The sequence below is a fragment of the Desulfosporosinus hippei DSM 8344 genome (genome assembly GCF_900100785.1).
Lineage (GTDB): Bacteria > Bacillota > Desulfitobacteriia > Desulfitobacteriales > Desulfitobacteriaceae > Desulfosporosinus > Desulfosporosinus hippei.
Genome location: NZ_FNCP01000025.1, coordinates 1 through 57,671, shown reverse-complemented (window position 1 = coordinate 57,671; position 57,671 = coordinate 1). Strand labels below are relative to the sequence as shown.

The 57,671-nt window shown below is 43.9% G+C and carries 51 protein-coding genes and 1 pseudogene (1 of these 52 running past the window's edge); 43 read left to right on the top strand and 9 right to left on the bottom strand.

What is annotated here, in order from left to right:
• The 11 genes from BLS16_RS18110 to BLS16_RS18060 form a co-directional block, all read left to right on the top strand.
• On the top strand, positions 1-1,557 hold the 3' portion of the coding sequence (locus BLS16_RS18110; RefSeq protein WP_242876356.1) for an O-antigen ligase family protein. It extends 279 nt beyond the left edge of the window; only the last 1,557 of its 1,836 coding nucleotides appear in the window; its start codon lies beyond the left edge, outside the window; its stop codon occupies positions 1,555-1,557.
• Between the two features lie 498 nt (positions 1,558-2,055).
• Positions 2,056-2,886: an SLAP domain-containing protein gene (locus BLS16_RS18105; protein ID WP_092335065.1), complete on the top strand. Its 831-nt coding sequence runs from the start codon at positions 2,056-2,058 to the stop codon at positions 2,884-2,886.
• A gap of 38 nt (positions 2,887-2,924) precedes the next feature.
• Positions 2,925-3,332 (top strand): hypothetical protein, encoded by a 408-nt coding sequence (locus BLS16_RS18100; RefSeq protein ID WP_092335064.1) that lies wholly within the window; start codon positions 2,925-2,927, stop codon positions 3,330-3,332.
• 151 nt (positions 3,333-3,483) lie between these two features.
• The gene (locus BLS16_RS18095) at positions 3,484-4,650 is read left to right on the top strand and encodes a TolC family protein (protein WP_092335063.1); all 1,167 of its coding nucleotides are present in this window, start codon (positions 3,484-3,486) and stop codon (positions 4,648-4,650) included.
• Between the two features lie 397 nt (positions 4,651-5,047).
• Positions 5,048-6,553, top strand: a complete 1,506-nt coding sequence (gene cshA, locus BLS16_RS18090) for a degradosome RNA helicase CshA (RefSeq protein ID WP_092335062.1) — start codon at positions 5,048-5,050, stop codon at positions 6,551-6,553.
• Between the two features lie 131 nt (positions 6,554-6,684).
• Positions 6,685-6,900, top strand: coding sequence for a M domain protein (locus BLS16_RS18085; RefSeq protein WP_092335061.1), 216 nt, complete (start codon positions 6,685-6,687; stop codon positions 6,898-6,900).
• Between the two features lie 185 nt (positions 6,901-7,085).
• Positions 7,086-8,771 (top strand): S41 family peptidase, encoded by a 1,686-nt coding sequence (locus tag BLS16_RS18080; protein WP_092335060.1) that lies wholly within the window; start codon positions 7,086-7,088, stop codon positions 8,769-8,771.
• A 30-nt stretch (positions 8,772-8,801) separates the two neighbouring features.
• Positions 8,802-9,152 (top strand): hypothetical protein, encoded by a 351-nt coding sequence (locus BLS16_RS18075; protein ID WP_092335059.1) that lies wholly within the window; start codon positions 8,802-8,804, stop codon positions 9,150-9,152.
• 283 nt (positions 9,153-9,435) lie between these two features.
• On the top strand, positions 9,436-10,641 hold the full coding sequence (locus BLS16_RS18070; RefSeq protein ID WP_092335058.1) for an efflux RND transporter periplasmic adaptor subunit: 1,206 nt from the start codon (positions 9,436-9,438) through the stop codon (positions 10,639-10,641).
• The gene (locus tag BLS16_RS18065) at positions 10,638-13,775 is read left to right on the top strand and encodes an efflux RND transporter permease subunit (RefSeq protein WP_092335057.1); all 3,138 of its coding nucleotides are present in this window, start codon (positions 10,638-10,640) and stop codon (positions 13,773-13,775) included. Before BLS16_RS18070 ends, BLS16_RS18065 begins: the two co-directional genes overlap by 4 nt.
• Before the next feature lie 5 nt (positions 13,776-13,780).
• A complete protein-coding gene (locus BLS16_RS18060; protein ID WP_092335056.1) occupies positions 13,781-14,365 on the top strand; it encodes a TetR/AcrR family transcriptional regulator in 585 nt (194 codons plus the stop codon).
• 108 nt (positions 14,366-14,473) lie between these two features.
• Here BLS16_RS18060 and BLS16_RS18055 read toward each other — a convergent pair whose 3' ends face one another.
• Positions 14,474-14,869, bottom strand: a complete 396-nt coding sequence (locus BLS16_RS18055; protein ID WP_092335055.1) for a hypothetical protein — start codon at positions 14,867-14,869, stop codon at positions 14,474-14,476.
• 268 nt (positions 14,870-15,137) lie between these two features.
• Here BLS16_RS18055 and BLS16_RS18050 point away from each other — a divergent pair, with 268 nt between their 5' ends.
• The gene (locus BLS16_RS18050) at positions 15,138-16,097 is read left to right on the top strand and encodes a cell wall hydrolase (protein ID WP_242876355.1); all 960 of its coding nucleotides are present in this window, start codon (positions 15,138-15,140) and stop codon (positions 16,095-16,097) included.
• Between the two features lie 94 nt (positions 16,098-16,191).
• Here the strand turns inward: BLS16_RS18050 and BLS16_RS18045 are convergent, their stop codons facing one another.
• On the bottom strand, positions 16,192-17,127 hold the full coding sequence (locus tag BLS16_RS18045; RefSeq protein WP_092335053.1) for a metallophosphoesterase: 936 nt from the start codon (positions 17,125-17,127) through the stop codon (positions 16,192-16,194).
• 84 nt (positions 17,128-17,211) lie between these two features.
• On the opposite strand from BLS16_RS18045, the gene BLS16_RS18040 reads away from it, so the two are divergent.
• On the top strand, positions 17,212-18,129 hold the full coding sequence (locus tag BLS16_RS18040; protein ID WP_092335052.1) for a hypothetical protein: 918 nt from the start codon (positions 17,212-17,214) through the stop codon (positions 18,127-18,129).
• Positions 18,130-18,631: 502 nt separating this feature from the next.
• Here the strand turns inward: BLS16_RS18040 and BLS16_RS18035 are convergent.
• From BLS16_RS18035 to BLS16_RS18025, 3 genes are all read right to left on the bottom strand, one after another.
• Complete coding sequence (locus BLS16_RS18035; RefSeq protein WP_092335051.1) at positions 18,632-18,937, bottom strand: hypothetical protein; 306 nt, start codon at positions 18,935-18,937, stop codon at positions 18,632-18,634.
• Positions 18,921-19,436: a hypothetical protein gene (locus BLS16_RS18030; RefSeq protein ID WP_345788543.1), complete on the bottom strand. Its 516-nt coding sequence runs from the start codon at positions 19,434-19,436 to the stop codon at positions 18,921-18,923. The genes BLS16_RS18035 and BLS16_RS18030 overlap by 17 nt, the downstream gene beginning before the upstream one ends.
• 291 nt (positions 19,437-19,727) lie before the next feature.
• Positions 19,728-20,204, bottom strand: coding sequence for a YlbF/YmcA family competence regulator (locus tag BLS16_RS18025; protein WP_092335049.1), 477 nt, complete (start codon positions 20,202-20,204; stop codon positions 19,728-19,730).
• 149 nt (positions 20,205-20,353) lie between these two features.
• On the opposite strand from BLS16_RS18025, the gene BLS16_RS18020 reads away from it, so the two are divergent.
• Positions 20,354-21,043 carry a GDSL-type esterase/lipase family protein gene (locus BLS16_RS18020; protein ID WP_092335048.1) on the top strand — a complete coding sequence of 230 codons (690 nt, stop codon included), beginning with the start codon at positions 20,354-20,356 and terminating at the stop codon, positions 21,041-21,043.
• A 299-nt stretch (positions 21,044-21,342) separates the two neighbouring features.
• Here BLS16_RS18020 and BLS16_RS18015 read toward each other — a convergent pair whose 3' ends face one another.
• On the bottom strand, positions 21,343-22,083 hold the full coding sequence (locus BLS16_RS18015; protein ID WP_092335047.1) for a ZIP family metal transporter: 741 nt from the start codon (positions 22,081-22,083) through the stop codon (positions 21,343-21,345).
• A gap of 177 nt (positions 22,084-22,260) precedes the next feature.
• Between BLS16_RS18015 and spoIIR the strand changes: the two genes are divergently transcribed.
• Together spoIIR and BLS16_RS18005 are read left to right on the top strand one after the other, a co-directional pair.
• Positions 22,261-22,872, top strand: a complete 612-nt coding sequence (gene spoIIR, locus BLS16_RS18010) for a stage II sporulation protein R (protein ID WP_092335046.1) — start codon at positions 22,261-22,263, stop codon at positions 22,870-22,872.
• A 143-nt stretch (positions 22,873-23,015) separates the two neighbouring features.
• Complete coding sequence (locus tag BLS16_RS18005) at positions 23,016-23,840, top strand: GerMN domain-containing protein (RefSeq protein ID WP_092335078.1); 825 nt, start codon at positions 23,016-23,018, stop codon at positions 23,838-23,840.
• A 110-nt stretch (positions 23,841-23,950) separates the two neighbouring features.
• On the opposite strand, the gene BLS16_RS18000 is transcribed toward BLS16_RS18005, so the two are convergent.
• The gene (locus BLS16_RS18000) at positions 23,951-24,181 is read right to left on the bottom strand and encodes a type II toxin-antitoxin system Phd/YefM family antitoxin (protein ID WP_092335045.1); all 231 of its coding nucleotides are present in this window, start codon (positions 24,179-24,181) and stop codon (positions 23,951-23,953) included.
• Positions 24,182-24,515: 334 nt separating this feature from the next.
• Here BLS16_RS18000 and BLS16_RS17995 point away from each other — a divergent pair, with 334 nt between their 5' ends.
• The 24 genes from BLS16_RS17995 to citG all read left to right on the top strand — a co-directional run bounded on the left by BLS16_RS17995 (position 24,516) and on the right by citG (position 52,132).
• Entirely contained in the window at positions 24,516-24,896 is a 381-nt protein-coding gene (locus tag BLS16_RS17995; protein ID WP_242876353.1) for a MarR family winged helix-turn-helix transcriptional regulator, read from the top strand.
• A gap of 406 nt (positions 24,897-25,302) precedes the next feature.
• Positions 25,303-25,989, top strand: coding sequence for a response regulator transcription factor (locus BLS16_RS17990; protein WP_092335077.1), 687 nt, complete (start codon positions 25,303-25,305; stop codon positions 25,987-25,989).
• A gap of 47 nt (positions 25,990-26,036) precedes the next feature.
• The gene (locus BLS16_RS17985) at positions 26,037-27,689 is read left to right on the top strand and encodes a sensor histidine kinase (protein ID WP_242876352.1); all 1,653 of its coding nucleotides are present in this window, start codon (positions 26,037-26,039) and stop codon (positions 27,687-27,689) included.
• 197 nt (positions 27,690-27,886) lie between these two features.
• Positions 27,887-29,374 (top strand): HlyD family secretion protein, encoded by a 1,488-nt coding sequence (locus tag BLS16_RS17980; RefSeq protein ID WP_092335042.1) that lies wholly within the window; start codon positions 27,887-27,889, stop codon positions 29,372-29,374.
• 64 nt (positions 29,375-29,438) lie between these two features.
• The gene (locus tag BLS16_RS17975; protein ID WP_092335041.1) at positions 29,439-30,164 is read left to right on the top strand and encodes an ABC transporter ATP-binding protein; all 726 of its coding nucleotides are present in this window, start codon (positions 29,439-29,441) and stop codon (positions 30,162-30,164) included.
• Positions 30,161-31,378: an ABC transporter permease gene (locus tag BLS16_RS17970; protein WP_092335040.1), complete on the top strand. Its 1,218-nt coding sequence runs from the start codon at positions 30,161-30,163 to the stop codon at positions 31,376-31,378. Before BLS16_RS17975 ends, BLS16_RS17970 begins: the two co-directional genes overlap by 4 nt.
• 80 nt (positions 31,379-31,458) lie before the next feature.
• On the top strand, positions 31,459-33,096 hold the full coding sequence (locus tag BLS16_RS17965) for a cell wall-binding repeat-containing protein (RefSeq protein ID WP_092335039.1): 1,638 nt from the start codon (positions 31,459-31,461) through the stop codon (positions 33,094-33,096).
• Between the two features lie 297 nt (positions 33,097-33,393).
• A complete protein-coding gene (locus BLS16_RS17960; protein ID WP_092335038.1) occupies positions 33,394-35,616 on the top strand; it encodes a YcdB/YcdC domain-containing protein in 2,223 nt (740 codons plus the stop codon).
• A 229-nt stretch (positions 35,617-35,845) separates the two neighbouring features.
• A complete protein-coding gene (locus BLS16_RS17955; RefSeq protein ID WP_092335037.1) occupies positions 35,846-36,799 on the top strand; it encodes a GntR family transcriptional regulator in 954 nt (317 codons plus the stop codon).
• Complete coding sequence (locus BLS16_RS17950; RefSeq protein ID WP_092335036.1) at positions 36,796-37,692, top strand: glutamate racemase; 897 nt, start codon at positions 36,796-36,798, stop codon at positions 37,690-37,692. The genes BLS16_RS17955 and BLS16_RS17950 overlap by 4 nt, the downstream gene beginning before the upstream one ends.
• 38 nt (positions 37,693-37,730) lie before the next feature.
• Positions 37,731-38,150 (top strand): methylaspartate mutase subunit S, encoded by a 420-nt coding sequence (gene glmS, locus BLS16_RS17945; protein ID WP_014904991.1) that lies wholly within the window; start codon positions 37,731-37,733, stop codon positions 38,148-38,150.
• 13 nt (positions 38,151-38,163) lie between these two features.
• Positions 38,164-39,543 (top strand): methylaspartate mutase accessory protein GlmL, encoded by a 1,380-nt coding sequence (gene glmL, locus BLS16_RS17940; protein WP_092335035.1) that lies wholly within the window; start codon positions 38,164-38,166, stop codon positions 39,541-39,543.
• Between the two features lie 12 nt (positions 39,544-39,555).
• Positions 39,556-41,010: a methylaspartate mutase subunit E gene (locus BLS16_RS17935; protein ID WP_092335034.1), complete on the top strand. Its 1,455-nt coding sequence runs from the start codon at positions 39,556-39,558 to the stop codon at positions 41,008-41,010.
• A 45-nt stretch (positions 41,011-41,055) separates the two neighbouring features.
• Positions 41,056-41,274, top strand: a complete 219-nt coding sequence (locus tag BLS16_RS24065; protein ID WP_207649773.1) for a hypothetical protein — start codon at positions 41,056-41,058, stop codon at positions 41,272-41,274.
• 710 nt (positions 41,275-41,984) lie between these two features.
• Positions 41,985-43,238: a methylaspartate ammonia-lyase gene (locus tag BLS16_RS17930; RefSeq protein ID WP_092335033.1), complete on the top strand. Its 1,254-nt coding sequence runs from the start codon at positions 41,985-41,987 to the stop codon at positions 43,236-43,238.
• Between the two features lie 101 nt (positions 43,239-43,339).
• Positions 43,340-44,353: a 2-hydroxyacyl-CoA dehydratase family protein gene (locus BLS16_RS17925; RefSeq protein WP_092335032.1), complete on the top strand. Its 1,014-nt coding sequence runs from the start codon at positions 43,340-43,342 to the stop codon at positions 44,351-44,353.
• Positions 44,354-44,383: 30 nt separating this feature from the next.
• Positions 44,384-45,172, top strand: a complete 789-nt coding sequence (locus BLS16_RS17920; RefSeq protein ID WP_092335031.1) for an acyl-CoA dehydratase activase — start codon at positions 44,384-44,386, stop codon at positions 45,170-45,172.
• A 544-nt stretch (positions 45,173-45,716) separates the two neighbouring features.
• Positions 45,717-46,346 carry a carbonic anhydrase gene (locus BLS16_RS17915; RefSeq protein WP_092335030.1) on the top strand — a complete coding sequence of 210 codons (630 nt, stop codon included), beginning with the start codon at positions 45,717-45,719 and terminating at the stop codon, positions 46,344-46,346.
• Between the two features lie 137 nt (positions 46,347-46,483).
• Positions 46,484-46,747 carry a citrate lyase acyl carrier protein gene (gene citD, locus BLS16_RS17910; RefSeq protein WP_092335029.1) on the top strand — a complete coding sequence of 88 codons (264 nt, stop codon included), beginning with the start codon at positions 46,484-46,486 and terminating at the stop codon, positions 46,745-46,747.
• 220 nt (positions 46,748-46,967) lie between these two features.
• Complete coding sequence (locus BLS16_RS17905; protein WP_092335028.1) at positions 46,968-47,861, top strand: HpcH/HpaI aldolase/citrate lyase family protein; 894 nt, start codon at positions 46,968-46,970, stop codon at positions 47,859-47,861.
• Complete coding sequence (gene citF, locus BLS16_RS17900; protein ID WP_092335027.1) at positions 47,858-49,399, top strand: citrate lyase subunit alpha; 1,542 nt, start codon at positions 47,858-47,860, stop codon at positions 49,397-49,399. The genes BLS16_RS17905 and citF overlap by 4 nt, the downstream gene beginning before the upstream one ends.
• A 52-nt stretch (positions 49,400-49,451) precedes the next feature.
• The gene (citC, locus tag BLS16_RS17895; RefSeq protein WP_092335026.1) at positions 49,452-50,528 is read left to right on the top strand and encodes a [citrate (pro-3S)-lyase] ligase; all 1,077 of its coding nucleotides are present in this window, start codon (positions 49,452-49,454) and stop codon (positions 50,526-50,528) included.
• A 3-nt stretch (positions 50,529-50,531) separates the two neighbouring features.
• Complete coding sequence (citX, locus tag BLS16_RS17890; protein WP_092335025.1) at positions 50,532-51,044, top strand: citrate lyase holo-[acyl-carrier protein] synthase; 513 nt, start codon at positions 50,532-50,534, stop codon at positions 51,042-51,044.
• Positions 51,045-51,238: 194 nt separating this feature from the next.
• Complete coding sequence (gene citG, locus BLS16_RS17885) at positions 51,239-52,132, top strand: triphosphoribosyl-dephospho-CoA synthase CitG (RefSeq protein ID WP_092335024.1); 894 nt, start codon at positions 51,239-51,241, stop codon at positions 52,130-52,132.
• Between the two features lie 75 nt (positions 52,133-52,207).
• Here citG and BLS16_RS17880 read toward each other — a convergent pair whose 3' ends face one another.
• Positions 52,208-53,395 carry a hypothetical protein gene (locus tag BLS16_RS17880; RefSeq protein ID WP_092335023.1) on the bottom strand — a complete coding sequence of 396 codons (1,188 nt, stop codon included), beginning with the start codon at positions 53,393-53,395 and terminating at the stop codon, positions 52,208-52,210.
• A gap of 178 nt (positions 53,396-53,573) precedes the next feature.
• Positions 53,574-53,729, bottom strand: coding sequence for a hypothetical protein (locus BLS16_RS23815; RefSeq protein ID WP_176786226.1), 156 nt, complete (start codon positions 53,727-53,729; stop codon positions 53,574-53,576).
• Positions 53,730-54,083: 354 nt separating this feature from the next.
• Between BLS16_RS23815 and BLS16_RS17875 the strand changes: the two genes are divergently transcribed.
• The 3 genes and pseudogenes from BLS16_RS17875 to BLS16_RS17865 form a co-directional block, all read left to right on the top strand.
• Complete coding sequence (locus BLS16_RS17875) at positions 54,084-56,840, top strand: cell wall-binding repeat-containing protein (protein ID WP_092335022.1); 2,757 nt, start codon at positions 54,084-54,086, stop codon at positions 56,838-56,840.
• A 145-nt stretch (positions 56,841-56,985) separates the two neighbouring features.
• A pseudogene (locus tag BLS16_RS17870) lies at positions 56,986-57,343 on the top strand (IS607 family transposase); the annotation flags it as partial.
• Positions 57,321-57,671, top strand: a 351-nt coding sequence (locus BLS16_RS17865; RefSeq protein ID WP_143015550.1) for a helix-turn-helix domain-containing protein, incomplete at its 3' end; no start/stop codon positions are given. The pseudogene BLS16_RS17870 and the gene BLS16_RS17865, both read left to right, overlap by 23 nt.

Sequence of the window (57,671 nt, the reverse complement as noted above, 5' to 3'; positions counted from 1 at the left end):
ATCGCAGTATATATTTTCTTTGTAATTCTTTCTACCGAGTTCTCTAAGTACATTGATATTGCGCTAACGGGTTTTCCAGATCGATATGAGGGTATGTATGTGCTTTTAGCCTATATGGTAATGCTAGTTGTTACAATGAACTTGGTTAAGAACGAACAGCATATAAAAGTTCTCATTGGCTCTTTATTTATAGGCGCATTCATCATAGGCCTAATTGGTGTGTTTCAATATATAGGTTATGATTTTTTTAAATCAAATTTTGGTAAAGCGCTTATGTTGCCATCCATTTATGAACCGCATGCGGATAATTTGCAGTTCCAATTTGATAAATATGTCATCTACTCTACTCTTTATCATCTTAACTATGTTGGTAGTTATATGGCCATGCTCTTTCCTCTGACCTTTACTTTGTTTGTTCTTACCAAAAAAGTATGGCTTAAAGTACTCTTCGCTTTACTAAGTCTTTTAATGGCTGTTAACTGGTTAGGATCTACTTCGCGTGCTGGTATGTTCGGTGGCGCTATCGCGATTATAATTTTAATGATTATGATTAACAAGGTAATAGTAAGGCACTGGAAGTATTTTTTGAGCGGTTTAATTATATTGGGACTTTTAGTATTCGGACTTAATCTCATGTCGAACGGATATCTTGCTTCAAGGATAGGTTCCTTGGTTAACAATGCAGTGGAAATGACGCAAAGTACAGGGCAAGATGATTTTAAAGCTAAAGCGGCAACAATGCCTCTGCAAGCTTTAGATATAGAAGGAAATCAGGGGACTTTAGTGACATCAACCGAGACACTTATATTTTCGATAAATGGCAGCAAGATTACTTTTATGGATAAGGATAATATTCCGATTAATATGTCATTTGATAAAAAAACGGGCAAAATTAATTTGCTGGACTTGAGGTATGTAGACTACAAACTTAATATAGGAAAATTAGATGATATGAGGGTTTTGTTATTAAGCAAGGGAACACTGAACTTTAAGTTTAAAATTGATGATAATCAAGTAGCTTTACTGAATAATAGCAATCAGGTTCTCAATCTAGACCCAGTAGAAAAATGGGGATTTGAAGGTAAAGAATTGCTAGGGTCTTCAAGGGGTTACATCTGGTCCAGATCAATTCCTTTACTTAAAAACACCATATACATGGGTTACGGACCGGATACTTTTGCTGCCTATTTTCCCCAGAATGATATATTTGGAAAGTACTATGCCTATAATGGTGACATGTGGCAAATTGTAGATAAACCTCACAATTTGTACTTACAGGTTGGACTAAACACTGGAATCATCTCTCTTTTGGCACTTTTATCATTGTTTATTGCGTATTTTGTCTCAAGCATTAAGCTTTACGTTAAAAATGAATATAGTGATTTTGTATCTCAAGCTGGAGTAGGTATATTTGTCGCAATTTGTGGTTATTTGGGAGCGGCCTTTTTTAACGATAGTGTCGTTTCAGTGGCACCGGTGTTTTGGATTCTCCTGGGGCTAGGTATTAGTGCGAATTACATGATTCGGCAGCAGAAAAATAGCTCGAGCGTTCAGTAGTCACAGAGAGTCAATGATTTTAAAATTCGCAAAAGACTGTTAGAGTGTCATAACAGAAAGCGATACTATCTAGACAATTTAAAATAATGTTGGAACGTTAAATCACCTTCACCTGGAAATAGGTGAGGGTGATATCATTATTTGGTGCTATTCTGGATGGTATCGGCTAATTAGTCTACAAGATCATCAAATATCAAACGGAGCAAGTTCGATAGTTTAACTAAAAAAGATATTGGATGCTGTCTGATTCCTGATTCCAGGCGAAAAACTAAAGAGACCTATGCTAAAATTATAAAATCCAAATTTTAGCATAGGCTGTGAGATCTGAGTTCTTTCTGTCTCAGACACATTATATGAATAAATGACATGGCATTAGCCAAATAAATTCTTATAGACTGCTCATTTGTCTTTAGTATTTAAAATTGTTTCCAGTGGCAAAATGATTAAAGATATGAGAGAATAAAAACTAGGTTCTAAAAATATTTGGAGGATTAAATTATGTTGTTAAACTTTCCAAAAACCAATAGAGGTACGGAAAAAGATTCAGAGTATTTATCGAAGGACATAGTTGAAGCAAACTTATTGAACCAGAGTTCTAAAGAACAGTTGGATGAACGGCAACTACCGCCCTTAACTGAAGGCCGAGTTGCCATCCATTTTACAAGCGCTACGCCTGATGGTGGAGCACTAATAGTAGGCTTTTATATTAGCAATGGATTTAGTAAGAAAGTAAAGTTTAAAAATATATCTTTAGTCTTACTGGATTCTAATAAGCAAGTTCTAGCTCAGCAATCTTTTAGAGGAGAGACTATTGGTGTAGTTGCTGGTCGCTCGGCAAAGGCCTGCGTTGTTCGCTTTGAACCAGATAATGTTTATGTTAAGGATGTCCCCTCAGAGTGTGAGGTGTGTTTTGATGTGCGAGATAAACGCCCTAAAAAAGTCAAAATTGGATATCAGACGCTCCCAAAGAATATATCATTAGACCAACAGCAGAAACTGGAACAAATATTAGCAAAACTTCCACCAATGAAGCATGGCGAAGTAGATTTCTCGCGACTTTGCGCGAAGGTTACAGCCCAAAATGAGCTATTAGCTACTGTAATAATTCGAAATTCTATGGATAAGCCAATAAATTTAGAAAAAATGCCATTAATTATTTTAGATGCTAATCAAAAAGAACTCGCTCGCGGGATTTTTGATGTCAAAAACATAATAATTAAACCCTATAAGGCTATATTGTGGACATTTAAATTTCAGCATATTTTCGAAGATAGTGATGTTGATTTATCTACATGGCATATTGTATTAAATAATAACAGTAGTCATTAAAAAAACACCAGGGGCTAAGAAATGGAGGAAAACAAAACATGTCTAAGCGTAAATGGTTATGGATTACTGGTGTATTAACAATGTTTCTTTTGATAACTGGATGTTCAAAATCGACTCCGGATACAAATGTGCAACAAGACCAAACGAGTCAAGGAACTGAATCAAAGGGGGATAATCCTCCAGCTACTACTAAATTAGAGAGTGATACTGATCTGACTCAGCAGTTAGAGGCAGAAAAGGGAATTGATAAAGTCATGATTCAAGTAGTAGAAGGTGAACAGCCTGCTGTGAACGTCGATATTACAATTAATAATGAGCAGGAGCTATCGGTGGATCAAGTTATAGAGAAATACAGTCAGATTATTAAAGATAAATATCCGAACCGTCCAATCGATATCATTGTTATCAAGGAAGGAAAACAGTTAAAACAAGCTACAATAAAATAGAACTCAGAGGGCAGGGTAAAACAATACCTGCCCTCTGAGTCATCATTTTATTGCTGATCTAAACATTTATATTCCCTCTAATTTCAATTTGACATCGGAAAAATTCTACAATACAATTAGTACATACGTATCATGAAAGGAAGTTTACATAATGAAGAAACTAATTGGAGTATCCATTTTATCATCCATGTTAATTTTTGGACAACCTTTTATGGCTTTAGCTGAAGACGTAGGTTCAAAAACAATAAGCTTTGAAGATATCGAAAGTATTATTACTGAACAAAATATAGCCATTCGCATTAATGAGAATGAAAGACTTAAAACTCATGCAGGCTATTCGGATCTTAAGAGAACAATTAAAGACCTTGAGGATGATCTTGAGCACCTTAATGATCAAAGGGATCAGACGGATGAAATATCTCAAATAGTAGCATTAAGTACTGAAAAACGCGCATTACTTGATGCTCTAAAGCAATTAGAGAGAAATCAAGTTGACAGACCTAACGTAGAAGCGATAGCCGATCTGCAAGCGGACATGAATGATGATGCACAGATTTTGACGGGAGAAAGTTTATTTATTGGGTATAATCAGTTGAAAGTTGCTTCATCAGTTATTTCCAAGAGCATTGATTCTTTGCAAGACCAGCTAACAGCTATGCAATTACAACAGAGTCTAGGTATGGTATCCCACAATAGTATGAATGCAATGAAAACTCAACTAGTAGACCTCCAGACCCAACTTGAAAGCACAGAATTTCAAATGGATTCTTTAGAACGTCAATTAAAAATTATGCTTAATGATCAGGAGAGTGATCTGAACATTGGAAGTATCTCTGTCAGCGAAGACTTTACTATAGAAGACGAAGAGGCTGATTTGGCGAAGGCAATAGAGAACAGCTACACGATTAGATTACAGGAAAATCAGATAGTGATTCTTCAAGCTACTCTCGACAGGGCTAAAAAGGATAATGGAATGTCATCAAATGAATACAAAGCAGCAAACTATGATTTAGAAAATGCAAACTTAAAGCTTAAACAATTAAAGGACGCCTTGAAAGCAGATTACTATAACATGATCGACAATATTGCCAAAATTCAGAGCGATCTTCGACTAGCAGAACAGACCCTTGGAGATAAAAAAATTGCACTCTCTGAAGCTCAAATGAAGATGGGTTTGGGAATGATTTCAAAATTAGAGTTAGATCAAGCAACAACGAATTATGAGGTTCAAGAAAATGCCGTTAAAACAAAGCAAATTGATTTGTTTAACGCAAAGTGCAATTACGAGTGGTTTTTAAAAGGATTACCTCAAGCTTAGTAAAAAAATACCAGATATCCACAATCTAACCCCAAATCTGAGGATTTTTCTTGACTTTAGTTATTTTTAGTGCTAATTTAATTTTGTAAGTCAGTTAGACCCATTTGAACCAAATGACTTGCGCAATTAGGATCTCCGGACGCGGAGATCCTTTATTGTGCCCGAAAATAAATGAAATTCCTTAGACTTCCTATACTCCAACATCTGTGCTATAATATATAGTTGGTGCTATAAAGCGTCTATTTCCTAGTTGGCGGAACTCACACGCTATCACGGATATTCTGTTACGGCGTAAAAGATAGATAGAGATAATTTCTTTATAGGTAGATTCGCAGTTATAGATAAGGACGCATTTGGAAAACTTAAAGATATAAAGTAATAAAGGAGAATGAAAGTATTGGCGACATTTACAGACTTAAACCTAAGTGAATTAGTATTACGATCGATTATCAACATGGGGTTTGAAGAAACGACACCCATTCAAGAACAGACTATCCCTTTAGCAATGGAAGGGAATGATCTGATCGGACAGGCTCAAACCGGTACGGGTAAAACAGCAGCCTATGGAATCCCTTTGGTGGAGAGGATTATGGGACAATCCGAGAATATTCAAGGTATTGTTCTGGCACCTACTCGTGAGTTAGCAGTTCAAGTTGCCGAGGAATTGAACAAGATTGGACAGTTTAAGCGGATTCATGCCTTGCCTATTTACGGCGGACAGGGAATCGACTGGCAAATCCGAGCTCTCAAGAAGAGACCTCATATTATCGTAGCTACCCCGGGACGTTTGATGGATCATATGAGAAGAAAGACCATTCGCCTTCATGAAATTAAGATAGTTGTCCTGGATGAAGCAGATGAGATGTTAAATATGGGCTTCTTAGAGGATATTGAAACGATTCTCAAGGAAATACCGGAAGAACGTCAAACCTTGCTTTTCTCGGCCACAATGCCGCGCCAGATTCAAAATATCGCGCAGCGCTTTATGAAGGAACCTCAGTTAATCAGCATTAAGGCCACTGGAGTTACAGTTTCAGATATCGAGCAGCATTATGTTGAAGTTACCGAACGCTTAAAGTTCGATGTTTTATCTCGTATCTTAGACATTCAATCCCCGGATTTATCCATTGTCTTCGCCAGAACCAAGCGCCGGGTTGATGAGCTTTCCGAAGCACTCAGCAAACGTGGCTATTCGGCAGAAGGAATTCACGGTGACTTGACTCAAAGTAAGCGTGACAGCGTCTTAAGACAGTTTAAAGATGGCACTATCGAAGTATTGGTGGCTACGGATGTGGCAGCCCGGGGTCTAGATATCAGCGGTGTGACTCACGTCTTCAACTTCGATATCCCTCAGGATCCGGAAAGTTATGTCCACCGAGTTGGCCGAACCGGTCGGGCGGGAAAATCGGGCTTAGCCATCACCTTAGTCACTCCCCGTGAGATAGGTATGCTGCGCTTGATAGAATCAGTGATTAAGCGGAGAATCGTCCGCAAACCTATTCCTACCATCATTGAAGCAGTACAAGGTCAACAGCGTTTAACCATGAATGAGATTTTACGAGTCATCTCTGAAGAAGATATCGAAAAATACAAATCCGTGGCTGAAGAATTGCTCGTCGAAAATGATTCCGTCACACTTTTGTCAGCAGCTCTCAAAATTATGACCAAAGAACCGGATAATGTTGAAGTAAAGCTGACTGAAGCGGCTCCTGCCCGAAGAAGAGGCATGGGAAGCGGAAGCGGCCGAAGCATGGGGAATATGGGCAATGCCAGACCACCTCAAGGGAACTACCCACGAGATAACTATGGACAAAAGGTGGATACCTGGTCGAGAAGAAAAAGTAACGATTTCCGCAGTCCTGCGGCACCTCAAAGAGGTAGAGACCCTAAAAGAAACGGATAATAATAATACGAGTTTATTAAAGGAAAAGGTTGCAAAACCTTTTCCTTTAATTTAGGGGTTTTAAAATGTAGAATGTGTCTTGATGGAAGCGGACAGGCAATGGTATAATTTTGAAGAGAGGTGGTGAAGTAATGGAGAATGAGATCAAAGAGATGTTTGGACTTATCCTCAATAAGTTGAATCATCTGGAATCGCGACAAGACGAGATTTATTTAGTCGTAAAGGCTATAGAACATAATAATCAAGTCCATCGAGCTGAAATAGATAATCTTAAGCATTCGGTAGCCAATGTGGAAGGCACATTAAGCACTATCGGTGAGGTAATTACAAAACGGAAGGCGATCTAATGAAACATAATAAGCAAATAAGCATGTAACGATGCTCTCTTTAGTAGATATAACTAGAGAGGGCATTTTTGTTTTGTTCATTGGAAGAAGTTTTACCAAGGCGAAGGTAAATTCATTTAGGTGTCGAATCTATACGCATAAAGCCCTTATAAAAAGGTACTCTGGAGAGGAGATTATTTTAAACTATGCCAGTTATATTTATTCGAAAAAAATTAAAGAAAAAATTGCTGCAAAAAGCAGCCAGCCAGATTGTTTTAAACTTAATGCTCATCATCTTACTAGTGCTGAGCAATTCAACGACGGTTTTGGCTTCAAGTAACGGAGTTCTCACGGAAGTCCGTGCACTTCTAAAAAATCAGTATGTCGATCGGGTTTCTGAGGATGTCTTAAATGCTCCGACAGTGGAGGAAACGCTGGAAAGGTTGGGAGACCCTCATACGAAGTATTTTACTGATGAAGAATATGAAGAGTTTATCGATAGTATTAACATGAGTTTTTCGGGGATAGGGATTCACATTGAAATGATCCCTGAAGGTGTTCGGATTCTGGGCGTTATTTCAGGCTCACCTGCAGAGGAAGTCGGGCTAAAACCGGGGGATGTGATTATTAGGGCCGCCGGGGAATCCTTAGTTGGGCTTAGCTCAGAAGAGGCTGCAAGCATACTCAGAGGGCCTGAAGGAAGTTCAGTACAGCTTAGGGTAAAGCAGGAGACAGAGACCCGGGATTTGAAGGTTATGCGCAGAGAGATTTCTGAGCCCACAGTGACCGGCGAAGTACTGGATGGACATATTGGTTACCTGGATCTAAATTCTTTTGGGAGTAATACGTCTGAAGAATTTGAGGTGGCAGCAAAAGAGTTAAAAGATCAAAATGTCGATAGCTGGATTGTAGATGTGCGAGATAACGGAGGGGGATTTATGGGTTCGGCAATGGAGCTGGCGGGTTACTTTATCGGCTCGGATGTTGCTGTACGGGTGAAAGATCGGGACGGTGTACTTCATCCTATTGAGGCTGAAGATCCGGGCTGGAGAGTAGAGGGACGGATTATTTTCTTGATCAATGAAAACAGTGCCAGCGCCTCAGAGGTTTTAAGTGCAGCGGTCAAGGATCATGAGAAAGCAACGCTTGTAGGGACTACCAGCTATGGCAAGGGAACGGTTCAAGGCTCCTTTCCCCTCAAAAGTGGTGGCGTACTTAAGATGACCATTGATCATTTCTATTCTCCTCTGGGTCGCGAGATTGATCAAGTCGGAGTAAGTCCCAATGTAGTTATAGAGCATTCAGATCCACTCAAAGCTGCAGAATTAATGCTAACTGACTCCAATGAAGCGCTTAAAATGGCCAGAACCGACGATTACTGGGAAGCTTGGGGAGAATTGTCGGGAGTTGCGGCCAACAATCCACAAGAAACCCAATCGTCTATGAATTTTATCCACTACTTTTCTAACTATCGTCAAGTTGCAGAATTAACGGGGATTTCCTTAGATAAAAAATTCACAGTGAATTTTTCCGGAGATATCGATTGGCAGACAGTAACTAGCTCAAGCATTGAGCTGATCAACAGCCGCACAGGGGAGAGAACGCCAACAACACTTGTACCCCTTGGAACTTCCGGTCTGCAGGTGGTTCCTCAGGTTGAGTTAATTCCGGATACCACCTACTGGCTGGTTATTCATCCTGACATTCTTGGAGTTTCAGGCCAAACTCTGCATGAGGGGGGCTTGGCCATTGCCAAGACAGTTCAGAGGGGTGCAGACATCAGTGGAACCTCCAGGATCCAGTCCTTACAAACCAACAAGCGGGTAACAGAAATGAATAAACTAAGCCCGTCTGATCTGGACTATGGTACAGCAATTAAAGATTTACCGTAACTTGATATGAAACCGAGTGGGAGTGGGTCTATGATTTATGAAGTATGTGCTCTTGTGGCGACCATCATTTTGGGGGTAATCGGAATTGAAGTGATGCTTTGGGTACGTTCCCTGCGCAAGCTGACGGATGAAGCAAAGCAGACAGTGCAGGATATTAATGCCCATTTGCCCTATCTGCTGGCGGATATTCAGTCAGTCACCGCTGTGGTAAAACAAACCAGCGAACAAGTTGGCGGAACAATCAATGAAGTAGCCGTAGGCCTAGAGACTATGAGAAAGAACCCTTTGAATTTTATTGTTACTTTTTTAGAGCGGTTCAAGCAATTGACAGCCCTATGGCACGACATTCGCAAACGGAACAGGGAATCATCAGACAACTGAAGGCTGTGAGACAAAGAAGACAAAACTATGAAGACTATAATGAATTTTTTTAAAATAAAGCATATGCAGCCATATCTAAATAATGTTGAGCCCAGGTCTAATGAATCCAATAGTTACACTATATTGATTTTATCTTATTTATCTGGGAAGTAATCCTATGCTCTTAAGGGATTATTTCCTGGATAGCTTGATTTTCAAAGCTATTCAAGGTATAACTAATTAAGTGACCGAACAGTCGGTTCTGAAGATTGAGAATTTATGGGCAAAGTGGAGGAGATAGGCGTTGAAGAAAATTAGGAACATGGGAAAGGTTCGGATCTTACTCGTAGCGCTGATGACGTTTGGAGTGTTGACCGGGTGCAGCGGAAATAAACCCGTTGCCGTCGTCGAAGAAAAATACATACCGGTAGAGGTGGAAATGGCCGGCCACAAGACGCTTATCAATACTGCGATATTGAGTGGGAAAATATCATCTGAGACAGATGTATCAGTGGTTCCCAAGATGGCAGGTAAGGTTGAGTCAGTGAATGTCAAAGTAGGGGACACAGTTCAGGCAGGGGATGTCTTGTTTACTCTGGAAACCACAGATCTGAATACAGCTTATCAATTAGCTGAGGCCCGCTACCAAAATAGCAAAGAACAGTGGGTAAGTGCAAAGTCCTCTCTGGCAAGAACTCAAGCCATAGCCGCAGAAAAAATTGCCGACGCGAAAAAGACCCTGGCTAATACTAAAGCTCTTTATGATGCAGGTGCAGCTTCAAAATCTCAACTGGATCAAGCAGAGTTAGGTCTTCAAGAATTAGAATCCTCTTATGCAGGCCAGATTGAACAATTAACCGTGCAGGCCTCAGACAGCAGCCTTAATCTAGTGGAAGTTCAGCTTACTCAAGCCCGGGAATCCTTAGACAATGCAGTTGTTACTGCCCCTGTCGCCGGTGTTGTCGCTCAGGTTAATGTCCAAGTAGGAAATATGGCCAGCAGTGCTCAACCGGGAGTCAGCCTGACCAATGCCAGTAGTGTCTATACCACAGTTAGTGTCACCGAGAACTTAGTCAATCGCCTGAAAATGAATGACGAAGTCAAGGTTACGGTTCCCTCAGTGTCGGAGGAAAGCTTTGTTGGAAGAATTGAAAATGTCAGCCCAGCTGCTGACCCCAAAACCCAGCTCTATCCCATTAAAATACTAATTGAGAATCTGGACGGTTTAATTAAGCCGGGTATGTTTGCCAAAGTAGAACTGACCACCGATGAAAAGCCGGATGTTATGGCCATCAAAAGTGAGGCAGTTGTTCTGAAAAACGAAAAGACCATTGTCTATGTGGTTGTCGATGATAAAGCCACTGCCAAAGAAATTGTCACCGGCCTGGATACGGGGGTGGACATTGAGATCCTTAAAGGGTTAAATCAGGGCGACAAGGTAATTGTTAAAGGACAGACCTTAGTTGATGAAGGCCATAAGGTGAAAATTGTGGGAGGGGAAGAGTCTTGAAGCTAGCAGAAGTTTCAGTTAAACGCCCTGTCTCAATCATCATGGTGATGCTCATCATCATTCTCCTAGGCGGTATTTCCCTGACTCGCCTTCCCATTGATCTTTTGCCCAACATAGAAATTCCGGTTTCCATCGTTGTGACAAATTATTCCGGGGTCGGCCCGCAGGAGATCGAGAAACTGATTACTAATCCCTTAGAAGGGGCGGTTTCTACCGTTGAAAATATTGATACGGTGACTTCGACAACCTCTGAGGGTAGTTCAATCGTAATAGCCCAGTTCAAAAATGGAACAGATATGGACTTTGCAACCCTGCAAATGCGGGAGAAGGTTGACCAGATTAAGAGTCGTTTACCGGATGATGCAGGGGCACCAATGGTCATGAAGCTGGATTTGGATTCCATGCCGGTGGTGGTTCTGACCATCAGCGGACATGATGCAGACTTAGCTAAACTTCAGTCTATTGCCGAGGATAAGCTCAAGCCTCAGCTGGAACGGGTCTCCGGAGCCGCCTCGGTTTCAGTTGTCGGCGGCTTTGAAGATCAGGTTGAAATTAAAACCCATCTGGAAAAAATGAATGGCTACGGCTTAACCATCAGTTCCTTAGCCCAATTGATTGGTGCCGAAAATCTTAATTCTCCCGGTGGTCAGGTAGATAAGGGAACCCAAAAACTAACCATTCGGACCACCGGAGAGTTTAAGTCTTTAGAGGAAATCAAAAATGTTTTAATTCCCCTTCCCAGTGGCGGACAGATTAAACTAAAAGATATTGCCGATGTAGGGATTGTACATAAAGATGTCAATGCAATTACTAAGGCAAATTCCGAAAAAAGTGTCAGCATCTCTGTGCAAAAACAATCCGGAACCAATACTGTTAAAGTAGCCGATGAGGTCAATGCCACTGTCGAAGCATTCGCTAAAGAATACCCAGATCTTAAGGTCGATGTTGTTATGGATCAATCCATTGACATTAAGCAATCCGTTAAAACCGTGGAAAACGAAGCAATCTTGGGTGGGGTCTTAGCGATTGTCGTGGTTTTTCTCTTCTTTCATAACATCCGAACAACCTTTATCACTGCTACAGCGATTCCCATCGCCATGATGGCCACCTTTGCAGTTCTCTATTTTGCCGGGATCACTATCAATATGATGACTCTTGGCGGATTGACCCTGGCAATGGGCCGGTTGGTGGATGATAATATCGTAGCTTTAGAAAACATCCATCGCCATCGTCAGGAAGGATATTCTAAATACGAAGCTGCGGTCAAAGGGGTATCAGAAGTAGGAATGGCTGTCTTCGCTTCTACCTTGACAACCGTTGCAGTATTTCTTCCCATCGTGTTTGTAGAGGGCGTGGTATCCACAATTTTCCGAGAGTTAGCCATGACCTTTGCCATATCTCTGATGGCCTCCCTGCTGGTTTCCTTGACTCTAGTTCCTACCCTTTCTGCTAAGCTTATGAAATCCGGAGAGATTCCCGAGGGACGTAAGGGAATTAGAGGGCTGATTGATGGAATGAGTCGTGGCTTCGATGCAGGTTTTGCCCGCATTGAAGGGGTTTATAAGAAATTTTTACACTATGCCTTACACCATCGAAAAACAGTGATGATAACTGCTACTTTGATCTTTGGTCTATCCGCTGCCTCCGCTCTCAGCTTAGGTGCAGAATTTATGCCTGAGTCAGACATCGGTCAATTGACAGTTAACCTGACCTTGCCGGATGGCGCTAAACTTGAAGATACTGAAGATACCATGAATAAGATCGAAGAAAAGCTGGCAGGCATATCTGAAATTGAAACAGTCTTTACCCAAATAGGAACTAACGGTGGTTTTTCCTTAGGGGGGGATACAGCCAATACCGGCTCACTTAGTGTTCAGCTGGTGGATCTAGACACAAGGTCCCGGAGTGTCGGTGAGGTTGGAGACGAGATACGTTCTTTAACTAAAGACATTCCCGGAGCTGAGATTAAAGTAACAGTAACGGATAATATGCAAATGGGTGGTTCAACAACTCCCATTGACATTGCGATTAAAGGAGAAGAGCTTGAGGATCTAAAGAAAATTGGTACGGACATCCAAGGGATTATTTCCTCAGTTGATGGAACCCGGGAAGTCAAAACAAGCATGACGGACGGAGTTCCGGAGGTCGTCGTTAAAGTTAACCGTCCCAACGCCGCCCAATTTGGTTTATCGGCTGCTCAGATTTCCCAAGCGGTAAAAGGGACTATTTCCGGAACCACTGCAACTACCTATCGTTATGAAGGAACTGAAATTGATGTGGTGCTGACGGGGGACGAGACCTTTAAGACAAGTCTGGAAAACTTAGGTCAGACGCCGATTTCCACCCTCTCCGGAACAACTGTCCCTCTGAGCCAGGTGGCGGAAGTTGAGATCGGACGGGGACCTGTTAAGATCGAGAGAACAGGACAGACTCGTGTCGTCCATATTACCAGTCAAATTGTTGATCGGGATTTAAGGAGTATAACCACCGATATCGAAACAAAGCTCAAAGATTATCAGATGCCGGATGGGTACACGTATGAAGTCTTAGGTGAGAATAAGGAGCTTATGGAATCCTTCGCCGATTTGGGACTGGCCTTAATCCTGGCAATTCTGCTGGTTTACATGATTTTGGCAGCTCAGTTCGAATCCTTACTCCATCCCTTTACGATTATCCTATCCTTGCCAATGGGATTCTCCGGCGGAATGCTGGGATTATTCATTACCCGAACAACCTTAAGCGTTCCCTCGTTTATCGGTTTGATTCTCTTGGTAGGTATTGCGGTTAGTAATGCCATTGTCTTGGTAGACTATATTATTAAACGTCGAGAGCGGGGGGAAGAACGGGAAGAGGCCATCGAAAACGCCGGGCCTATTCGTTTAAGGCCGATTCTGATGACGACTCTAGCAACCATCCTGGGACTTATCCCAATGGCCCTGGGTATCGGCGAAGGTTCGGAAACCATGGCTCCCATGGGTATCGTGGTAATCTTCGGACTGACCCTTTCCACCTTATCAACCCTACTTCTCGTACCCGTTATCTATACGATTTTTGAAGATATTCGGGACTCCAGAAAGAATAAGAAGGAAAAGAAAAAGCAAAAGTCTGCGCCTCAGCTAACACATTCTGTGTAAAGGAGATGGTACCCACGGCGTCGAGAGAAGAAAAACAGACAGAGATCCTTAAAGCTGCAATCCGTGTGTTTTCTAAGCACGGCTTCGACGGCGCAAAGATGGAGTATATCGCCAAAGAGGCGGGGATTGGCAAAGGTACAGTTTACGAGTACTTTGAAAGTAAAGATCGCTTATTTGAAGAAATACTCAAATTCAGTGTGGATCAATTTAGAATCGGTTTAAAAGAAAGTATGGATCAGGATGAAACCATCGAGGAAAAAATTCTCAACTGCTCACACTTTCTCGCCCAGTTTCTAAACCATCATATGGAATTCGTCCATATTGCCATGCAGGTTAAAATCCTTTCTGAGGAAATCCGAGCCCATCACATGGCAGCTCAGTCAATTATCATCGAGTTTTACAAAGGGATGGTCAAAGAGGCCAAGGCCAAAGGACAATTGCGGGCTGATCTCGATGACGAATTAGCTACCTGTTGTATTATGGGTACTCTGGAACAATTCTGCATGCAAAGGATTTTTATAAATCCACGACCCTTAGAGGACAAAGATCATCAGGCAATGGTCGACGTGATATTAACCGGACTTAGATAAAAGAAAGCTCCGCCGATTTTCGGCGGAGCTTTCTTGGGTGTTAGGGGGACGGTCCTTTTAACACGCTTTCTCTCTGAAAAATCTCCTAAATAATCCTCTGATGAATCTCTATGAATTTGGAGAAGTTAACTGAGGTAAGGAGGATACAGCAGGATTCTCACTAGAGGGATTGGCAAGTGATCTATAAAATGCATGATTTAGACAGCTCTTCTCTAGAGTTGTGGATAAAGCTCTGGCCCCGGTGGGAATAAAGTAAGATGCGTCTTTTAACCCTAACATTAGACGATAGCGTTTGTTGAGAATTCCATATTGGGTTTCAGCGAGCAGAAGCTCGAGTACGGCAATTTCTACATATTCTGGAGCCGCATAGTCCAAGCGGTTCCAGGCGTGCACCATTTTTTCTCTAGTTTCTTCGATTTCCGCAAGCAGGCGTTCCTCCTCGCTGAGCGGGGGATCTTCAGGGGGAGATAACGACAATAACAGGTTTTTGATAAAAGCCTTCAAGTTGTCAACCTCACCTCACTTACAATAATCGACAAAACAAAAGATGAGACTAATCTATCTTTGCTCAGTCATAATAGTATATGTATGCCATAGTAGCATATGACAAATAAGGAAAAAGCATTCTGCCACTATTAAGCATTTAAGCAGGTAGTTATAAAACCCACCTTAATTGGGAAAGACTAGAAATAGTCTATAACAAGAGGTGATTTTTATTTTATTACCACACCGACGATGTCGGAAGTCTTTGGCGATTTTCCTATGTGGGATAATGTGTTTGTGTTTATGGCAGGCCAATATCTATCCTGCTCTAGGACTCGGGAGCAAAATCGTTAACATTGATAATAACGGGATCTATGCAAATTCGTCAACTACCATGAAGATAGCAGTTCAGCGTGGTGAAACTCTTTGGCATTTAGCAGAAAGGTATCAAACGTCGGTTGATGAACTCGTAAAATTTAACCGGATAAAAAGTCCTGATCAAATTCGGGAGGGACAGACCTTATGGGTTCCCAACCCAATCATTCAGAAAAAAACTGAGGATCTCCAGCCCAGGGATGTTAAGGAGTATACAAAGGAAGTCGTAGCAGTTTCAACTACCCCGGTAATCTCTGACGAGAAAGTAAAAGAAGTTGCCGAAGACACGCCGTGGTGGGTTAATATCTTACGAAGTATCCCAGTGTTAGCAACAGTTTATAAACAAGAGTCCAGCGTTGCTGATTCAAGCCAACTGTCTTCCGAACAACCGAAATCAGATATTCAGACCTACGAGATAATTGTATCTCAAGGCACAAAGAAAGTTGACAAACAGGTTAGCCCGCTCCCTGATCCTAAAGACAACAGTCAAATTCACTCCCGTGGTTTGGGACGTCTGGTCTCCAAAGAAGAAGTAGAGCTATTGAGTCGGGTCATCTACGGAGAAGCTCGCGGAGAAGATTTCTTAGGGCAAGTGGCTGTCGGAGCGGTTGTACTTAATCGACTCAAGGATCCACGTTTTCCTAAAACAATCAAAGGAATTGTCTACCAATCCGGAGCTTTTACAGCGGTTGACGATCGGCAAATTCATTTAGATCCCGATGATCAAGCCTACAAAGCAGCCGAAGCCGCTCTATCTGGCCTGGACCCGACAAACGGGGCAATCTTTTACTACAACCCACAAACGGCTACCGACAAATGGATTAAGAGTCGCACTGTCATCAAACGCATCGGCAACCATACCTTTAGTATTTAGAAGGACTTGTATGAGCCATTGTTCTGTCATACAAGCAGAAGAGGTCCCACAACCAAAAAGTTGTGGGACCTCTTTTTGTTTTACTTTTGCTGACTTAACGCGTCTCATGCTTAGGCTGCTCATTCCCACGATGCAAGGTGAAGAAAGCGATTTCAGGAGGCACATTGAAACGCAGAGGAATCATACTTTCGCCAATGCCCGTATTGATATATAAGGGTACTCCGTTAATGACATGATATCCCTCATAAAACCCTAGGTCTCCCAGGTAGGTATTAGTGATTAGAGGGCCAAATCCCGGCAGACGGATTTGACCGCCATGGGTATGGCCTGTAAGTAGAAGATCTGCTCCATGTTTTGCCACATCGTCCAGGCAATCTGAAGAATGAGCCAGGGCTAAGCGGAAGGGGGAGTTGGTTAGAGTTGACTGGGCAGATAGCACCTTTTGGTAGGCTAAATCTACTTCATCATGAGCAGTTGCCGGGTCATCAATTCCAATAACCCAAAGATTAAGTTGTTTGAGAAAAGCGGCATCATTCAGCAATGGAATCCAGCCCAGGGTTTCAAACTCCTGGAGATAACGTTTCAAAAGAGTCCGAGATAAATGGCTATAATCGTTGTTACCCATAACCACATAATTTCCGAAAGGAGCAGTCAGCCCACTGAGATAGGGTGCTAATTTATCCAAATCCGTCCTGGTTGAAATAATATCCCCTGTTATTACCAGGAGGTCAGGCTTTTGAGTCATCACACTTTGCCGGATATTTTCCGGAGAAATCCGTAAGCTTTCAAGGTGCAAATCGCTCAGCTGGCAAATAGTTTTTCCCTCTAGAGCCAAGGGCAGATTTGGGTAAGAGAGATCCCATTTTTGAAGCTTTAAAGAGAGCGTATCAAATTCTGCCCAGCCGAGAACCCCAGCTCCCGCAACAGGGACAGAACTAAGCAGCCAGTGGTTTGCAATAAAACCGCCAATTTTTTGGAAGAAACTGCGGCGAGATATTGTTTTGGCAAGAGGTGTTGATTTCTTAGCCATTAAATTCTCCTTTCAGAACCCTTCAATACTCACTATCATATCATGAGATAAAAGCACATTGAAGTGAATAAAGGAGGGAGCATAATGAGGTTCGTTGGGGATAAGCCTAATAATCCTTATGAGCCCATCGGACAGCAGGGGTTCCCTAGTCAATTACCCAATGGTCAATTTGGCTCGGGATACTCTCCGGGTGCGATACGCAATACACTAGGTTCAGGACTCAAAGCCAGTGGTGTGTTTCAAAAGGATGGGCAAATCCAAAACTTAAGAGGCGGTTTTATAGGAGCTAAGCAGCCACCCGGACAAGGAAAACAGTGGCAAGGGCCGATCCAGGGACAACAAGGTGGTTATAATCCAAACATGGGTTACATGCCGGAACAAGGTTACAATCAAGGTATACCCTATAATCCAGGTCAAGCGAGGCAGCTTATTTTGCAAGCAGCCCAGGCAGGGATAAACGGTAATGGCGTGGCAACGATATCACCTGATAATACTTTTCTTCTTATAGCCAATCTGCCCGTGCCCCAAACCTATCTGGGTTTTGGCCAACCGGGGGTATATGCAGCATATTTAGTCGACGAAAAGGGGAAGAGCGGATTTTTGGTGGGAACCTTACGTCAGGTTGGCACCGGAGTTTATCGTGCTCATTTTCAAAGCCCTGTCCCCCTTCATCACTACGACCGGGTGGTAGTCTCTGCAGAAAATCCTGCCCACCTGGCGCAAGCCCCCAATGGTCCTTTAATCCTAAAAGTTAAAGACCCTATGGGTATTATGACATTTCTCCGCCCGGTGAAGTCAACGGCTACATCAATTTGGGGTAAGATTACAGGTTTGTTCAGCAATAAGGAAAAACCTCCAATTAATCCGGAAGTGGCTCCTATATATCCCGAAGCGCCTCCCATGAGTCCGGAGCTAATGCAATCCTTGAATCAGATGGGAGTCAATCCTGAAGCCGATGTCCCCTCGCTGCCGCCAACAAACCCACCCATGGGCGGTTCATAGTCAGGTTAAAAGAGCGGAGGGCTGAAATCTCAGCTAGAAGGTAAGTGTATAAATAGATTAGAAATATAAATGTTTAAATATTTAGGCTGTAACAAAACTCGTTCTGAGGTTTGTTACAGCCTTTGCTCTGGGGCGGAGCTCTTCTTAGCTGTGTTAACCCGTGCGAAGACGGTGCTGCAAGAAGGTTTGATCCGTGCGAAGACAGTGTCTTCGTCGATCCGCACGCGTCTGCGAGTTCCGCCGCTGCCCTAAAAAAGCCCCAAAACATACTTAAGAATAATAGACCCAAAAGACAGGGCGGCTTCGATCCACAGGAGTGAACCCATTGCATGGAGAGGCGATAAAGCCCACAAGCTGACCTGGGGAAGCGCAGCCACGGGTTCACCTCAGGTACTACCCAGAGGTTTGGCGAAGCTCCCAGGTCAGCGAGTGGGCGAGCCTTGGAGTGCTGGGTGAACGGATGTGGACGAAGCCGCCCAGTCCCAAGCGACCTAGCAAAGCCCTATAAAAGAATCTGAATAAATATTAACAGCAGAAGCAAGACAAAGGTGCTTATTGTCACGACGATTCCTAAGCTCATATAGGTTATATTAGCCAAGATAACATCAGAAAAGAAAGCAATGAAGAAGAACACGGTACAGGCCAAAAGGCCGGTTCCAAGGGTGGGATACTCCAGAAGAGGGACAAGACGCTTGAAACCATAATCCCAAGACTGTAGAGCCGTTGCATTCAAGGGTGGGGTTGAACAGGCGTCAGTTGGGGGGGGGCAGCTCCTCGGAGACAATCTCGATTTAAACGGCCATGACATAGAAGATCCCTCCCTCGGCGAGACTTACAGTAGTCTTGACCTTTGAACCATCTCCGTTGGGAATCCCGACGCCTGCTCTTTCAACAAAGAATTGAGCAATCAGCAAACTAACAGCGATAATCAGGTTTCCCGGGACACCTGGAACTTCGAACAAAGGAACGTTAAATGATGTGTCAGGGCTGCCGTCAAAGGGGGCAAAGGGGGCAGAGATAATTAGTGAGACACTTAAATTATCAGGAAAAAGAGGTTGATCTCGTCCTACAGGGCCAAAGCCTTGCCCCGGGACGGATTGTTGAGGTGCAGGCAGAGGAATTTCCCCCTTGATGGCAGCTTGGATTAGTTGGTTTAATTGGGGCATGGTCAGAGTTATCGGGTATTGACCCGATGGTGGGCGATTTGGAATAGGGGGGTGGGCAAGGGAACGTTTAAAAAGAAAGGCTATAAGAATATCTACGCCTGCCACGATCATTGCGGCAAACTGAAGTTTTGTTTTAGCCAATGGAAATATCATAGAACTAACAGGACAAAAGAAGAGGTTTCGGCGGATGGGGCTTGTCACTAAGATTGAAAAGGAAAAAGGAGTCGCCGGGAAAGGTGGCAGGCATTCAGGATGATTAATAACGGCGTTCCTCCTTTCAGCTAATCATCAGAACCAAGTGCATATAGTTACCCATCCCCCTAAGACGATGACAATTAGAAAGGCAATTAAGGTGACCGGATGCGTAATGTCGTTAATAAAATGTGCTCCCTGATATCCGGGGGGCCTCATCTCTTACTACCGTTCACAAGATTAGAGGGTAGGGGGGAGTTTAATCCCTTTTAACATATCAGGCGAGATTTGCATCTTTTCCATTACGTTTCCGCCACTTATTTTGTCGAGAATTTGTTGAGCCATGCCTTTGAATTCTTCTGGAATTGGCAGGTCATTAGCAGACGGCATCCCATGCATCGCTGTAGTCAGGGTTAGGTTTACCATAGCCATTAGTTTTTCATAGCTTTGCTGTTGAATAAAGTACGCTTTGATAAGAGGATATCTGTTCATTAATCGGACCTTAAGATCAAGAAGTGAAATAGTGTCTTTTTCCGGGGCGATTTTACTAATCATCTGAGTGGTTACAATCCCGCGTTCCTTTTCCTGGTACTGAGCAAACGCTTCTTTGCTGGCTGGATCAGCCATAATGGCAGCCTCAGCAGCTTTTAATTCCTGTACTTCGGGAGTTTGGGACAGGGCTGCCCCCAGTTCGCGGGCCTTGTCAATGTAATTCATAGGGCTACCTCCTTTTTTCCTACTACAAAATATGCGTTTGAATGCATACTGGTGTATAACGCATACACCTGATCGGCAAAGAATGCCTGTAGAAAGAAGAAGGAAAGTAGTTGAGGATGTAGAATATTGATAAAGGAAGGAGGGATTTTATGCGTACGTATAAGTTAGAAATACGCTTAATTCAAGTGGCAGTGGGGCTAGCCCTTATTGTCTTGATCGCGGGTTTTACAGGGTTTTGGGGCGAAGGGGCTAAGGTGTCGGATGTTCCGGCGAAGTCGAACGAATCAGAAACTGATTCAACACTAAGCAATCCCAAGATTGTTGCCTTAGGAGACTCCTTTACTTTAGGATATCCTTTAGACCCGGAAAAAGATTCTTGGACAACAACTTTGGCAGAGGTTCTTAAGGTGACCGTGGTGAATAAGGGAAAGACAATGCAAAATGCCAAGAACCTATTAGATCGTTTTGACACAGACGTTGTTGCCGAAAAGCCCGGTAGAGTTATTATATTTGCCGGAATCGGAGATGCCCTGCAAGAGGTGCCCCTTACGGAAATCCAGAAGAATATCAAAGCGATTGTGGAAAAAGCAAAAGCTAATCATATTACCCCTATCTTGGCGTTGCCAATCAGCTACCCAGGGGTTCGCGATAGTATTGAAGAGATTCGAGAGTGGGAGTTGGGGTACGCTCAAGAGGAGGAAATCTTAACTTTAGATTTTTCCAACCCCTTGTTTGATTCGGAAGGCAAATATAAAGACGGTTTAACGATTGATGGAAAGTATCCAAACGCTAAAGGATATAAGGCCATGGGGAATTATGCTGCTCAAGTTTTGAAGTAAATTAACCATAAAATAATTATTTTAGATGGTTGGTTCCCTCTTCCGGTAGAAAGGTATAGTATAAATAGAAATAATAGATGCCTAAAAAATCATAATTGTTTGTGCAAGAGTAAGGACGTAACGAGATTGTATTTTGTTGCGTCCTTCTTTTGACAAAACGGCCAAATGGTGCACCGGTGCACCATTTGATTTTTATTTCAGGTGCGCGGTTTTTGACGACAAAGATGCCTTAATCGGATGGGACTTAACTAAGCCCTAGACAATTTACCATTATAGCCCTGCCTTTGCGTACATCTTTATCAGGCTGGGAGCATCAGACTGATCAAGGCAAAGGCAATGAATCCTATGGTTCCACCCAGTAAGGCATAACGAGGATGTCGCTCCCGGGAAAGTGGCATTAGTTCGGCGAAAACCAGTAAGGTCATAGCGCCGGCTGCAAAGGCCAGAAAAAAGGCCAGGGAATTTTGGACACTTTCCAAAGCGATAAGACCCATTATGGCCCCCAGGGGGGTAAAAAAGGCAATTCCAATGTTCAGAAGAAGAATCTTCCACCAACGGATCTGAGCCATTTTTAAAGGAGCTGTTGTTGCCATTCCCTCAGGAAGATTGTGTAATGTAATACCAAAGGCGATTAAAAATCCCAGTCCCGGAGCAGCCTCTTGGCTAACCGCTATGGCCATTCCTTCGGGGATATCGTGTAAGGCAATTCCTGTAGCGACGAGAAGTCCGGTTCTTTTAAGACGTTGTCTTCTTGACAAGGGGAGAGTATTCGAGGTGGTATTGAGACGAATGTCTGCTAAGTACATAAATATCAGACCCAGGACAAACCCCAAGCCCACTTGATGTGGGGGTCCAACTTCCCAGGCCTCCGGGAGCAAATCGACACTCACCACAGCCAGCATCACTCCACCGGCACCAGCCAACAGGGAGGCTAAAATACGCTCTTTTGGCTTCCCAAACATTAAGACTAGCAGGCTGCCTAACGTTGTGGCCAATCCGGCTATCATACTAATCCAGACAATCTCCAAAATGTCGTTCATAAGGAACTCCTTTCTACGAATCATCGGATACACATATTTATGGCTGAAAAGGGTGCTTTATACTGATCTCAGAATTTGTCCCTTAGAATAATATAATTTGCTTGCCTACTTTGTTTAAACCTTCACATTCCTGGACAGGCTTTGTATAGAGAAAGAATGTCGGAGAGGGGTTCGGAAATGAAGGTTCGGTTTATTGCCTTAACAATGATACTTAGTATGATAGGAATTATGGCTTTTGGAGTACTTCGGGAACCTATTCCGGTGGGAATCGCCAAAGAAGAGACACTGGCTCAGACACCGGATCAATTAATTCGTTTTCACGTGCTGGCTAATTCAGATAGTGACGAAGATCAAGCTTTAAAGAGAGCGGTTAGAGATGCAATCTTGAAGGAAGTGTCACCTCAGTTGGCTGCTGCCCAGTCTTTAGAAGAATCCCGGGAAATCGTCAAAAGGATTAGGCCTGATATGGAAGGGATTGCACTTTCGGTAATTCATTCATGGAATAAAAACTACACGGTTCACACAGATTACGGTCATTTTCCCTTTCCAACTAAATCCTATGGAACCCTGGTGCTGCCTGCCGGGCAATATGAAGCACTTCGGGTGGTGATTGGCGAGGGACAAGGATCAAACTGGTGGTGTGTGCTATTTCCGGCCCTTTGTTTTGTAGATATTGAGAATTCCACCGCAGTTCAAGTGGATGGAAAAAGTCAGACAGAGTATGCTTTGAAAAGCACTCCCAAGGTGCGCTTATTCTTCTGGGAGAAGATAAAAGAATTCTTTATCTAGTGTGAGATTTAGTTGTAAGAGAAATTGGCTCTTATTGTAGATCATCTCAGATCTTTTTTGCCGGAACCTGTACTATTTTTTTGGACAAAGCATAAGGTTAAAAAAGAGGATTAGTAGACTTGTCTGAGGAAGGGGCAGAAATTATGAAAGTACGGGTTCGGAATTATAGTCTTCTGGGAGTAGTTTTACTCAGCTTGATCCTGATGACCGGCTGTGGAACGCTAGAAACACTTGTGAAAAAGGATGGAGCCTCAACGCCATTGGCTGACTGGATAGGATCAACCGGGGATAAAGAAACGACAATTCCCGCATCAACAACAACAGGAGAAGGAAAGGTGGTAGCCCTTTATTATCCTGATGCCAGTGGAAAGTATCTACTCAAGGAAGAGCGAACCTTGCCAAAAACAGTAAGCCTTGCCAGAGAGACAGTTGTTCAATGGTTAAAAGGTCCCTCGGGAAATGATTTGCTGGCCTCAGTTTCTTCAACTACGACATTACGAGATATTGCCATCAGAGACAATGTGGTTATTGTAGATTTAAGTAAAGAGTTCTTACAGCCTAACTCTAAAGTAGCCCCTGAGATTGCGCTGTATGGCTTAGTTAATACCTTGACCCAGTTTTCCACAATAAAGCAAGTTCAAATCCGTGTCGATGGTCAACCCATCAGTAAATATGGAACCATTGACGCATCAAATTTAGTCTACAAAGCCAATCTGGTTAAGACAGAGGCTTCGGGAAAAACGGTGACACCTAATACCGGAACCGGAAATTCAGGTTTAGGGATAGTAGTCCCGAATTATAATAACGGCGGTAACGACAGTACTAATAGTACTAATAACAGTAACAGCAGCAGCAGTACTAATAGTAGTAATAAGAATAGTAGTAATATTGAAAGCAAGAATGAAGGAGCTCTCAAAGATTCTCCCAGTTCAATTAATCTCTTTAATTATCCTCCAAGTTCAACCTGATAGAAATCAAAAGTAAGAGTAATTTAAAATGTAGCATAAAAACAACCACGATGTTTCAAATCGTGGTTGTTTTTATTAAAGAGTATTCCAGGTAATAATGGTATTGTATATCAATCAATAAGTTCATATTTCTTTAATCTTTCATCTTTAGACTGTTCTAAAGAGATATCATTAGAGAGAGAACCCAAAAAAGACTTGATAGTTTCTACTTTGTCGTCTTCTTTTAGAGAAGTAAGTTTTGCAATGCCCCTACCATTCTTGGTGATAATAATTTCTTCGTGATTAACGAGTGATAAATATTTTTCAATATTTGTTGTAAATTCAGTCTCAGTAATGAGCAATTCAAATCACCTCTTGGCCAAATAATAGATGATTTATTATAACAAAATGAAACTATATTTGAAGCGTAAAATTGTTCTATTATACAGTAAATATTATAATGAGCAGTATAAAGACGAGGATGTTCAGCTTTAGCTGAACGAGTATTTGATAACTAAAATCCTTATTTAAGATCTCACTAGTATTTTAGCTAACTTGTTTATTTTATACTGAATATTATCCTAAACTGTGATAATATAGAATTGTTATAATATTAGGAAATTGGAGGTGGGATGACTGGCAAACGAAGACATAATAAAGCAGCTGGAGGAAACCTTAAGACGAGCTAATGCAATTTTGTTTAAGCGTGGCCGATCGGTTCTAGTAGATATGGATATTTCTGAGCTTCAGTTCAATGCACTTTTATGCATTCGAGAATATGGGCCTTTAACTATGGGTGATCTATGCAAAAACTTATATGTAGCATGCAGTACAGCAACGGATTTAGCAGATCGAATGGAATTTGCAGGGCTTGTCGAACGTGTACGAGCTGAAAAGGATCGGAGAGTAGTCGCGCTTCACTTGTTATCAAGAGGAAATGAAGCCCTAGATGCAGTAATCGCAGAAAGACAAAAATTCATAAGCGAAATCATCAAAGATTATACCGATGCCGAATACGAAGAATTATCTCGCAGTTCAGAACTCCTTGCTGAGAAAATGGAATTAGTAGAAGTTTAACTCTCGACAATCGCCCTCGTTTAAGAAGTCTTAAGCGAGGGCATTATTATTGATAATAGAAGGGGCGAATTGCCAAGAGAACACTTTAGTGAAGTTCACGCTAAAGCGAGTGCCGATGCTGAAGGGTCAATTGCGCCCAGGTTCACATCGTAGAGCGGCCCAGAGGTTGGCGCAATTCCTTCAGCATCCAACGAGAGAGCGCTGACACAGGACGTGTCGAGTGCACCGCCCGCCAAGGACGGCATAGGGCGGTGCGGAAACGTAACGTGTGTGAACGGGCAATTCGCCCCTTACTTTCTCCAACCCCCATATTCTTCATAAAATCTTCAAAACTTTCCTAGATACATCACAAAGATTAACGTTATACTTATATCAACGAGAAAAGGGGAAAAGTGGTGGCATGAAAATGAAGATTGTTTTAGTCGATGATGAACCGGAAATTCTAACTCTCGTGAGGGATTACCTCTCGCGGGAAGGATATAACGCCCTAACTGCAGTCAATGGAGTAGAAGGGATGGAACTTATCGAACGAGAAAAGCCGGATCTTGTCTTGCTGGATTGGATGCTTCCGGGAATAAGTGGGCTGGACATGTGCAAACGTTTGCGTGAAACCAGTACAATACCGATTATCATGCTGACGGCAAAATCCGAGGAAATTGATCGGGTTCTTGGTTTAGAGTTTGGTGCTGACGACTATATTGTTAAACCATTTAGCCTACGGGAATTAGTCGCTCGAATCAAAACTGTACTTCGCCGCTCCTCAGGGGTTTCCCAGGAATACACCTCGTCAGTAATAATTCGAGGAGAGATAAGCTTAGACATCTCCAGTCATAAGGTCTTAAAATGCGGACAGGAAGTCCTTCTAACGCCTACAGAATTTAACATACTGCATTTACTTGCTACACGCCCTGGAACTGTTTATAGTCGTCTGCAGCTTTTACGGCAGGCCATGGGGGAAGAATATCTTTACTATGAACGCTCTATTGATACCCACGTCTCCAACCTGCGTAAGAAAATTGAGGACAACCCCAGCGAGCCAAAGTACATAGAAACCGTATTTGGCGTAGGGTATCGGTTTGGTGAAGGCTTGTGACTTTACGCAGGAAGTTTATTATCAGCTTAATAGGCATGGTTTTTTTTATGGCTATTTTTTTTACAGCTATAGCCTTAATCACAACCCAATCTTTACTTGGGCATGCGGAAACCTATGTCCAACAAGCCTATGGTGAAAGTTGGAAGCGGCTTTTAAGTGGATATTATGAGGCTCATGACAGCTGGGATGGAGTTCAGGGGTATATCACCAAAGTTAGCGAGGCAGAACACCGATTTGGGCCGAATTTTGAAGGGGTTGATCTTGAAGGGAGGCCGAGGCTTTTTGTCGTTGGAGTTTCCCCGGAACAAACTATTCCCGGACAGGACTTGAGAATAAGAACACGACGTGAAGGCCCACCCTTTTGGGTATTTGATCTGGAGAGTAAGGTTGTAGGGGACTTAGAGAATAAAGACCTGGGTAAAACTATTTCGCAATTACCAAACAGTAATAAAATCCCCAAGCAATGGGAAGAGATCAAGGTTAAGGAACAGACAGTAGGGTTTTATTGGCAGGAAACCCCGCTAGTTGCCGGTACTAATAATCGACTGGCCAAAACCATTGGAACCTCGATTATTCAAGCTATGCTTATTGGTTTAGGGCTTACATCCTTTGTAGCCTTAATCTTGGGAATGTTATTAACCCGGCATTTCACGAAACCTCTTAATCATTTGATGGAAGCTGTTCGCAATGTAGGGAATGGGGATTTGTCCTCCAGAGTTGATGTCAAGGGCAACGGAGATATTGCAAACTTAGCTCAAGACTTTAATCGAATGACGGAACAATTAGCTCGCAATGAGGAAGTACGTCGCAACATGGTGGCAGATATAGCTCATGAATTGCGCACACCACTTTCAGTCATCCTCGGAAAACTTGAATCAATTCAAGAAGGGGTTTTACCCTCAACTCCGGAAACCATTCTACCCATACAAGATGAAACTTTAAGACTTATTCGCTTAGTACGGGATCTCCAACAGTTAAATCTTGCGGAAGCCGGAAAATTACACATGTCTTTAAAACCGGTAAATCTAAGGAAGTTAGTAGAACGGATTACAGAGCAATTTGCCATTGAATTCGAAGAGCGAGGATTAGTTGTCGAGATCAAGGGAGAGGTACCGGATATTACAGGGGATCCCGACCGCCTGACTCAAGTCTTCGTTAATCTAATTGGCAATGCCCTTTTACATACCCCCCCGGGTGGAGCTCTACACCTAACCTTAGCGGAGATAGAACGATTTGCTGAAGAAGGAAAATTGGCTGAAAGGAACACTCATCGTTTACGAGATGTCTTCCAACGTAAAGTGGATAAGATAGAGAAACAAGAGAAACAAGAGAAACAAGAGAAACAAGAGAAACATGAGAAACTTATAAAACTTGAGAAGCTAAATGATTCAAGAATGCCTAAACAAGCTGCAGAAGGAAATCCAAAAGTATTTAAGAGTAAGGATAACTTAAAATTAAGTAGTTGGGTTCAAGTAACGGTAGAAGACTCTGGGGAAGGTATTCCCCAAGAGGAACTGGAGCATATTTTTAATCGCTTTTATCGAGTCGATAAAGCCCGAGAGCGAGAGAGCGGCGGAACCGGGTTAGGACTGGCTATTGCCAAAGAGTTTATCCAAGCCCATGGGGGGTCAATCGAAGTAAAGAGCACCCTGGGAGAAGGAAGCTGTTTTAAAATCTTATTGCCTAGGAGGCAGAAGTGAATCCCATTCAGTGAAATCTAGTAGTTCTTCAGGCAATCCTCAGCTAATCCTGACAAGATCTTAAGAAGTTTATCGTTGTTTGAACATAATACTGTGATATTCTGATTTAGGAATTTTAACCAGAATTTAGAGCATTTTTTAATCTTCCTTCTATATTAATGGAATTTCTTAAGAATACATAAAAGAGGAGAGAGAGCATGAACAAAAAATGGGTGACCATAGGGGTATTGAGCGTTTTGGTCTTGGGAGGGGGATATTGGGGCTATAAAAAGTTTACGGCCAAACCTGCAGCAGTTGCAAATATCACAGCTAAAGCTCAGATTGGAAATGTCAGCAAGGTTATCACTGCAACTGGGATGGTTAATTATCCCCAGTCCATACCCTTGCAGTTCTCCAACAATGGAGATGTGACCAGGGGACAGGTGGTCGAGTTAAATTTCAAAGTCGGAGATACAGTACAAAAGGGTCAAGTTCTGGCCAAAATTGATGAAACAAACCTGAGAGCTGATGTTGTTCAGCAGCAAGCTAACTTAGCGGTAGCTGAGGCCAGGCTTCAATCCCTATATGATGGATATAATCAACAAACCAAAGCGCAGGCTCGGTCAGAACTTGCCAAAGCTCAGAAGAGTTTGACCACTGCCCAGCAGGATGCCGATCCAGCTTATTTGGCCAACCAAGTCACCTTAGCTAATGAAAAAGTTAAACAGGCCAGTGATGTTTTGGCTAAGGCCCAGCAGAGCGGAGACACCTCATCTATCCAATCTGCTCAAAACTCTTTAAACGATGTCTTATCGGCCTTAACAACGGCCAAAAATGCCCAAAATGGTGGTGCAGCTAAGACCTTAGAAGCTGCTCAAGCAGATGTTACAGCTGCTGAATATAAAGTGAATCAGCAAGAGGCTGGCCCGACATCTACTGATATAGCGTCGGCGCAAGCCAACATAACCCAAGCTCAGGCACAACTTGACAGTGCCGTGGCAAAGTTGGCTGGAGCAACCATCATTGCGCCGACGGATGCAATTGTAATTGATTCCAACTTGCAGCTTTATCAATATACAAGCGATGATTCCAAGATTACTATAACTCCCTCAGGAACCACAGGAAGCAGTCTTGAAGTAAATGCCTCCATTGACCAGGCCGATATTGTTCAGGTTAAAGTAGGACAGAAGGTGGACATTACCCTTGATGCCTATGCAGATGACCACAGCACCGGAGTCGTGAGCTTAGTGGCTCCCCAAGGAACAACCACTTCAAACGTTACAACCTTTGAAGTTACGGTGGCAGTAGAACAAGCCAGCGATAAGCTTCGTTCGGGAATGAATGCTAATATTGACATTATTGTGGAAGAAGCCAAGGATGTTCTAACCGTACCCAGCGAGGCGATAAAAACCAGAGGTGATGAAAAAGGGGTCATGGTGCCTATGTCAGCTTCAGCTCCTCAGTCCGAGGATCAACCTAAAGCTACAGCCAAAGCTGAACAGACTGGAGCCAATGTTAAATTTGTTCCGGTGGAATTTGGTTTGGACGATGGCGAAAATGTCGAAGTCAAAAGTGGGATAGAGGAAGGGCAAGAAGTTATTACATTAGTTGGTACAACTGCTACAGCAACCAAAGCTTCTACGGGAGGATTTAGATTAGGCGGAGGAGGAGGGGGAGCAGCTGCCGGAGGACCCCCCAGAAATTAACAGGAGATTGCTTCGATCTTTTTAAGAGATATATCTATCTTGATGAATGGAGGAGGGATGTTATTTGATAACGCTTAAAGGAATCAAAAAGATATATGCTAATGGAGATATTAAAGTTGCAGCCTTAGGCGGAGTGGATTTGCACGTGGGAGAAGGAGAGTTCGTTTCCATCATGGGGCCTTCCGGTTCCGGCAAGTCGACTATGATGAATATTCTGGGCTGTTTAGATACTCCGACAGAAGGAGAATATCACTTGGACGGAACGGATGTCGCCAAGGCCAGCGGCGATGATTTGTCAGTAATTCGCAATCGCAAGATCGGCTTTGTATTTCAAGGCTTTAATCTCCTTCCCCGAACCATGGCAGTAGAGAACGTAGAACTTCCTTTGCTGTACGCGGGAGTTAGTACGAAAGAAAGACGTGCTCGGGCTATTAGTGCCTTAGAATCCGTCGGTCTCGGCAAACGAATTCACCATCGTCCTAAGGAATTATCCGGAGGACAGCAGCAGCGGGTAGCTATTGCCCGGGCCCTGGTCACAAAGCCCTCCATCATCCTGGCTGATGAGCCTACGGGGAACCTGGACAGCCGATCCAGCGAGGAGGTTATGGCCATCTTCCAGCGTTTGCATGTGGAGGGAAATACAATAATTATTGTAACTCATGAACCGGATATTGCGGAGTTTACCCAGCGGATTGTCCGTTTTCGGGACGGTCATATTGAAGGGGACGAGATCGTAAAAAATCCACGCCAGGCCCAGGCGCAAATCGCAGAGGAGGGAGGAGCAGAGTGAACTTTTTAGAAAGTATCCGTGTCTCTCTCAGGGCTTTGCGGGCGAACAAACTGAGGTCGATGCTGACTATGCTGGGGATTATCATTGGAGTAGCTGCGGTTATTGCCATGGTTGGAATCGGAAACGGTGCTACGGCTTCCATCACTTCTCAGATTCAAGGCATGGGCTCGAACTTGCTGACGATCAGCGCCGGACAATCCAATACCGGAGGGGTCAGAGGCGGGGTAGGCAGCTCCTCCAGCTTGGACATGACGGATGTATCCAAGATACAAGTAGGAACGGCTGTGAAAGCTATCGCGCCGGTTACCACTACCAGTGCTCAAGTAGTCTTAGGGAGTGGAAACACCTCTACGAGTATTACCGGCACCACAGAAGAATATGAAGCCATCAAAAATGTTTCAATCGCCAGGGGACGGTACATTACTGAAGAAGATGTGAATAAGAGCGCAAGAGTAGCTGTACTTGGCCCAACCGTTGTGGAAAATCTCATGGGAGATGCCAATGCAAATATAATTGGCAAGAACATAAAAATAAATAATGTTCCCTTTCAAGTCATCGGAGTGACTACGGCGACCGGATCAACGGGAATGACGAGCAGTGATGACATGATTACTGCCCCTATTTCCACGGTTCAGGCACGCTTGATCGGAAAAAAGACGGTGCGAAATATTCTCGTTTCTGCTACCTCCGAGGATCTTATGCAGACAGCTCAGAATGAGATTACTGCAGCTTTACGCAAAGCTCATAATCTTCCTGAAGGCAAAGAAGATGACTTCAGAGTTCAAAATCAGGCCGATATGTTAGAAACAATGCAAAGTGTCACTCAGACCTTAACCATGCTCCTGGGCGGCATTGCGGGGATTTCCCTGTTGGTTGGGGGAATCGGAATTATGAATATCATGCTTGTCTCCGTCACGGAGCGAACTCGGGAGATTGGAATTCGCAAAGCGATTGGAGCTAAAAGTATGGATATTCTTCTCCAATTTCTTATTGAGGCCGTCGTATTGAGCATCCTAGGTGGGGGGATAGGCATCGCCCTTGGGTACGGGGGATCAAACTTGGCAGGGAAGGCCTTAGCCATGAATACCAGTATTTCCCCGACTTCCGTGGTGATGGCTTTTGGTTTTTCCGCCGCTATAGGAATTATCTTCGGCGTTTTCCCGGCCCGTAAAGCCGCCGCCATGGATCCCATCGACGCTTTGAGATTTGAATAAGGGGGTCTTGCAAGTAAGGGGACATTGTCCGTTAACACCGAGTTAGATGGTTAATTAGGAGAGAGAAAGGAAGAAATTGAGTGATAAGAAAGAAACGGACTCAGACAGTTTTGAGTATCCTGGTAATGGCTTTTTTGCTGATCGGTATGCTGCCGGGGATGTTGCTGGCTGCTGATGAAAGTGGTACTGATAGCAATGGTCAGAGTTACACCACCCTAAGAGGGTTAACCTTTGTCTCTGAAGAAGAATCTGTCGTGGTTATTGGGGAAGCTACGGACGTAGAGTTTAAATTGAACCGTATTCCTACCAGTAAACTCTTTACAGGATCAGTCAATGCTACTCTAACAGATTCCCAGGGAAATGTAACTTACTATTCCGTATCCGGAGGCGGCGGTTATTACAATATTTCCAATCTCACGTTATACACCCCCGGAGAATATACCCTTAAGGTCAGTGCTGTTTCTCCTAACAAGGGTTCGGCAACGGGAGTAATCAAGGTTTTAGACGCTGTAGCCACTGTAAACGGTGCGCTCAAGGTTAATAATGAGAATTCGGTGAGTGTAAAGCTAACAGATTCCGAAGGGAATATTTTAGATCAAAGATCTGTGACAGTGGATGGAACAACGGTTGATGCCAGTCCGGCGACCCAAAGCTACACAACCCTAAGTGACGGTACCTTTATCCTTAACATTACTCCGGAAAAAGCAGGCAATGTGGATATTATCTTTGGCGGCAAGGTCATAAAATCCATACCTGTTGAGTCTGCATATGAAACGGGCAGTCGCATCGGTTCCCAGGCTTCGGATAATGTGGCACTTTCCGTTGAGATTGCTAAGCAAGGCTGGACCAGTGCGCCAAATGTGATTTTAGCAAGAGATGATCAGTTTTCTGATTCCCTTGCCGCAGCTCCACTGTCTAAAAAACTGGATGCCCCAATTCTTATGACCGGTTCTGCGACCTTAGATTCTAGGACATTAACTGCGTTACATGAGTTAGGAGCCAGGAACATATACATTGTTGGCGGAACCGTCGCTGTTTCCCAAACCATTGAAGATACATTGAGTAAAGACTTTACAGTGACTCGGATTGCCGGGCTGCAAGGATATGATACAGCGGCCTTGATTTCTTCCCAGGTGGGAATTGATTCCACTCAAACCGTTTATCTGGCTAATGGCTCCGCTATACCTGATGCCATTGCTATCAGTGCTTTTGCAGGGGCTCAAGGAAACCCAATCTTACTAACCGATCGAGATACCCTGCCGGCTTCTACGCTGCAGGCTTTGGTTAATCTAAATGCCAAAAATGTTGTACTTCTGGGAGGAACAGCGGTTATCAGTAATTCGGTGGAAAGTCAATTAAGCTCCGGCTTCTTGGTTCAACGCTGGGGAGGTTATGATCGCTATGATACTCAAAGTCTGATCTTCCAAAATCTCCTTAACAAAGATAATCCTCAATCCCCCCTCTACTTTACTTCAGGGCTGGTTCGTCAAGATGATGTCAGTTCAGGAAAACCCTATGCAGATGCTTTATTAACAGCTGCTTTGGCCGCAAAAAATGGAGGATTTGTAGCCATGACTCAACCAAACTCTCTTCCCCCAAGCTTGAACTATTTTTTGCTCTATAATAAAGGCTATATTTCCAAATCAGCGATTGTCGGCAACAACAGTGGAGTATCTTTTAATTTAGAGCAACAACTTGGACAAATGCTCAGTCGCTAAATCAATCAAGATTCTTTAAATACAATATGACAGTCCCAAGAACCAAAGTGGTACAGTTCTTAAACAGCGGTTTCCTGTCACTGACAAAGTGAGGGAAACCGTTTTTGTTTTGTTGACAGCTCTCTAATGTACAAATTTGAGAGGCCTACCTGAACTGTGAGAAGGATATTAATGGAAGTTGTTGAATATATAATTTTGTGGACTAAGACAACTGAAGTAATTCAAAGAAGTATTGAAAAGGAGGTAACGGCAGAGAGACCTTATATATAGCAATTAAGATGAAAGGGTTGATAAAATTTGGTTAGGAAAACCCTGCCTTTAAACCTTATAGTTATCTGCATACTCCTACTTCAATTAGTGGTCTGTCCGGTAAATACTCTGGGAAATGTCAAGCAAGGCATTACCATTGAGCAAGCCATCCAATTAGTCAAAGATAATTTTGAGGTACCTGAAAGCTATTCCCAGCTTTCAACAGAATATAAAGAATATTCCGATCGCACTACCTATTTGTTAAACTGGAATTCAGACCAGGCACCCTACGGAAGCTTTCAGGCAGAGGTCGATGCAACCAGCGGAGAGATTTTAAGCATTGATCAATGGAATGAAAGTCAAACCTCATCATTCAAACTTCCTGTCTTATCTTCGGAAGATGCCTCAAAAATTGCTTCAGATCTAATGACCAAATTAGCCGGTCGGCATTTGCCGGACATGCAGCTGATTAAAGAAAAGCAACAGGTCTACGTCTTTAACGACTCTCAACCCTTTACCTATAATTATCGGTGGCTGCGGGTGGTGAATGGAATTCCCTTCCCTGAAAACGGAGTCGCCATGAGAGTCAGTGGAGAGGATGGTCGAATTATAAGCTACAATTATAATTGGACAAAAAATCTGGTTTTTCCCTCAGCTTCCAAGATTATTACCCAGGAAACAGCCCGTCAAGTTTTTACATCTACGCCAATGCTTGAATTACAGTATTTTTTGCCGCCAATCCTTAACCCCCAAGCCGAAGAAGAACAACAGGTTCTTCTTGTCTATCAGTTGACAAATAACTATTACGGGGGAGCCGTTGATGCTCTGACAGGGAAACCGCTTACTCTGGATAAACCTATACTTGCTTCAAACTCACTCTCAATCCCCGCTAAGTCCGGCGGCTCATTATCAGCAGCACCTGTTCCAGAATCAAGGTTAAAGATATCAGCCCTTGAAGGAAATATCCCAATCAGCGAATCCCCAGCGGATCAAGATTCTTCAAACCCTTCCGATTATCAAATCACTCAAAAAGAAGCGGTTGAGATTGTTAAAAAAGCTGTGACTATTCCCAAGGACTTCATTCTTCGCAATTCTAACTTGAATCCGGACTGGCAGAATCCAAATGAGCAGGTCTGGGATTTAAATTGGAATACCGACTCTTATGAATCGGGAGATCAACGCTTTCTTAATGCCCGGGTTAATGCTCAGACTGGTGACCTAGTCAGTTTTAATCTATCCTACGGATTGAGTACTAAGAACAAATCTAAACCCGTTAATCGCCGAGATGCCCAAAGAATTGCCGAAGACTTTCTAAAGCGTATTCAGCCCGAGCACTTTGAGCTGGTTAAGCCGGAAGCGGAAAATTCCTATGAAGGAAAAATGCCGCCTAATACTCAGCTGTTCAGTTATGTCAGGTTAGTTGATGGGATTCCGGTTTCCCAAAATGGAATACTCTTGGCAGTTGATACAGTAGCCAAGCAAGTAACAAATTATGAAATGAACTGGTCAAATCAGGAGTTTCCAATAGCTACGGATGTTTTATCCCTTGAACGGGCAGCTGAGCAGTTCTTACAAATCCGTCCTTTGACCCTGAAGTACACTTTGATTTTTGACCCCAGTGGTCAACTGCAAGTGCGCTTAGTCTATCAAGCAAATTCAAATTATGAGTTAGACCTGCCTGTTTTACTGGATGCTAAAACCGGAAATTTCATGGATTGGCTGGGAAACCCCCAAGCACAGTGGTTCAAGGCCAATACTTACACGGATATTGAAGGCAATTATGCAGAAAAAGAAATCAGCATCTTAGGTCTGACAGGGGCCTTTGGAGAATACGGAGATAAGTTTTGTCCCGGTGAAAAAATAACCACAGGTGCTCTCATCCGGGCCATGTTAACTGCCGAAGCAGGCAACTGGGATAGGGTCATAAGTGATGAAGACGTTCTAAAAGTCGCCAAAGAGCGGGGCTGGCTTCCTGAGGATGGGAAACTGGAACAGGAATTAAGTCGAGCGGATTTATGCAAAATAATGATTCGCCTCCTGCATATGGAAACCTCAGCCCAAGTCAAAGGAGTTTATGCAGTGCCTTTTGCCGATGCCAGTGTGATTAATCCTGACTCAATGGGGTATATTGCTCTTGCTTGGGGGTTGGGGATTATAAAGATTGACCAAAATACTTTTTCCCCAAACCAAGGGGCAACCAGAGCGGAAGCCGCCTATGCCCTGGTTCATGCCTATACCGTCGGACGACAGATGAAGAGTTATCTGAGATAGATAGGCTACTCGCGAAGAACCTGCCTTCAGCTAGGCGGGTTCTTCTTTTTGATAGTCCAGCCATCAAGAAAAATAATTATTGATAATACTTATATAAAGCAGGGAATAGATAAGGAAGTGGAGAAGTAATCGTAATTGGACTAGTCAACTGGGCCAAAAAGGATTACGCCTACATAGGATAGATGGGGACAAAAAGATTCAGAAGGTAACAAGGTTAGAAGGTGATTATATGGAGCTAGATAGAAAAAGTGGTGTGCCCTATTATATCCAGCTTAAAGAGCAGATTCGTCGGCGAATCACTCAAGGCATTTGGCCTGCGGGGACAAAATTGCCACCGGAGCGGGAATTAGCTAAGAGCATAGCTGTCAGCCGAAATACGGTCAGTCAGGCTTATAAGGAACTTGAAGGTGAAGGGGTTTTGTCCTCAGCCCGTGGAAAGGGAACCTTCGTCGAGGATACTGCCCTGATCATGCAGCAGGAAAGTCGTAAAGAGAAGGTCTTGCGTATCGTAGATTTAGCCATGGAGGAAGCAGTGGGTCTGGGTTTTAGTATCGATGATTTTGTTTCCTTCGTGCATGTGCGAGGTATGGAGAAAAAAGATCAGCTATCTCGGATGAAGGTGGCCTATTTAGTCAGCAATCCTGAGCAATTGGCTGATGTCAATTGGAATCTCGGTCCCGGTGTTAATCTCTTCCCATTACTGCTTTCCGAACTTCAGGAATCCCCTCGTGCTCAGGAATGTATATCCGGAATGGATATGGCTATTACCGGGGTATCCCGTCTGGCAGAAGTTAAGATCCTTTTAGGGAAACAGCATATCCCTATTTTAGGGATTTCCCTGCAGCCAAGGCTTGATACAATTGTTCGTATTGCTAAGCTGAGTATTGGCCGAGAGTTCGCCCTGGTTTGTGAAAGCAACCAATATGCGGAGAAAATAAAGCTGGCCCTTAGACAAGCGGGCTTATATCCTGCTTTTAGAACCCTGATTCAACCGAACGAGACTAATTTACGCGAGGTCTTACCCCAATGTGGGGCGGTGATTTTAGCACCGCGACTTCGTTTTCGAGTTGAAAAAGTACTTCCTGAGAATATGGAATGTATTGAGTTTCATTTTGAGCCGGATGCAGGCAGTCTTAACTTACTTAGAGGGGCTTTATTGGAACTAAAGGGGGAGAAATTTTGAAGAAGCAACGAATCATCGGTGTCTTCGACTCCGGAGTGGGGGGACTTACCGTGATGAAAGAAATATTAGAGCAAGTATTGGATGTTAGAATTGTCTATTTTGGAGATACGGCTCGGGTTCCTTATGGAAACCGTTCTCGGGAGGAGTTAATTCGTTTCGGAGAGGAAATTGTCACCTTCTTGATCGGTCAAGGTGCGGAGGTAATTGTCGTGGCTTGTAACAGCAGCTCCGCCACAGCCCTGCCTTTTCTGAGAGAACGTTTTGACGTACCGATGATTGGCATGGTTGAACCCGGTGCCCGCTATGCAGTGGAAAAAACCATAGCCGGAAGGATTGGGCTGATTGCCACGGAAACCACGGTGCGCAGTAAGGCTTATTCCAGCGCGGTAAGTCGGGCTCTGGCCAAGGGTTCCCTGCCGAAAGACCCTACACTTCGTGAATCCTGGCAGCATGGAGAGCAGCCTATTGCCTTAGTTAAAGCCCAAGGTTGTCCTCTCTTTGTACCTTTAATTGAGGCAGGATTGGCTGAATCGGAACAAGCCCTGGGGATAGCCAAAACTTATCTTACGCCGCTGAAGGCAGCAGGGGTAGATACCCTTATCCTAGGGTGCACACATTATCCCTTTCTCGAACCTGTCTTGAACAAGATCTTAGGTGAAGATGTACTGATTGTTGATCCGGCCAAGGCTGTTGTCAAGGAACTGGAGAATTTACTCAAGCATTTGGATGACTGGGAGCGGTCAGGGCTCCTTGAATCACCGCCTGCCTTAGGGAAAAAACCTTGGCGAGTGCGCTATTACGTAAGTGGCGATCCCGAACTGTTTAGACAAGTAGGTAATACCCTCCTCCAGGAACCGATTGATCAGGTTGAGCAAGTAGTATTGGGCGAATAGTTCAGAGGTTTTAGAAAGCGACCGGGGGGAATTGAATCATGGAACAAAAGACCGTGGTATTAGGGGTTATTGGATCAGATGTGCATGCAGTGGGTAACAGAATTTTAGATTTTGCTTTTACTCAAGCCGGTTTCAAAGTGATTAATATCGGGGTGCTGGCAACTCAAGAGGAGTTTATTCACTCGGCTATAGAAACCAATGCAGACGCTATATTAGTCTCCTCCCTATACGGGCACGGAGAAATGGATTGTCGAGGCTTGCGTGAGAAATGTCAGGAAAAAGGAATCGGTGACATCATTATGTATGTAGGCGGGAATTTAGTTTGTGGGAAACAGGAGTTTGAATCAGTTAAAGAACGGTTTTTAGCCATGGGCTTTAACAGAGTTTATCCACCGGGAACTCTGCCGGACCTTCCTATTGAAGATCTCCGTAAGGATTTAGGTATGACGATAAATTAAGGGGGGATGGACCTTGCAAGCAGTCCTTCTCATTGATTTTGGCAGTACGTATACCAAGGTAACGGTTGTAGACCTGGATGCGGAGATCATCCTGGGGACAGCTCGGGCTGGCACAACCATAGAAACAAATATCATGGAAGGGATGAAAGCAGCTCTAGCTCAAATTCCCGAGCCAATCGGAGGATGGAAGTTTGTCCGTAAGCTGGCCTGCAGCAGTGCAGCCGGCGGATTGAAAATGATTGCCAGCGGATTAGTTAAGGAACTCACCGCAGAGGCAGCAAGACGTGCAGCCTTAGGTGCCGGAGCTCGGGTGCTTGAAGTTTTCAGCTATGAATTATCCCCAAAGGATTTGGATCGAATTGTTGTTTCAAAACCCGATATCCTGCTGTTGGCGGGTGGAACGGACGGCGGTAATAAGGAAGTAATTCTTAAAAATGCAGAGCTGCTCAGTAATCTTCCGATTAGTCTCCCTGTTGTGATTGCAGGTAATAAAGTCGTCGCTGCTCAAGCTGAGGAGATGCTGAGGAAACAACATAATCCTGTGGTTGTAGCAGATAATGTGATGCCGGATTTAGGGGTTTTATCCGTAGAATCAGCGCGGTTAGCTATTCGGGAGGTGTATTTATCTCACATTATTAAGGCCAAAGGGTTAGATAAGGCCGAAGAATACTTAGAGAGAATTATGATGCCTACACCATCAGCGGTTCTTTCAGCTGCAGAGCTGCTGGCTCAGGGAGAAGGTTCTGAACCGGGTTGGGGAGAACTGATGATCGTCGATGTCGGAGGTGCTACCACGGATGTCCATTCCGTGGCCAAAGGAGATCCGAGTAAACCGAGTGTCATGCTGAAGGGCTTGCCGGAACCTTACGTGAAACGAACCGTCGAAGGGGATCTGGGGATGCGCTACAGTTCAGAGGCTCTGGTGGAAATTGCCGGGAGACGATTAATGGACTACTTGGGCTGGACGGAGGAACAAGTTTCGGGCCAATTGGAGTTGTTAAAAGAGAATCCTTGGCGAATTCCTCAAACGGGAGAAGAAGCAAAGTTTGATGTGGCCATGGGCCGAATGGCTGTGGGTCTAGCGGTGGATCGTCATGCAGGGACAATTGAGGTGGTTTATACCCCCTTTGGTGCAAGCTATATCCAAAATGGTAAGGATTTAACTCCCTTAACAGTGGTTATCGGGACGGGAGGGGTTCTTCTACATCATCCAGACCCGGCGGAAATTTTAAAAGGGACAGTCTTTAATCCTCAGGAACCGACGATTTTGAAACCGCAAAATCCTGCTTTCTTTTTAGACAAAGAGTATATTTTAGCGGCCATGGGCTTGCTCAGAGAAGTTTCACCTCAGATTGCTCTCAGAATGATGAAGAAATATATTGTAAAGCTTTAGGAGGGTTTATTAATGGATCTAACAGTCCGACAAATGGACACTGAAGAGTTTCAGCGCCAGAGGCAAGAAGTATTAGGACAATGGCCAACAGGTAAGGACGTATCCTTTGAGGAAGCGGTTGCTTATCAAAAATCTCTCCCTAAAAGTAAAATATTTGCCGAGAAACTGGCTGAAGGTAAAGCTAAAGGCCTCACCTTTGCCCAGCCCCGAGCCGGTGTAGCCCTGCTTAGTGAGCATATTGAATTGCTGCGCTTCCTACAGGATGAAGGTGGAGCGGATTTTCTGCCCTCCACCATAGATTCTTATACACGACAAAATCGTTATACTGAAGCCCAAGCGGGAATTGAAGAAAGTGCCATGATTGGCCGCTCCATGCTTAACGGCTTTCCGGCAGTCAATCACGGGGTAGCTGCCTGTCGGCAGATCGTGGAGAGTGTCCAAGTTCCTGTTCAGGTTCGGCATGGGACTCCCGATGCCCGTTTGCTCGCTGAGATTACCATTGCCGGAGGATTTACTGACTACGAAGGCGGCGGAATTTCCTATAATATTCCCTATTCCAAAGATGTTTCCATTGAAAGTACCATCAAATATTGGCAGTATGTTGATCGCCTCATTGGCCTGTACGAAGAACAAGGGGTAAAAATCAACCGTGAGCCCTTTGGTCCTTTAACAGGGACCCTGGTTCCCCCCTCTATTTCCCATGCTGTTGCTGTGATTGAAGGGATTCTGGCAGTCTCTCAGGGTGTGCGCAGTCTGACATTAGGTTACGGACAATGCGGTAACCTCATTCAAGACGTGGCTGCCCTGCATACATTACCGGTTCTTGCGGAAGAGTATTTAGCAAAACTCGGATTGCCGAAAGTTATGATAACTACCGTCTTCCACCAATGGATGGGTGGTTTTCCCCAGGATGAAGCGAAAGCCTTTGGGGTTATTTCCTGGGGTGCAGTGACTGCGGCTTTAGGTAAGGCTACAAAAGTTATTGTCAAGACTCCTCACGAAGCACTGGGAATTCCCACTAAAGAAGCCAATGCAGCAGGTATTCGTACCACGAAGCAAATCCTAACCATGCTGAAAGACCAGACTCTGCCTATGACTCCGGAGTTAGCTCTGGAAGAAGAAATGATCTTAGCCGAGACCAGAGCGATTCTTGATCGAGTCCTGGATTTGGGAGAAGGAGATGCTGCTGTGGGAACAGTTCGGGCCTTCCAAGCAGGAGTCATTGATGTACCCTTCGCACCTAGCCGCTATAATGCCGGTAAGATCTTGCCGGCCCGGGACACTTCAGGTGCAGTGCGCTTATTAGACTTTGGCAATGTTCCCTTTGATGAATCCATTAGGGAATTTCATCGTGAGCGCATAGCCCAGCGGGGCAGAGATGAGGATCGGGATCCGTCTTTTCAGATGGTGATTGATGATATTTATGCCATTGGGAAGGGGATGCTTGTGGGGCGGCCCAGAGGGTAGTTTCGGGTCGCTCGCGTCGCTTAGGTCGCTTAGCACCATCTAGGGATGAATATAGGGTCGCTTGGGGCAGGGCGGCTTCGACCACATCCGCTGCAAGACCATGTTAATTCGTGCGAAGACAGTGTCTTCGTACCCAGCATTTCGAGGCTCGCCCACGCGTTGACCTGGGAGCGATCTTCAGCGGATAAGTATTCTTTGGAGATAGCCGCTTCAGCGAAAATGTCCACCGGACACTTTCGTGCCAAACCTCTGGGCAATACCTGATGTGAACCCGTGGCACGCTTCCCCAGGTCAACTTTGTGGGCTTTACCGCCTCTCCATGCAATGGGTTCACTCCTGTGGATCGAAGCCGCCCTTGTCATTCGGGTCTATTGTTCTTAAGTGTATTTTGGGGACTTTTCAGAGTGGCCTGTCAGGTTGTAGCAGCCGCTAAGCCTAACCCGAGTCCCACAAATTCAGCTAACTATCCAAGCAAGCTAGCCGGAGGAGCGCTTTTCAGCTAAGTGGATGCGTCAGCGGAGCTGTGCTAAGGAGAGGGCCGACGGTTCGCCTCAGAGCCGGACAGAAGAACCTGTCTACCCCTAAGCTCCCCAAAGTTCTGCTTACACTCCCAACAAACTGGCTGAAGGAGCGCTTGTCTGCAAAGCGGCTGCGTCAGTGGAGCCGCGTCAAAGCGAGGGCCGACGGTTCGCGTCCCGTAGCGCGCCGCAGGTTAACATTCAGAAAAGCCCAGAGGTTCGGACGCGCTCGCGAACCGTCCAGCGAGCCAGCGGCGGAACTCGCAGACGCGTGCAGACAAGCGCTCCGCCCCAGAGCCAGGCAGAAGAACCCTTCCACTGTCACCCCACTGTCACCGTGTCATCCCCGGATAGTAAAAAACGTGTTAAAAGGACCGTCCCCCTAACACGCTTCCCCCGAGCCAGACACAAGAAACGTCCCCCCTATCTGCTTTAAATTCTAAGGAGGCCTATTAAATGAAAATTATTGACGTTATTGCTTCGCCGGGACTTACTGGCTTTTATTTTGATGATCAGCTTGCCATTAAATCCGGGGTCAAGCATGATGGCTTTACATATGTAGGAGAGCCTAAGACCCCTGGTTTCCAGGCGGTTCGCCAACGGGGTGAGTCGATTTCTGTGATGCTTATTTTAGAAGATGGGCAGATTGCTTCAGGAGATTGTGCTGCTGTACAATATTCAGGTGCCGGAGGCAGAGATCCTCTCTTTCTGGCCAATGATTTTATACCGATTATCCTTGAGGAAATTGCCCCTAAGCTCATTGGGCAAGAGTTAGATTCCTTTCGAAAATTAGTGGGCTTGGTTGAAAACTCTAAACGTGAGGATGGAGAAGGTTACCATACCGCTATCCGTTACGGTGTGAGTCAAGCTATTCTGGATGGAGTGGCCAAAGCCCAGCGAAAGACCATGACCGAAGTGATTTTAAATGAATACGAGCTGCCTATGGTTCTGGAACCGGTCCCGATTTTTACCCAAACAGGGGATGACCGCTATGAAAATGCGGATAAAGCGATAATCAAGCGTGCCGGGGTTTTACCTCATGCTTTGATCAATAATGTCGAGACTAAGCTGGGCAAAAATGGTGAGCTCCTCTTAGATTATGTAACTTGGCTTAAAAACCGAATTTTGACCCTGGGTGGGGATGACTATCGGCCCATACTGCATATTGATGTCTACGGGACGATTGGGTTAGCTTTTGAGGATGATGTGGAGCGGATGGTGGAGTATTTTGTAGCCTTGGAAGAGGCTGCGGCTCCCTTGCACTTGAGAATTGAAGGGCCCATGGATGCCGGAAGTCTTGAAGGGCAAATTGCCCAGCTTAAGGAATTAAGGTTGGCCTTAAAGGCTCGGGGAGTAAAGGTTGAAATTGTAGCGGATGAGTGGTGCAATACTTACGAAGATATAGTAAAATTTGTAGATGCTCAGGCTGCTGACATGGTTCAAATCAAAACTCCGGATCTGGGTGGGATTCAAAATACCATTGAAGCGGTTATTTACTCGAAAAAATTCGGAGTGGGTGCTTATGTGGGTGGATCCTGCAATGAGACAGATTCAGGAGGACGGACAGCAGTCCATGTAGCCCTGGCTACTCGTCCGGATCAGATGCTGGCCAAACCGGGTATGGGAGTAGATGAAGGATATATGATTGTCCACAATGAGATGAATAGAACATTGGCCGTGTTAAAGCGGGTTGCTCAATTGCCTTCCTAAATGGAAACATACTATTATAATGAAGCTATTATTAAAGGGTCAAAGAACCAAAGAACCAAAGAACCAAAGAACCAAAGAACCAAAGGAGTATGTAGACACCAATGAGTAAAATCGGGTTAACAACAACAGTACCGGTTGAAGTTATCTATGCTGCAGGGCATACGCCCGTTGATTTGAACAATATCTTTATTACCGGCTCGGATGCGATGAAACGCTTAGAAGAAGCTGAGCTGGCGGGGTATCCTCGCAATGTTTGTGGCTGGATTAAGGGCCTGTATTCTACAGCCTTGCAAAATCCGGATATCAGGCAGATAGTTGCTGTAACCCAAGGGGATTGCAGCAACACTCATGCTCTGATGGAGACCTGGGAAGTTGAGGGGATTGAGATTATTCCTTTTGCCTTTCCTTATGATCGTGATCCGGACATGTTGCGGCTCCAAATGGACAAACTGATAAGTGTACTGGGAACCACCTGGCAGGATGTCAACGAGCAAAAGAAACGGCTTGACCGGGTTCGCTCCCTGGCTGGGGAGATCGATCGCTTAACTTGGGAAGAAAACAGAGTCAGCGGGTTTGAGAATCACCTTTATCTGGTGTCCTGTTCAGATTTTAATGGTAACCCAGAAGGTTTTGCCTCTGAGATGGAGGAGTTTATTCAGACTGCCCGCATGAGGGAGCCCCTCTCAGCATCCTCTCCGGGTGCCGTGAAGGGGAAAAAACGGGAAATCCGCTTGGGTTATATCGGGGTTCCGCCAATTTTCCCGGAACTATACGATTATTTAGAAGACCACGGAGCCAGAGTAGTCTTTAATGAAGTTCAAAGGCAATTCGCCATGCCTTTTAATACCTCGGACATTGTTGAACAGTATCGTTTATATACCTATCCTTATAAAGTGTTCCTGCGCTTAGAAGATATTGCCAGGGAAGCAGAGCGTCGTCAACTTGATGGCATAATTCACTACACCCAAAGCTTTTGTTATCGACAAATAGAGGATCAAATTATTCGGAAAAAGCTGGACTATCCAATTTTAACCTTAGAAGGTGAAAATCCAACGGGGTTGGATGCCCGGAACAAAATGCGGATAGAATCATTTCTAAGTATGATCGAAGACTAAGGTTAGGCTTGTCATGAGAGGATGGACAACATGTCGAGACGACAAACAATTTGTGGAATTGATTTGGGAAGTCGGAGCGTTAAAATAGCTTTGATGGAGCAAAAGGCTGAAGGGGAAGAGCTGAGAATTATTCGGCTGGAAAGTCTGGATACCATCCGCTTCTATCGAGAATATGGACGAAAACAAGGAGATAAGCTAGCTGTGGACTTTACAGCCTTGGGGCTGCCGGAAGTAGATCGCTTAGTCTCTACAGGATATGGTCGAAATACTCTGGAACTTGCCGGTGGAGAAGCAATTCCTGAACTAAAGGCTCATGTATGGGGAGCAATATTCCAAACCGGTCTGCAGGATTTCACCCTGGTAGATCTGGGTGGGCAGGATAGTAAAATTATTCAGGTTCAAAAAGGCAGGATGATCGACTTTTTGACCAACGATAAGTGTGCTGCCTCTTCCGGACGTTATCTCGAGAATATGGCAACGATACTCGATCTTTCCCTGGATGAACTGGGGGAATACACCGAGGCTCCGGTGGAACTTAATTCCACCTGCGCTGTATTTGGTGAAAGTGAGTTAATCGGTAAGATTGTGGAAGGATTTCCTTTGCCGGAATTGGCTGCCGGAGTGAACACTACCATCGTGAGACGCATTTTACCTCTCTTGCGTTCCTTCCGGGGAGAGGTCATAGTTTTTACCGGTGGAGTAGCCCACAACCAGGCAGTAGCAAAACTGTTAGAAGTGGGTTCCGGCCGTCGGATTGTGATACCCCCAGAGCCCCAGTATAATGGGGCAATTGGCTGCTGCGTATACGCAAATCAGTGAACTCGTTCAGCTAAGCGGAACATCGGGGCTTCGGTAGGGGATTCTCCCCCCACCGAAGTAGAATAAGGAATACCGACTTATAGAAGTAGGAGTTTCGGATTTGATAAAAAGTCGGAATATTGGGCAGTTTATTAACAGGAATTATAGGCGATGCGGCTAGGGAAGTTCCGAGCAACAAGTATTGTCAATTATAAAGCAAAAAGTCATAACACAGGCTTCAACTTAGATTAGCTATAGTTAAGATTAATGGTTCTTATATCATAAATAATATTGAGTAATAAGGTCGCCCTAAGCTGTCAAATAAGCAGACCCTTGAACCACAAGCCTTTCTATAATTACCTTAGGGGTTCAGAATGAATATAAAAATAATATTACCATAATAAAAAAACATAATAAAAACATGAAAAATGCCAAAACTAGTCTCCTATTTTAAGTAAAAAAGCCTTATAATGAAGTTAGTGCAAGAAATTACAAATGGATATTATAGGTGCTGAAGACTGTATGGGCCAAGGAGCCGAAGAAAATTTTTTTTGGAGGTCGACTTATGCAAAGATTACTAGATGGGCTGATTAAGTTTAGACAGAAAGACTATGAAGAGCATAAAGCATTATTTAGTAAATTAAAACGAGTTCAGGAACCGCATACCCTATTTATCGCTTGTTCTGATTCACGTGTAATGCCGGAAATGATAACTAAGTCCTTACCGGGAGAACTTTTTGTTGTACGAAATATTGCTAATATCGTTCCTCCCTATAAAGACACTCATCAGGATTATGTGGCAACGACTTCTGCCATTGAATATGCTGTCAAATCTCTGAAGGTTGAGAATATAGTTGTCTGTGGTCACTCCAACTGTGGAGGCTGCGCCTCAATTTATCTACCCGATGAGATTCTCAGCAAACTGCCGGATACTAAAAAATGGCTGGAATTGGCTCATAACGTTAAGAGACGGGTTATGGGACATCTCAAAGATGAATCGGATATATACCAAAGAGAATGGTTAACCGAGCAAATAAACATACTTGAGCAAATCAAGCATTTGTTGACCTATCCCTACATTAAAGAGAAGTATCTTAACAAAGAACTAAATATCTATGGTTTTTACTATATGATTGAAACAGGAGAGGTTTTCATCTTTAATTATGAAACCGGAGAATTCGAATTATCCAACTAATAATAAACTAGGAAAAGGTTAAGTTGATCTTTCAACAGATATTCCGAACACCAGTCTTTTAATGACTAGTGTTCGGAATGTGTAATTTTAGGGCATATTAAGGCGACATAGTATTCTTTGAGAAGTGAGGTAGGCAAGTGAAGATCACCAAAGTTGCAAAAGCTGGGACTTTAGAGTCCAATGATATTCTAATCATGGTCAGCCCTAAGGACCGGGGAATAATTGAGCTTGATATAGAGAGTATTGTAATGCAGCAATTCGGAGAGGTTATCGAGCAAGTGATTTTACATAAGGTACAGGAAATGGGAGTAGAGGGTGTCTCGATTAAGGCTCAAGATCGAGGGGCCTTAGATTACACCATTGCGGCCAGAGTAGAAACTGCTCTAAACAGGGCAATTTAATCTGAAGAACATGTTCACGAGATTGAAAAATATAAGCTAGAGAATGAAGGGAAATTGTTAGTAAAAGTTGATAAATGGTTTCCTTTTCTAAAGAGATATTGAGCTCTCTATCGGTATTCTGATAAATTAGGTTCCAAAAGATTTCTCTGTATAAACCAACAGGGTTCAAAAAGGGATAATCTACTGCGCGAACGCGATAAACAAGATAAGGGGGGTTAGAATGGAAACCTTAAGACGAAGTATGCTATTCATGCCCGGAAACAGTCCGAGAATGCTTCAAGATGCGGCCATACTGGGAGCGGACTCCATTATTCTGGATTTAGAAGATGCAGTAAGTCTGACAGAAAAAGATAGTGCCAGAATCTTAGTCAGAGAAGCCATTAAAACAATCGATTACTCAGCCGTGGAAGTCATAGTAAGAGTTAATCCCTTAGATACGGAATTTGGAGCTCCGGACATAGATGTTATCGCCAGAGTTCAGCCCCATACCCTATTAATCCCTAAGGCCAATGAAGATGAGATAAGGCTGGTGGATAAAATTCTTACTAAAATTGAAGCAGAAGAGGGCTTTCCCAGCGGAGGGATTAAGATTATTGCTCTCATAGAAACTGCTCTGGGGCTGGAGAATGTTTTTAACGTCATTAAAGCTTCTCCGCGAACCGTCGGGGTTTTATTGGGGGGAGAAGACTTAACTGCGGATTTAGGTATAGAAAGAACTAAGGAGGGGGAGGAAATTTTTTATGCCCGCAATAAAGTCGCCACTGTCTGCAGAGCTTTAAAAGTTGATGCCATAGATACCCCTTTTACAGATACCAATGATCATGAGGGGCTTAACAAGGATACTGCCCGAGGAAAAGGATTAGGTCTGACTGGGAAAGCAGCCATTAATCCGAGACAGATCGAGACAATTCACTCCGTCTTCGCACCGACTCAGAATGAGCTAAAGAGGGCGTTAAGGATACTTGAAGCCATGGAGGAAGCGGAGAAAGAAGGTCAGGGAGTCTTTTCCTTAGATGGTAAAATGATCGATGCCCCGGTCATCAATCGGGCCAAGCGCATTGTCGACCAAGGGGTTAGGCTGGGACTTATTAGTGGTGAAGGTGGAGCAAAATGAAAAATCTACTAGGTAGGGAAATTCCCGATTATATAGACGGGTACGGGCAAGTTAAGCCCTTTCAAGGATCCTTCAGTAATTGCGGGGTAAAAACAAGATCCGCTGTAAAGCTGACAAGTGTCCTTCCCAAGGATCAAAAAGTGCTGCCCAGCCTTGATGATCTCTTCGATAGGTTAAAAATTACCGATGGAATGACCATCTCATTTCACCATCATTTGCGAAATGGAGATTATGTTCTAAATATGGTCATGGAGAAATTGGCAGCCAGAGGGCTAAAGGGGCTGACTGTCGCAGCCAGTTCGATTTTTCCAATCCATGCCCCTCTGGTCAAACATATGGAAACCGGAGTAGTCACCGGACTAATCACTAATTATCTATCCGGACCTGTGGCAGAAGCAGTTTCCCGAGGAAGACTTACTAAACCGGCAATCATGCAAACTCATGGTGGGCGGGCCAGGGCCATAGAAAGCGGAGATCTGAAGATTGATGTGGCCTTTTTGGCGGCCCCTACCGCTGATACCTATGGAAATATTAACGGAGTCTACGGGGAGTCTGCCTGTGGCTCCTTGGGGTATGCGGTGGCAGACGCGGAGTATGCCAATGTAACCGTTGCTATAACCGATCATTTAGTGCCTTATCCCGCCAATCCCATTGAAATTAGCCAAATTTATATAGATTATGTCGTTAAGATTAACTCTATCGGAGATCCTCAGGGTATTGTTTCCGGAACTACCAAAATCACTAAGGATCCTGTGGCGCTGATTATTGCCAAAAGAGCTGCCCAGCTGATTAAAGCCTCAGGTTTAGTCCGAGAGGGCATGTCTTTTCAAACGGGAGCGGGGGGAACCTCCCTGGCTGTTGCTGCGGAACTGAAAAAAATTATGCAGGACGAAGGAGTTATAGGAAGTTTTGCTTCCGGCGGAATTACGGGCTATCTTGTCGAGATGCTGGAAGAAGGGCTTTTTCGAAGCCTCTTGGATGTCCAATGTTTTGACTTAAAAGCAGTAGAGTCTTATAGAGACAATCCCAGCCATCAATTTATGTCAGCTTCTATGTATGGCAATCCCCATACTAAGGGAGCAGTGGTGAATAATCTGGATATCATGATCCTGGGGGCTACAGAAATCGACCTGGATTTTAATGTGAATGTAACAACCGGTTCCAGTGGAGTGATTATGGGTGGCTCAGGAGGACATAGTGATACTGCGGCAGGATCCAAGCTGGCTATTGTGGTAACCAATCTGATGAAGGCTCGGCTTCCGATTATTCGAGATAAAGTGCTGACGGTAACCACGCCGGGAGAAAGCATTGATGCCGTGGTTACCGAACGGGGAATAGCCGTCAACCCCAGGAGATTGGATCTGCTAGAACAACTAAGCCAGACTCAACTTCCGCTGATGACCATTGAGGAATTAAAACAACTGGCGGAGAAAATCACGGGAATTCCTAAACCGATTGAAACTTCAGAGGAGATCGTGGCAGTGATAGAATATCGGGATGGTACAGTGATCGACGTTGTGAGGAAGGTAAAGGACTGACTCCTTAAATCGAAAATGAAGGACGGGGACGGCTTTAAAGGAGAGAGTAAGGATGGTATATGCTGCACAAGTCACTAAAGTAAACCTCAAGGATATAGGGGAGCGGGAAGAGGTTGAGACTTTTCTTAGGGAATTCGGCCTAATCTTAGATGGGGATGTAGACTATACTTGCGTTATACGGGATGAAGAACCCAGCCCCCAGTTCTCTCTGAAGCAGAGGGCTCCCATTGTTGCTACTTGCTCAAAGGCTAAGAATGTTTTAAAGTGTTTTGCCATAGCCCATGACCTTAGAGGAGAGGGGATGGCTGCCACCTTAGTCACAGCCTTAATCGATAGACTCTTCAGAGAAGGGATACACCACTATTTTGTGTATACCAATCCCTGCCAGGTTAAGATTTTTTCGGCTTTGGGGTTTAAGCTTATTCATCAGAACCAGGCGGTTGCTCTCTTAGAAAATGGAATTTATGATATCAGGCAGCATTTAGAGGAACTAAAAACTACATATGATATTGGGACTGCTGAAAGGGCAGCTCTGGTAATGAACTGCAATCCCTTTACCCTGGGGCACCAATTTTTGATTGAAGAAGCAGCTCATAACCATCGAGAAGTTCTTGTCTTTATTGTGGAAGAGGACAGATCCCTGTTCCCTTTTGCCGCCAGGCTGGCCCTAGTTGCTGAAGGAACCAAGCATTTGCCGAATGTTAAGGTTATACCAAGCGGAGAGTATATAATCTCATCCGCTACCTTTCCTGCTTACTTCTTAAGAGAAGAAGGGGAACGGCTTCAAGCTTATGCGGAGTTAGACGCTTCAATATTTGGAAAATATTTTTGCAGCAGCTTTCAGATCCTGAAACGCTATGTTGGAGAGGAACCCTATTGTCCGGTTACCAAAGCCTATAATGAGACTTTGAAAAAGGTGCTGCCAATTTACGGGGTTGAGCTGGAAGAAATCCCGAGGAAACCTTTTGCCGATGAACCGATTAGTGCTTCAAGAGTAAGAAGCCTGCTCAGGGAGGGAGAAGCGGCTAATCTGATCAACCTTCTGCCTGAAGTCACCCTGAAATTTCTGGACACCAGCCTTGGAAGGGAGATAGTGGAGAAAATCCAACAAACCCACTCTCCACATTAAACTATGAGAAACTATACTGTTGAGGATTTGCTCGAAGCCAGAGAGAAGAGGGTTCAACAAATTGAACAGCTTATCAAAGGCTATGGAAATCCTCTCTTAGCGATGAGAGTAAACTACCCGGGGCTTAAAAAGACCAATAAGCTTACCATGACGATAATTCGGGAAATGGGTGAGCTGCTATCCTCAATGTTTGAGCAAAAATTAGCTTTTAAGACATTGCAGCAAGGGGCAGAAGGCCCGATTTTCATGGTTGTAGTCCAAGAAGATGTCTTTGCCTTGAAAAGATTAGCTGTTGAGTTCGAAGAAAACCATGTTCTGGGACGGTGTTTGGATCTCGATGTTTATGATCACTCGGGGAGAAGTGTGTCACGGCAGGAGCTGGGATACCCCAAGAGAAAATGTTATCTTTGCGAGGATTATGCCCAGCATTGCGTGAGAGCACGAAGGCATCCGGAACATGAGGTTATACATTATATTGAAGAGAAGTTTCGAAACTATCGAGGTGTAAAAAGTTAGTAAGCTTTACACTAAGATCTAAAAATAAATAAAAGAAAAAACAAAAGTAAATAAAAGTAAAACAAAAATTAAACCAAAAAAATAACACAAAACAAAAACAAGGATAAAACATAGCAAACAAAAAAGACGGATAGCCCTCAAACCTTCAAATGTCTTAGCCTATCGATCGAAGAAAAGAAAATGGAGCGCAAACTATGGAGAGAGAAGGAAGAACCGAGAGTTTTAAGGCGCAAGCAATTGAGATAGCCAGTCTGGCGGTACAAGCAATTCTCTACGAGGCTTCCTGTCATCCGTCACCGGGGTTAGTTTCTGCGATTTCAACCGGTGCTCATAGTGACATGGATTACTTTACGTTTTTAGACAGTGCTTCAGCCTTGATAAGCCCTTTGATTCAGTGTGCCCATGCAGGGCTTTCGACTGAGAGTCCGAAGGAAATATTTCAAACCATAAGATCCATCGGACAATTAGGTGAGCAGAGAATGTTTGCTAAGACTCGGGGAGTTAACACTCATAAAGGCACACTTTTTTTATTGGGAATCTGCTGTGCCGCAGCCGGAAAGGCCTTATACTCAGGGGCTGGCTTTGCCTCCCTGCGGAGTATTATTCAAGATATGACTGAAGGTTTAGTGGAAGGGGAATTAAGTGCCAGAAACCAAGAATTGGCAAACACAGATCCGACAAAACTGACCCATGGAGAAAGGCTTTATTTAACCCACAAGATTGAAGGGATCCGTGGAGAAGTACAACGGGGCTTACCCATTGTCTTCGATATTGCCTTAAATGTTTATCAGGAAAACCATGACTTGAGTCTAAACTCCAGGTTAATCCAAACCTTGGTAACCATTATGCAGTTTTGCGAAGATACAAATATTTTACATAGGCATTCTTTGGAAACCTTAAGAGAAGTGCAGGTAAGAGCCGGGAGGATTATTGCTCTTGGCGGTATGAAAACACCGGCTGGGATAAAAGCCATTGAAGAGATGGATAAAGACTTTTGTCATAGAAGGATAGGCCCGGGTGGGAGTGCTGATCTTTTAGGAGTTACGGTTTTTGTGGCTCTTTTGGAAGACCTTTTCAATGGAAGATAATCATTAAGACGCAAAAAAGCAAGGCTGGAGTCAAATCCTAGCCTTGCTTTTAGTATGGATGGATCGTATCTGTAATTAATTCATAGATTCAATAATTGACTCTACTTGATCTTCAGTCAGTGTACCTGCTGTTACGAGACTATCCAGAACAGCCTCCATTCCACCCTCGTTGTTACCTTTTTGTCTAGCTGATTGGAGGGCTGTTTTAATGGCATCTTCTTGGGCTTGAGTAAGAGTCCCGGCTGTTACTAGAGTATCTAAGACCGTTTTAAATCCACCGTTACCTCGGTTCCGATTTTCCGCGGAATCCGTGGGTTTAGCAGCTTCGAGAGCGGCTTGGATTGCATCGACTTTGTCTTGAGTAAGTGACCCGGAAGTCACAAGGTCAGCGAATATAGTTGTAAATCTGTTGCCGCTGGGTTTGGTGGGCTGTTCACCGGTTTTAGAATCCGAGGGTTTAGCAGCTTCGAGAGCGGCTTGGATAGCAGCGACGTTGTCTTGAGTAAGGGTTCCGGAGGACACAAGGTCATCGAGAACAGTCGCCAATCTGTTGCCGCTGGGTTTGGCAGGCTGTTCCCCGGCAGCGGGTTCTGCAGGTTTGGCCGCTTCAAGAGCAGCTTGGATGGCATCAACTTGATCCTGAGTGAGTGCCCCGGAAGTTACAAGGCTATCGAAAATCGTCGCAAATCTGTTCCCATTAGGTTTGTTAGGTTTTTGCTTTTCCCCAGCCGTAGATTCCGAAGGTTTAGCGGCTTCAAGAGCAGCCTGGATGGCAGCAACATCGTCTTGAGTAAGGGTTCCGGAGGACACAAGGTCATCGAGAACAGTCGCCAATCTGTTGCCGCTGGGTTTGGCAGGCTGTTCCCCGGCAGCAGGTTCTGCAGGTTTGGCCGATTCAAGAGCAGCTTGGATGGCATCAACTTGATCCTGAGTGAGTGCCCCGGAAGTTACAAGGCTATCGAAAATCGTCGCAAATCTGTTCCCATTAGGTTTGTTAGGTTTTTGCTTTTCCCCAGCCGTAGATTCCGAAGGTTTAGCGGCTTCGAGAGCGGTTTGGATAGCAGTAACGTCGTCTTGAGTAATGGTTCCGGAAGTTACAAGATTATCCAAAACAGTCTTAAACCCTCCGGCATTATGATTGAATCCGGACTTAACTTGAGAAGCATTTGAAGCTTGAAAGTTCATAGGGCTTGCCAATACTGCAGATGCCGATAAAAGGGTGGTAAGGGCTGTGGCAATTAAAATTGTTTGAGCTTTTTTCATAGTTTAGGGGCCTCCTTTAATGTGTTGTTGAGAGTTACAAGTTATATGGTGCAAAATTTTTCAATAATGTACCTAATCTGAGGGTAAGGTTTTGATCCCCACTGAAATGATTCCTTATGTAGTAACAAAGCTAAGAAAATCACGGGGGGTTGGTTTATAGAGTCACCTTAATAGAGAATTATCGTGAAATGATTAAGGTTAAAACATTGCTGGTTGGCTTTTCTTGGATATTCCATTCCGGGCGTTGCTTCATTCGTCGCTGATAGTTGCTTACAGTTCGTCGAAAGCGTTCTGAAGAAGCAGTAGCTTGCGGAATAGTTTCAAAAGCGTTCACCTCCTTCTGACAATGTAATTATGCAATAAGATTCTGAAATGAAGCTGAGGTTTAACTGAAAGTCTACTGAAAATTTATTTTGCCCTGACAGTGAACTTATTCAACGAAAGCTCAAATAAAGGAACGCCCTAGGAATTGATTAATTTAGGAAGCGCGGCATTAATCTGGTTTTCTTTAAACTTAATATTTTTAACTTCCTAAAGAAATAGTTTCTTCCACAGGAAGGATTATGAAGATATAAAAAGAATAAAGTAAAAGTAAGCGAGAAACTGGGAGGATTGTGATTTCAACCAACAATAGAAAAAGCAATTAAGGGAAGATATGAGAAAAAACTCTTATATAGGAGGTAGATTAATGAAAAAAAACAGTTTAAGATTATTAACCCTAGTACTATGCTTCTGTTTTGCTGTTCTAATAGTCCCGCAAGTTACCCTTGCGGCGAGTATTCCTTCAGCACCCACCGATCTTACGGCCAGCGCCGAAAACTCTAGTGAAATTTACTTGGATTGGGATTCTGTAACTGACGCAGCATCCTATTATGTCTATAGGGCAACATCGTCGTCAGGTACTTATTCCAAGATCGCCACAACCACAACCTCTCGTTATACAGACTCCGATTTGAGATCGGAAACCACCTACTATTACAAAGTAGTCTCAGTTAACAGTGCCGGTACAACAAGTGCCTACTCTTCTCGAACCTCTGAAACTACCCTGGACTCTGATGACGATGACGATGATGAAGATGACTCATTGTCAGCACCAACAGACCTTACTGCCACTGCTGAAAGCTCCAGCGAAATCTATTTGGATTGGGATTCCGTCAGTGCGGCAACATCCTACTATGTTTACAGATCAACCACCTCATCGGGTACCTACTCGAAGATTGGGACAGCCACATCCTCCCGCTATACAGACAGTGATTTAGACGAGGACACCACTTATTACTATAAGGTCAAGACGGTTAGGAACTCAAAAACAAGTGATTTTTCTTCGAAAGACTATGCCAAGACCCTAGACGAAGACGAAGACGAAGATGAAGATGACTCATTGTCAGTCCCAACAGATCTTACGGCCACCGCCGAAAGCTCCAGCGAAATTTATCTGGATTGGGATTCGGTGAGTGAGGCAACATCCTATTATGTTTACAGATCAACCACATCATCGGGCACCTACTCTAAGATAGATACAGCCACATCTTCAAAATATACAGATAGTGATTTAGAAGAGGACACCACTTATTACTATAAGGTCAAAGCAGTTAGGAACTCAAAAACAAGCGATTTTTCTTCGAAGGACTATGCTAAGACCCTGGATTCTGACGAAGATGATGATGATGATGAATCAGATTCATTATCTGCCCCAACTGATTTCAGCGCTAAGGCAGTAAGCTCCAGCGAAATCTATCTGGATTGGGATTCAGTCAGTGATGCGAAATCTTATTATGTATACCGCTCGACTACTTCTTCGGGAACCTACTCCAAAATTAGCACAACATCTACCTCAAGCTATACGGATAAAGATTTAGAAGAGGACACAACTTATTACTATAAGGTCACAGCTGTGAATAGTTCTGGTAAGAGTGAATACTCTTCTAAAAAATCTGCAACGACCTCAGAATCTGACGAGTCAGATCTATCCACACCTACAGATCTGACCGCAAAGGCCGAGAGTTCCAGCAAGATCTATTTGGATTGGGATTCCGTGAGTGAAGCAACATCCTATTATGTCTATAGCTCGACGACTTCTTCAGGAACATACTCCAAGATCTCGACAACAACGACTTCGAACTATACCGATACCGGCTTGTCACCGAATACTACCTATTACTACAAAGTCACTGCTGTAAACAACAGGAGCAGCAGCCGCTACTCCTCGAGTGCTTATGCAACCACTGCTAAGACAGACGGCACCATTCCTACAGAACCTTCCTCAGATATCCAGTCTGATCGCTTAGCCGGTGAGGATATGTATGGAACCTCTGCAGAAGTTGCTAAGTCAGGATGGACCACTTCTTACTATGCCGTTATCGTAAGTGGGGAGAACTTCTCGGATGCCTTATGCAGTGCTCCTCTTGCCCAAAAATATAACGCTCCCTTATTACTAACCACAAAGAATACTTTGCACGAACAAACAAAGACTCAGCTTGAACGTTTAAAGGTGAAAAAAGTAATTATCATTGGCGGAACAGGTATTATATCCTCCGAAGTTGAGCAAAGTATCAAAGACCTAGGGATAGGGGTAACTAGGATCGCCGGGACTGATAAATACGACACATCAATCAAAATCGCCCAGGCAATGGGGGAATTTGACCAAGCGGTGATTGCCAGTGGAGAAACCTTTCCCGATGCTTTATCAATTGCGCCCATAGCTGCCATGAAAGGCATGCCTATTTTACTTACCCCCAAAGATAAATTGCCTGCAAACATCGAAGGGTTTTTAGAAAAGAATGCTCAAAGCACCTATGTAGTGGGAGGGACAGGGATCATCAGTGATAATGTCCTTAAACAACTTCCCTCTCCCAGAAGATTGAGCGGAAATACCAGGTATGATACAAATGTAAGTATTATTAAAGAATTTGCTGATCAACTTGATTTCAGCACATGTTATGTATCAACCGGGGAAAACTATGCCGATGCCCTAGCCGGGGCCGCCTTAGCCTCTATAACAAATTCCCCTGTGTTTTTAGTCAGTGATCCTGTAGATCCGGTTACCGTTAACTTCTTCAAGAGCAAGATTAGGAGTATTAAGAAAGAAGTTATTTTTGGAGGAATAGTTGTTGTACCCAACAGTATTCTTATCAATATTGATGAAGAAGATTATGATGATTACGATACACCAGCGACTCCGACAGGGTTAGAGGTAACGGCGGTGAGTTCCAGTCAAATTAATCTAACCTGGGATTCAGTCAGTGATGCCACATCCTATTATGTTTACGGTGCCACCTCATCTTCCGGAACCTACTCTCATATTGCCACAGTGTCCACTACCAGTTATACGAATACAGGTTTATGGGCGGATACAACCTATTATTACAAGGTAAGAGCGGTAAACAGTGCCGGCTCAAGCCCTGACTCAGCAATGGATTATGCTAAGACGGATTTGCCTGACTAAACCATTATTCAGTTTCTAAAATGAAAGGCTTCGGATGCATTGTGCTATTCGAAGCCCCTTTTGTTAGGCTATTGCATTTATTTGGAATGAGTGTAAAATAAAAACAGGTGTTAAGAATATTCAGAAGATGCTGTGTCTTGTGGCGGATAAAAATAACACGCTAAAACCCCATCATATTGCTCCAACAGGATACCGATACTATTCTCAAGAACAACTTAATCATCTTATTGATCTAATTACCAATTCAGAAGTTGATAAAGTAGACATTCTTTATCAAGATAGGTTGCTGAGGTTCGATTTGAACTCATTAAAAACCTATGCAATAAATACGGAACGACTCTTGAGATTATTGATTCAACCGATAAGACGGAAGAACAAGAACTGGTAGAGGATTTAGTCCAGATCGTCACAGTGTTAGTGGTAGGTTGCAGGAAAAAAGGGCTCATAAGGCTAAGAAGATGATCAAGGAGTTGCTTGAGAATGATACTGGGGAAGAAAGTTAGACTCAAGCCCACCGAAGAACAGGAACATCAACTGTGGAAATCAGCCGGAACTGCAAGATGGGCTTATAACTGGGCACTGGATCAACAAGAAAAAAACTATTCTAAGGGTGGCAAGTTTCTTTCGGATCATGTTCTAAGAAAAGACTTAACCCAATTAAAGCAAACAGAAGAGTTTTCTTGGCTTTATGACGTTTCCAACAATATCACGAAACAAGCGATCAAGGATGCTTGTGATGCTTACAAAAAATTCTTCAAGAAACTTGCCGATAAACCAAACTTCAAGAGTCGAAAGAAATCAAAACCGGCTTTCTACAATGATGTTGTGAAA

Bases quoted from the DNA above. Each gene is read 5' to 3' on its own strand.
- BLS16_RS18105 (WP_092335065.1), top strand. From the start codon at position 2,056: ATGTTGTTAAACTTTCCAAAAACCAATAGAGGTACGGAAAAAGATTCA.
- BLS16_RS18100 (WP_092335064.1), top strand. From the start codon at position 2,925: ATGTCTAAGCGTAAATGGTTATGGATTACTGGTGTATTAACAATGTTT.
- BLS16_RS18095 (WP_092335063.1), top strand. From the start codon at position 3,484: ATGAAGAAACTAATTGGAGTATCCATTTTATCATCCATGTTAATTTTT.
- BLS16_RS18085 (WP_092335061.1), top strand. From the start codon at position 6,685: ATGGAGAATGAGATCAAAGAGATGTTTGGACTTATCCTCAATAAGTTG.
- BLS16_RS18080 (WP_092335060.1), top strand. From the start codon at position 7,086: ATGCCAGTTATATTTATTCGAAAAAAATTAAAGAAAAAATTGCTGCAA.
- BLS16_RS18075 (WP_092335059.1), top strand. From the start codon at position 8,802: ATGATTTATGAAGTATGTGCTCTTGTGGCGACCATCATTTTGGGGGTA.
- BLS16_RS18060 (WP_092335056.1), top strand. From the start codon at position 13,781: ATGGTACCCACGGCGTCGAGAGAAGAAAAACAGACAGAGATCCTTAAA.
- BLS16_RS18050 (WP_242876355.1), top strand. From the start codon at position 15,138: ATGTGTTTGTGTTTATGGCAGGCCAATATCTATCCTGCTCTAGGACTC.
- BLS16_RS18045 (WP_092335053.1), bottom strand. From the start codon at position 17,127: ATGGCTAAGAAATCAACACCTCTTGCCAAAACAATATCTCGCCGCAGT.
- BLS16_RS18040 (WP_092335052.1), top strand. From the start codon at position 17,212: ATGAGGTTCGTTGGGGATAAGCCTAATAATCCTTATGAGCCCATCGGA.
- BLS16_RS18035 (WP_092335051.1), bottom strand. From the start codon at position 18,937: ATGTCATGGCCGTTTAAATCGAGATTGTCTCCGAGGAGCTGCCCCCCC.
- BLS16_RS18025 (WP_092335049.1), bottom strand. From the start codon at position 20,204: ATGAATTACATTGACAAGGCCCGCGAACTGGGGGCAGCCCTGTCCCAA.
- BLS16_RS18020 (WP_092335048.1), top strand. From the start codon at position 20,354: ATGCGTACGTATAAGTTAGAAATACGCTTAATTCAAGTGGCAGTGGGG.
- BLS16_RS18015 (WP_092335047.1), bottom strand. From the start codon at position 22,083: ATGAACGACATTTTGGAGATTGTCTGGATTAGTATGATAGCCGGATTG.
- spoIIR (WP_092335046.1), top strand. From the start codon at position 22,261: ATGAAGGTTCGGTTTATTGCCTTAACAATGATACTTAGTATGATAGGA.
- BLS16_RS18005 (WP_092335078.1), top strand. From the start codon at position 23,016: ATGAAAGTACGGGTTCGGAATTATAGTCTTCTGGGAGTAGTTTTACTC.
- BLS16_RS17990 (WP_092335077.1), top strand. From the start codon at position 25,303: ATGAAGATTGTTTTAGTCGATGATGAACCGGAAATTCTAACTCTCGTG.
- BLS16_RS17985 (WP_242876352.1), top strand. From the start codon at position 26,037: ATGGCTATTTTTTTTACAGCTATAGCCTTAATCACAACCCAATCTTTA.
- BLS16_RS17980 (WP_092335042.1), top strand. From the start codon at position 27,887: ATGAACAAAAAATGGGTGACCATAGGGGTATTGAGCGTTTTGGTCTTG.
- BLS16_RS17955 (WP_092335037.1), top strand. From the start codon at position 35,846: ATGGAGCTAGATAGAAAAAGTGGTGTGCCCTATTATATCCAGCTTAAA.
- glmS (WP_014904991.1), top strand. From the start codon at position 37,731: ATGGAACAAAAGACCGTGGTATTAGGGGTTATTGGATCAGATGTGCAT.
- BLS16_RS17935 (WP_092335034.1), top strand. From the start codon at position 39,556: ATGGATCTAACAGTCCGACAAATGGACACTGAAGAGTTTCAGCGCCAG.
- BLS16_RS24065 (WP_207649773.1), top strand. From the start codon at position 41,056: ATGAATATAGGGTCGCTTGGGGCAGGGCGGCTTCGACCACATCCGCTG.
- BLS16_RS17930 (WP_092335033.1), top strand. From the start codon at position 41,985: ATGAAAATTATTGACGTTATTGCTTCGCCGGGACTTACTGGCTTTTAT.
- BLS16_RS17925 (WP_092335032.1), top strand. From the start codon at position 43,340: ATGAGTAAAATCGGGTTAACAACAACAGTACCGGTTGAAGTTATCTAT.
- BLS16_RS17920 (WP_092335031.1), top strand. From the start codon at position 44,384: ATGTCGAGACGACAAACAATTTGTGGAATTGATTTGGGAAGTCGGAGC.
- BLS16_RS17915 (WP_092335030.1), top strand. From the start codon at position 45,717: ATGCAAAGATTACTAGATGGGCTGATTAAGTTTAGACAGAAAGACTAT.
- BLS16_RS17905 (WP_092335028.1), top strand. From the start codon at position 46,968: ATGGAAACCTTAAGACGAAGTATGCTATTCATGCCCGGAAACAGTCCG.
- citF (WP_092335027.1), top strand. From the start codon at position 47,858: ATGAAAAATCTACTAGGTAGGGAAATTCCCGATTATATAGACGGGTAC.
- citC (WP_092335026.1), top strand. From the start codon at position 49,452: ATGGTATATGCTGCACAAGTCACTAAAGTAAACCTCAAGGATATAGGG.
- citX (WP_092335025.1), top strand. From the start codon at position 50,532: ATGAGAAACTATACTGTTGAGGATTTGCTCGAAGCCAGAGAGAAGAGG.
- citG (WP_092335024.1), top strand. From the start codon at position 51,239: ATGGAGAGAGAAGGAAGAACCGAGAGTTTTAAGGCGCAAGCAATTGAG.
- BLS16_RS17880 (WP_092335023.1), bottom strand. From the start codon at position 53,395: ATGAAAAAAGCTCAAACAATTTTAATTGCCACAGCCCTTACCACCCTT.
- BLS16_RS17875 (WP_092335022.1), top strand. From the start codon at position 54,084: ATGAAAAAAAACAGTTTAAGATTATTAACCCTAGTACTATGCTTCTGT.